The organism is Mesorhizobium sp. M0045 (genome assembly GCF_040323385.1).
Lineage (GTDB): Bacteria > Pseudomonadota > Alphaproteobacteria > Rhizobiales > Rhizobiaceae > Mesorhizobium.
Window position 1 is genome coordinate 1 of record NZ_JAMYUY010000016.1, and the last position, 57039, is coordinate 57039.

At 61.5% G+C, this 57039-nt stretch carries 51 protein-coding genes and 2 pseudogenes (1 of these 53 only partly in view); 33 read left to right on the plus strand and 20 right to left on the minus strand.

The window, feature by feature from the left end; translation table 11 throughout:
* Positions 1-194 precede the first annotated feature (194 nt).
* The 4 genes and pseudogenes from NKJ72_RS22440 to NKJ72_RS22455 all read left to right on the plus strand — a co-directional run bounded on the left by NKJ72_RS22440 (position 195) and on the right by NKJ72_RS22455 (position 2215).
* Positions 195-1220 carry a zinc-binding alcohol dehydrogenase family protein gene (locus NKJ72_RS22440; RefSeq protein ID WP_352479543.1) on the plus strand — a complete coding sequence of 342 codons (1026 nt, stop codon included), beginning with the start codon at positions 195-197 and terminating at the stop codon, positions 1218-1220.
* A gap of 77 nt (positions 1221-1297) precedes the next feature.
* Positions 1298-1423 (plus strand): annotated as a pseudogene (locus NKJ72_RS22445) (EamA family transporter); the annotation flags it as partial.
* 130 nt (positions 1424-1553) lie between these two features.
* Positions 1554-1781, plus strand: coding sequence for a CopG family transcriptional regulator (locus NKJ72_RS22450; RefSeq protein WP_352479447.1), 228 nt, complete (start codon positions 1554-1556; stop codon positions 1779-1781).
* Positions 1778-2215 carry a TA system VapC family ribonuclease toxin gene (locus tag NKJ72_RS22455; RefSeq protein ID WP_352479448.1) on the plus strand — a complete coding sequence of 146 codons (438 nt, stop codon included), beginning with the start codon at positions 1778-1780 and terminating at the stop codon, positions 2213-2215. Before NKJ72_RS22450 ends, NKJ72_RS22455 begins: the two co-directional genes overlap by 4 nt.
* A gap of 703 nt (positions 2216-2918) precedes the next feature.
* Here the strand turns inward: NKJ72_RS22455 and NKJ72_RS22460 are convergent.
* The 4 genes from NKJ72_RS22460 to NKJ72_RS22475 form a co-directional block, all read right to left on the minus strand.
* Entirely contained in the window at positions 2919-3374 is a 456-nt protein-coding gene (locus tag NKJ72_RS22460) for a type II toxin-antitoxin system VapC family toxin (protein WP_352479449.1), read from the minus strand.
* Entirely contained in the window at positions 3355-3597 is a 243-nt protein-coding gene (locus NKJ72_RS22465; protein WP_292653697.1) for a type II toxin-antitoxin system Phd/YefM family antitoxin, read from the minus strand. The genes NKJ72_RS22460 and NKJ72_RS22465 overlap by 20 nt, the downstream gene beginning before the upstream one ends.
* Before the next feature lie 508 nt (positions 3598-4105).
* Positions 4106-5233, minus strand: a complete 1128-nt coding sequence (locus NKJ72_RS22470) for an NAD(P)/FAD-dependent oxidoreductase (protein ID WP_352479450.1) — start codon at positions 5231-5233, stop codon at positions 4106-4108.
* 64 nt (positions 5234-5297) lie between these two features.
* A complete protein-coding gene (locus NKJ72_RS22475; protein WP_352479451.1) occupies positions 5298-6299 on the minus strand; it encodes an SIS domain-containing protein in 1002 nt (333 codons plus the stop codon).
* 99 nt (positions 6300-6398) lie between these two features.
* Here NKJ72_RS22475 and NKJ72_RS22480 point away from each other — a divergent pair, with 99 nt between their 5' ends.
* The 4 genes from NKJ72_RS22480 to NKJ72_RS22495 all read left to right on the plus strand — a co-directional run bounded on the left by NKJ72_RS22480 (position 6399) and on the right by NKJ72_RS22495 (position 11101).
* Positions 6399-7265 (plus strand): PfkB family carbohydrate kinase, encoded by an 867-nt coding sequence (locus NKJ72_RS22480; RefSeq protein WP_352479452.1) that lies wholly within the window; start codon positions 6399-6401, stop codon positions 7263-7265.
* 187 nt (positions 7266-7452) lie between these two features.
* On the plus strand, positions 7453-8259 hold the full coding sequence (locus tag NKJ72_RS22485) for an ABC transporter substrate-binding protein (protein ID WP_352479453.1): 807 nt from the start codon (positions 7453-7455) through the stop codon (positions 8257-8259).
* Between the two features lie 77 nt (positions 8260-8336).
* The gene (locus NKJ72_RS22490) at positions 8337-9866 is read left to right on the plus strand and encodes an amino acid ABC transporter permease/ATP-binding protein (RefSeq protein WP_352479454.1); all 1530 of its coding nucleotides are present in this window, start codon (positions 8337-8339) and stop codon (positions 9864-9866) included.
* 110 nt (positions 9867-9976) lie between these two features.
* Complete coding sequence (locus NKJ72_RS22495) at positions 9977-11101, plus strand: LacI family DNA-binding transcriptional regulator (RefSeq protein ID WP_352479455.1); 1125 nt, start codon at positions 9977-9979, stop codon at positions 11099-11101.
* Positions 11102-11336: 235 nt separating this feature from the next.
* On the opposite strand, the gene NKJ72_RS22500 is transcribed toward NKJ72_RS22495, so the two are convergent.
* Together NKJ72_RS22500 and NKJ72_RS22505 are read right to left on the minus strand one after the other, a co-directional pair.
* The gene (locus NKJ72_RS22500; protein WP_352479456.1) at positions 11337-12416 is read right to left on the minus strand and encodes an FAD-binding oxidoreductase; all 1080 of its coding nucleotides are present in this window, start codon (positions 12414-12416) and stop codon (positions 11337-11339) included.
* An 88-nt stretch (positions 12417-12504) separates the two neighbouring features.
* Positions 12505-13362, minus strand: coding sequence for a LysR family transcriptional regulator (locus NKJ72_RS22505; RefSeq protein WP_352479457.1), 858 nt, complete (start codon positions 13360-13362; stop codon positions 12505-12507).
* 133 nt (positions 13363-13495) lie between these two features.
* On the opposite strand from NKJ72_RS22505, the gene NKJ72_RS22510 reads away from it, so the two are divergent.
* From NKJ72_RS22510 to NKJ72_RS22540, 7 genes and pseudogenes are all read left to right on the plus strand, one after another.
* Entirely contained in the window at positions 13496-14578 is a 1083-nt protein-coding gene (locus tag NKJ72_RS22510; RefSeq protein ID WP_352479458.1) for an amidohydrolase family protein, read from the plus strand.
* A gap of 11 nt (positions 14579-14589) precedes the next feature.
* Positions 14590-14943 (plus strand): Rieske (2Fe-2S) protein, encoded by a 354-nt coding sequence (locus NKJ72_RS22515; RefSeq protein ID WP_292653661.1) that lies wholly within the window; start codon positions 14590-14592, stop codon positions 14941-14943.
* 113 nt (positions 14944-15056) lie between these two features.
* Entirely contained in the window at positions 15057-16664 is a 1608-nt protein-coding gene (locus NKJ72_RS22520; protein ID WP_352479459.1) for an ABC transporter substrate-binding protein, read from the plus strand.
* Positions 16665-16764: 100 nt separating this feature from the next.
* Positions 16765-17811: an ABC transporter permease gene (locus NKJ72_RS22525; protein WP_352479460.1), complete on the plus strand. Its 1047-nt coding sequence runs from the start codon at positions 16765-16767 to the stop codon at positions 17809-17811.
* Positions 17808-18692 (plus strand): ABC transporter permease, encoded by an 885-nt coding sequence (locus NKJ72_RS22530; protein WP_352479461.1) that lies wholly within the window; start codon positions 17808-17810, stop codon positions 18690-18692. The genes NKJ72_RS22525 and NKJ72_RS22530 overlap by 4 nt, the downstream gene beginning before the upstream one ends.
* A complete protein-coding gene (locus NKJ72_RS22535) occupies positions 18682-20313 on the plus strand; it encodes an ABC transporter ATP-binding protein (RefSeq protein ID WP_352479462.1) in 1632 nt (543 codons plus the stop codon). The genes NKJ72_RS22530 and NKJ72_RS22535 overlap by 11 nt, the downstream gene beginning before the upstream one ends.
* Before the next feature lie 482 nt (positions 20314-20795).
* Positions 20796-21137: pseudogene (locus tag NKJ72_RS22540) on the plus strand (protein-L-isoaspartate O-methyltransferase family protein); the annotation flags it as partial.
* Between the two features lie 313 nt (positions 21138-21450).
* On the opposite strand, the gene ftsH reads toward NKJ72_RS22540, so the two are convergent.
* Complete coding sequence (gene ftsH, locus NKJ72_RS22545; RefSeq protein ID WP_352479463.1) at positions 21451-23385, minus strand: ATP-dependent zinc metalloprotease FtsH; 1935 nt, start codon at positions 23383-23385, stop codon at positions 21451-21453.
* A 116-nt stretch (positions 23386-23501) separates the two neighbouring features.
* Positions 23502-24284 (minus strand): Crp/Fnr family transcriptional regulator, encoded by a 783-nt coding sequence (locus NKJ72_RS22550; protein WP_352479464.1) that lies wholly within the window; start codon positions 24282-24284, stop codon positions 23502-23504.
* Positions 24285-24542: 258 nt separating this feature from the next.
* On the opposite strand from NKJ72_RS22550, the gene NKJ72_RS22555 reads away from it, so the two are divergent.
* Genes NKJ72_RS22555 through NKJ72_RS22565 form a run of 3 tightly spaced genes read left to right on the plus strand, consistent with a single transcriptional unit; the run spans position 24543 to position 27491 of the window.
* The gene (locus tag NKJ72_RS22555; RefSeq protein ID WP_352479465.1) at positions 24543-24863 is read left to right on the plus strand and encodes a circadian clock KaiB family protein; all 321 of its coding nucleotides are present in this window, start codon (positions 24543-24545) and stop codon (positions 24861-24863) included.
* Positions 24850-26337 carry a circadian clock protein KaiC gene (gene kaiC, locus NKJ72_RS22560; protein ID WP_352479466.1) on the plus strand — a complete coding sequence of 496 codons (1488 nt, stop codon included), beginning with the start codon at positions 24850-24852 and terminating at the stop codon, positions 26335-26337. The genes NKJ72_RS22555 and kaiC overlap by 14 nt, the downstream gene beginning before the upstream one ends.
* A gap of 11 nt (positions 26338-26348) precedes the next feature.
* Positions 26349-27491: a two-component system sensor histidine kinase NtrB gene (locus tag NKJ72_RS22565; RefSeq protein ID WP_352479467.1), complete on the plus strand. Its 1143-nt coding sequence runs from the start codon at positions 26349-26351 to the stop codon at positions 27489-27491.
* Between the two features lie 92 nt (positions 27492-27583).
* Here NKJ72_RS22565 and NKJ72_RS22570 read toward each other — a convergent pair whose 3' ends face one another.
* Positions 27584-27949 (minus strand): SPW repeat protein, encoded by a 366-nt coding sequence (locus NKJ72_RS22570; RefSeq protein ID WP_352479468.1) that lies wholly within the window; start codon positions 27947-27949, stop codon positions 27584-27586.
* Positions 27950-28019: 70 nt separating this feature from the next.
* Here NKJ72_RS22570 and NKJ72_RS22575 point away from each other — a divergent pair, with 70 nt between their 5' ends.
* On the plus strand, positions 28020-28328 hold the full coding sequence (locus NKJ72_RS22575; RefSeq protein WP_352479469.1) for a hypothetical protein: 309 nt from the start codon (positions 28020-28022) through the stop codon (positions 28326-28328).
* Here NKJ72_RS22575 and NKJ72_RS22580 read toward each other — a convergent pair.
* From NKJ72_RS22580 to NKJ72_RS22595, 4 genes are all read right to left on the minus strand, one after another.
* On the minus strand, positions 28304-29050 hold the full coding sequence (locus NKJ72_RS22580; protein WP_352479544.1) for an NADH dehydrogenase ubiquinone Fe-S protein 4: 747 nt from the start codon (positions 29048-29050) through the stop codon (positions 28304-28306). The two genes, NKJ72_RS22575 and NKJ72_RS22580, sit on opposite strands and share 25 nt — an antisense overlap.
* 74 nt (positions 29051-29124) lie before the next feature.
* Positions 29125-29619: an Hsp20/alpha crystallin family protein gene (locus tag NKJ72_RS22585; protein WP_254819880.1), complete on the minus strand. Its 495-nt coding sequence runs from the start codon at positions 29617-29619 to the stop codon at positions 29125-29127.
* A gap of 75 nt (positions 29620-29694) precedes the next feature.
* Positions 29695-30165 carry an Hsp20 family protein gene (locus NKJ72_RS22590; protein ID WP_352479470.1) on the minus strand — a complete coding sequence of 157 codons (471 nt, stop codon included), beginning with the start codon at positions 30163-30165 and terminating at the stop codon, positions 29695-29697.
* Positions 30166-30415: 250 nt separating this feature from the next.
* On the minus strand, positions 30416-30778 hold the full coding sequence (locus tag NKJ72_RS22595; RefSeq protein WP_352479471.1) for a hypothetical protein: 363 nt from the start codon (positions 30776-30778) through the stop codon (positions 30416-30418).
* Positions 30779-31024: 246 nt separating this feature from the next.
* Between NKJ72_RS22595 and NKJ72_RS22600 the strand changes: the two genes are divergently transcribed.
* Positions 31025-32419, plus strand: coding sequence for a Do family serine endopeptidase (locus tag NKJ72_RS22600; RefSeq protein ID WP_352479472.1), 1395 nt, complete (start codon positions 31025-31027; stop codon positions 32417-32419).
* Between the two features lie 473 nt (positions 32420-32892).
* Here NKJ72_RS22600 and NKJ72_RS22605 read toward each other — a convergent pair whose 3' ends face one another.
* Entirely contained in the window at positions 32893-33405 is a 513-nt protein-coding gene (locus tag NKJ72_RS22605; RefSeq protein WP_352479473.1) for a phosphatidylglycerophosphatase A family protein, read from the minus strand.
* A gap of 234 nt (positions 33406-33639) precedes the next feature.
* Here NKJ72_RS22605 and NKJ72_RS22610 point away from each other — a divergent pair, with 234 nt between their 5' ends.
* From NKJ72_RS22610 to NKJ72_RS22620, 3 genes are all read left to right on the plus strand, one after another.
* Positions 33640-34266 carry a CDP-alcohol phosphatidyltransferase family protein gene (locus NKJ72_RS22610; RefSeq protein ID WP_352479474.1) on the plus strand — a complete coding sequence of 209 codons (627 nt, stop codon included), beginning with the start codon at positions 33640-33642 and terminating at the stop codon, positions 34264-34266.
* Between the two features lie 68 nt (positions 34267-34334).
* Entirely contained in the window at positions 34335-34769 is a 435-nt protein-coding gene (locus NKJ72_RS22615; RefSeq protein WP_254819913.1) for an Xre family toxin-antitoxin system antitoxin, read from the plus strand.
* Entirely contained in the window at positions 34766-35248 is a 483-nt protein-coding gene (locus NKJ72_RS22620; RefSeq protein WP_352479475.1) for an RES family NAD+ phosphorylase, read from the plus strand. The genes NKJ72_RS22615 and NKJ72_RS22620 overlap by 4 nt, the downstream gene beginning before the upstream one ends.
* A gap of 51 nt (positions 35249-35299) precedes the next feature.
* On the opposite strand, the gene NKJ72_RS22625 is transcribed toward NKJ72_RS22620, so the two are convergent.
* The 6 genes from NKJ72_RS22625 to NKJ72_RS22650 all read right to left on the minus strand — a co-directional run bounded on the left by NKJ72_RS22625 (position 35300) and on the right by NKJ72_RS22650 (position 40754).
* Positions 35300-36319 carry an LLM class flavin-dependent oxidoreductase gene (locus NKJ72_RS22625; RefSeq protein ID WP_352479476.1) on the minus strand — a complete coding sequence of 340 codons (1020 nt, stop codon included), beginning with the start codon at positions 36317-36319 and terminating at the stop codon, positions 35300-35302.
* Positions 36320-36536: 217 nt separating this feature from the next.
* Complete coding sequence (locus tag NKJ72_RS22630) at positions 36537-36743, minus strand: hypothetical protein (protein WP_352479477.1); 207 nt, start codon at positions 36741-36743, stop codon at positions 36537-36539.
* A 17-nt stretch (positions 36744-36760) separates the two neighbouring features.
* A complete protein-coding gene (locus NKJ72_RS22635; RefSeq protein WP_352479478.1) occupies positions 36761-37903 on the minus strand; it encodes a DegT/DnrJ/EryC1/StrS family aminotransferase in 1143 nt (380 codons plus the stop codon).
* 252 nt (positions 37904-38155) lie between these two features.
* Positions 38156-39079, minus strand: coding sequence for a carbohydrate kinase family protein (locus NKJ72_RS22640; protein ID WP_352479479.1), 924 nt, complete (start codon positions 39077-39079; stop codon positions 38156-38158).
* The gene (locus NKJ72_RS22645; protein ID WP_352479480.1) at positions 39076-39522 is read right to left on the minus strand and encodes an RbsD/FucU family protein; all 447 of its coding nucleotides are present in this window, start codon (positions 39520-39522) and stop codon (positions 39076-39078) included. Before NKJ72_RS22645 ends, NKJ72_RS22640 begins: the two co-directional genes overlap by 4 nt.
* 2 nt (positions 39523-39524) lie before the next feature.
* A complete protein-coding gene (locus NKJ72_RS22650; RefSeq protein ID WP_352479481.1) occupies positions 39525-40754 on the minus strand; it encodes an ROK family transcriptional regulator in 1230 nt (409 codons plus the stop codon).
* A 266-nt stretch (positions 40755-41020) separates the two neighbouring features.
* Here NKJ72_RS22650 and NKJ72_RS22655 point away from each other — a divergent pair, with 266 nt between their 5' ends.
* From NKJ72_RS22655 to bglA, 10 genes are all read left to right on the plus strand, one after another.
* Positions 41021-41998, plus strand: a complete 978-nt coding sequence (locus NKJ72_RS22655; protein WP_502894341.1) for a sugar ABC transporter substrate-binding protein — start codon at positions 41021-41023, stop codon at positions 41996-41998.
* Positions 41999-42152: 154 nt separating this feature from the next.
* Positions 42153-43214 (plus strand): ABC transporter permease, encoded by a 1062-nt coding sequence (locus tag NKJ72_RS22660; RefSeq protein WP_352479482.1) that lies wholly within the window; start codon positions 42153-42155, stop codon positions 43212-43214.
* 2 nt (positions 43215-43216) lie between these two features.
* Positions 43217-43999, plus strand: a complete 783-nt coding sequence (locus NKJ72_RS22665) for an ATP-binding cassette domain-containing protein (RefSeq protein WP_352479483.1) — start codon at positions 43217-43219, stop codon at positions 43997-43999.
* A gap of 171 nt (positions 44000-44170) precedes the next feature.
* Positions 44171-46639 (plus strand): glycogen/starch/alpha-glucan phosphorylase, encoded by a 2469-nt coding sequence (locus NKJ72_RS22670; protein WP_352479484.1) that lies wholly within the window; start codon positions 44171-44173, stop codon positions 46637-46639.
* A gap of 147 nt (positions 46640-46786) precedes the next feature.
* Positions 46787-49000 carry a 1,4-alpha-glucan branching protein GlgB gene (glgB, locus tag NKJ72_RS22675; RefSeq protein ID WP_352479485.1) on the plus strand — a complete coding sequence of 738 codons (2214 nt, stop codon included), beginning with the start codon at positions 46787-46789 and terminating at the stop codon, positions 48998-49000.
* Between the two features lie 35 nt (positions 49001-49035).
* On the plus strand, positions 49036-50301 hold the full coding sequence (gene glgC / locus NKJ72_RS22680; RefSeq protein WP_254819896.1) for a glucose-1-phosphate adenylyltransferase: 1266 nt from the start codon (positions 49036-49038) through the stop codon (positions 50299-50301).
* Between the two features lie 3 nt (positions 50302-50304).
* The gene (glgA, locus tag NKJ72_RS22685; RefSeq protein WP_352479486.1) at positions 50305-51750 is read left to right on the plus strand and encodes a glycogen synthase GlgA; all 1446 of its coding nucleotides are present in this window, start codon (positions 50305-50307) and stop codon (positions 51748-51750) included.
* Between the two features lie 3 nt (positions 51751-51753).
* Positions 51754-53382 carry an alpha-D-glucose phosphate-specific phosphoglucomutase gene (locus NKJ72_RS22690; RefSeq protein ID WP_352479487.1) on the plus strand — a complete coding sequence of 543 codons (1629 nt, stop codon included), beginning with the start codon at positions 51754-51756 and terminating at the stop codon, positions 53380-53382.
* Between the two features lie 82 nt (positions 53383-53464).
* Complete coding sequence (gene glgX / locus NKJ72_RS22695) at positions 53465-55471, plus strand: glycogen debranching protein GlgX (protein WP_352479488.1); 2007 nt, start codon at positions 53465-53467, stop codon at positions 55469-55471.
* Positions 55461-57039, plus strand: the 5' portion of a protein-coding gene (bglA, locus tag NKJ72_RS22700; protein WP_352479489.1) for a beta-galactosidase BglA. The gene runs 50 nt beyond the window's last position; the window shows 1579 of its 1629 coding nt (coding positions 1-1579); it begins with the start codon at positions 55461-55463; its stop codon lies beyond the right edge, outside the window. Before glgX ends, bglA begins: the two co-directional genes overlap by 11 nt.

The following is a 57039-nucleotide window of genomic DNA, read 5'->3' on the forward strand; positions in this document are numbered from 1 at the left end:
CCATCTTGGCTCCTCGGCCATGGGTGTTCATCCCGTCGGCGAAATTGTTCCCCCGGGGGCCTCAGTGGGCGCGCTCAAAAACCAAAAGTATTTCTTTTCACCCACCCGGGGGCCGGGTTATCCCCCCGCCGCACCACTTCCTGTTGCGGGACTCCAGCTTAGCAAGGGCGTGAACTGCAGTCATGGACCCCACCATCAAAGTCGTGCGATGCGCTGAGCCGGGCAGGCTGGTGTTTGAGGAGCAGCAGGCACCAGGCACTCCGCCCGAAGGCTGGGCACTGGTCGATGTCGCCTTTGTCGGGATATGCGGAACCGACTACCACATCTTCGAGGGCAGGCATCCTTATCTCGCCTATCCGCGCGTCATGGGCCATGAGGTTTCGGGAACGATCGCCGCAATCAACGCGCATGTGGACCTGTCGGTCGGAGAGCAAATCCTCGTCAATCCCTATCTTGCCTGCAGAAATTGTGCCGCCTGCCGCCAGGGCAAGCCGAACTGCTGCATGTCGATCGAGGTGCTTGGCGTGCACCGTGACGGTGCCATGAGTGAGCAGATTCTCGTGCCGGCGCAGAATTTGATTCCAGCGGCCGGCCTGTCACCGGTCGAGGGTGCCGCGGTCGAGTTTCTGGCCATTGGTGCTCACGCGGTCCGCAGATCCATGGCGGGGCCGGGCAATCGCACCTTGGTTATCGGCGCCGGGCCGATCGGCCTCGGCACCGCGCTCTTTGCGCGTATGGCGCAACTCAACGTGACCGTCATGGACGTCGATGCCCAGCGGCTCGCCTTCGCCGCAAGGCAATTGGGTTTCCTGGTGATCGACGGGTCGAAGGGATCGATCATCGAAACGATAGCCGAGCGAACTGCGGGAGCAGGTTTCGACGTCGTCTTCGACGCAACGGGAAACAGCCGTTCGATGCAGTCTGCCTTTGCCTATGTTGCCCATGGCGGCGTCATGGTGATGGTCAGCGTCGTGCCGGACGACATAACCTTCTCCGATCCAGAGTTCCACAAGCGGGAAATGATGCTGATCGGCAGTCGCAACGCGACGCGCGGGGATTTCCAGCACGTCATTGCCTCGATCCGCGCTGGGAAAATACCAATCGACCAGCTCGTCACCCACCGCACCACCCTGCGCGACAGCCCACGCGATATTGCGATCTGGGCGCAGCAGAAGCCCGGTCTGATCAAGGCCATTGTTGACGTAGCGGGATCTGGCTGACGTCAGCAACACAATCAAGATACTTCATCGCAGCCCTGGTGCTCCATTATGGGAGGGGGAAGTTGCTTGGTGACGCCAAGCTAAGTGTCGCGCTTGACACGGTATTCGGCGTGGTTTTCCTCAGTGAGCAATTCTCCCTGCCGAACTGGCTTGGCGTTTCACTGATTGCAGCGGGCGCAGTTCTCGTCGCATACAAAGGTTGAAGCCGCGGAGCGACGATGCTTCCGGCGCAAAACGTGTTCCCCGCAAAGTCTGCCGGCTTGCACCGCTTGAGTATCCGACGTCGGTAATCTATATGATGCGTGATGTTTGATGCGCGCCAAGGAGGGCGATATGAGAACCACACTGGCGATCGATGACGATGTCCTGGTCGCGGCCAAGGCCATCGCCCAGCAGCAGGATCGCAGCCTCGGCGAGGTCATCACCGATCTCGCACGGCGCTCGCTGCGCCGGCCTCAAGCCGGCGGCGAGCGTAACGGGATTCCTCTTCTGTCGCCTCGGCCGGATGCACCTCCTGTCACGCTTGAGACGGTCAACGCCTTGCGAGACGAACTGCCTTGACGTTCCTGCTCGATGTCAATGTGCTGGTCGCGCTGATCGATCCTGGCCACGTCGCCCATGACGACGCCCATGGCTGGTTCGAAGTGACCGGTAACGGCGCATGGGCTACGTGTCCCATCACCGAAAACGGCGTCCTGCGCATCGTCGGCAACCAAAGATATCCCAATTGTCCCGGCTCGCCCGCCGTCGTTGCGCAAATCGTTAGCAAGTTGCGGACTCTGCACGGGCACAGCTTCTGGCCCGACGATGTGAGCCTGGTTGGCTCTGGCGATATCGATGCAGCGAAAATCCTGACCTCGGCACAGGTCACCGATACCTACCTTCTCGCGCTCGCCAAGGCGCGTGGCGGCCAGCTTGCAAGCTTTGACCGCAAGCTGTCGGCGGCGGCCGTGAAGGGCGGGAAGTCTGCACTCCACCTGATTCCCACAAGGTAGACCACCGGGGTCTTAGTGTCTGTTCCCGCAGTTGAGGTAGGCGTAGCCGCGCAGCACCATCAGGCCGTTGCGCTCAGGCGCAAACGCGCGACCGTGGCCCGAAGACCCGATTGTCTCGATATACCGCCTCTCATCGAAACGGTTATTCTTGGGCTCCAGAAAGCCCGGCTCGGATTCTACACCGCGGCCACGATCCAAGGTCGCCTCAGCGTCGTTGGCCGGCTCGCGCTTCTTTCTGTTCCGGCCGCTTCTCCGGCGCCGGCCGTTTCGATGCTGCGCTCGCCGACAGTTGGATCCGTGTGGATCGTCCCGACGCGGCTTGTGTCTGGCGCGCGGCTGCCTTGTCGGCGATGGTTCAATGGGTCGGCTATACCACTCCGGCCTCGTCGAAGGAATGAGGCGGCATGCCAGGAAAATCTGGCCCCCAGCATTGCAGCCACCCTTCCGCATATCGGCGCGTTATTGAATGCCAAGGCCCCTTGTGCCCTTTTTTGCGCAAACAGGATTTTCCGTGTTGCCGGCCGACCGGCGGGGCAGGCCCCTCTGGGCACAAAATGCCTTCCTGGGCAGATGCGCAGGTTGCCAGGTCGTTGTCGGTCAAAGTTCGGCAAGAAAATCGCGGCGTCCAAGGGGCAGCTCGGAATCGAGAGGGTCGAAGGCTTCGGCACGTCGAACAACATAGGCAGGTGGTCGAGCGAAGAGGTCAGTTTCCATTCGCGAGCGGCCCAAGAATTAGGACTCCCTGGCGGCGCGCGGCAAGTGCGAGCTTGCGATCGAGGGTGGCCAGCGGCAACTCGGTTTCGATTGCCAGCGCAAGATAGGCGGCGTCATAGGCGCTGAGCCCGTGCGAAGCCGCTAGCGTCAGCACCGCGCCGTCCGACCCGCCGCCCGCATCCTCCAGCGGCAATCGGCGCAGCCGTGCCATGGTGGTGGCAGCTTCGCCCGCCGCGATGCGGCCACGCCGCTCGGCAATCAGTACGACGTTCCGCGCCTCGTGCCAGAACAGGGAGGGGACAGGCGCCGTTGTTCCCGGCAATTGTCGCATCAGGGCGGCCGCCGCCTCGCTGTCTTCATCAGGAAGAATCCAGGCAGCCGCCACGGAAAGGTCGACAACGAAAGGCATCAGACGATGATCGCCATCAAGCGCGGCGCCCTTCATCGCGCCAGGCCCGAATTTCGTCCTGCGTCACGGGCTTGGCGCGGGCGCGGGCAGCGCTGATCTCTTCGATCACGGCTTCGACATCGTTGCGCCGTTGAATCCGCGACAGTTTAGCGATGGGATCGTTGCCGCGCGAAATAATCACCTCCTCGCCTGCTTCGACCCTTGAAAGCAGTTCCGAGAGATGCGTCTTGGCCTCGCCAACTTTCACCGTGATGGGCATTTCCTGTCCTTGTACGCGTCGGGGCCCTCGTGGCGAGCCGTGTTCATTACCGTTGAGCTGAGTGTGGATTGCCCGACAATCGCTGTACACGACAATAGGCGCAATGCTGACACTTGGTCAAGGCTTGGTCAAGTCACTGGCCTGGACACTGGCGACCCCTCGCACGCCGCAAGGTGGGCCCTCTCTCAACAAGGTGAAATTTGTTCGTTCTGGTGGAACGGGGCTCATGATCGTGCGGGGTTATCTGGTTTTCGCGGATGCGGAGGCTTGCAACTTGTCGCGGTCAGCGCACTCCAGTGGATCGCGAGTGGCTATCTGACCATAATTTGCGGGGCATTCATCTTTGGGCGTGTCGCGCTTGGACGCGAAGCGCCGACATTCCTCGCCGTCTCTGTTGCCGTAAGACGACGTCCTGATCACGCGATCCTGTCACCCCTCTCTCGGTAAGGGCAAGATTCCCCAGGCCCGCGGCCCATCTGGACGGTTCGGCCTTGCCCCAATTGCCCTTTCAGCTGAAACGGTTAGGGCGGAACGTTGCAAGCATGGGATGCGGATTGCCTGAGGCGATTTCTTTGGCAAGCAATTCGCCGACGATCAGTCCAAGCGTGGCGCCGCTGTGGCTAAAGGCGACGTGAAGCCCGGCAACGGTCTCGACGGAGCCAAGCACTGGCTCGCCGTCGCCAGGGATGGGCTTCGGGCCAACTGCATAGGTAGCGAGTTGGAGCCGCGGATTGCCCTCGAGCACGGCGCTGGCCTCCTCGAGCAGTCCTTTGACGGTCTTGTCGTGCACGGTGTAGGTTCCGTCGGAGTTGACCACGACTTCTTCCTCCGACCACGCCGAATCCAAAACAAGTGCGCCATCCGGCGTCGGGCGCACCGCCACGCGGGGCGTATTCAGCACGGCACGGAGCTCGGTCTTGATCGGCTTGGTCTTCAAGAGAAGTGAAATCGGGGTGGCGTCGGGGACATGAACTCCGATCTTCGCAAGCATGGCGGGCGTCGCTGGCCCAACGGCAAGCACCACTGCATCCGCCTCTAACGGCATACCGTCGGCAGTGACGACGCCACACGCGCGACCATCTGTGGTATCTATCCGCACGCGTCCAGCGTTCTGAACGAGTTTGCCGCCGCGGGAGCGGAACTCATTGAGCAGCAGATCGATCAGGCAGGGCAGGTCAACCCATCCTTCGCCAGGATTGAAAATGGCACCCTGCGGGGTGATGGCGCTGGCGTTGACGCCGGGCACCACTGCACCGACTTCGGCAGGGCCGATCAGAAGCGCGTGATAGCCAATATCCTGCTCCAGCTGGCAGATGGACGCGATCTGGTTCGTCTCATCATCCGCATCCCAGGTGAGGCCGCCGTCAAAGCGAAGCCACGATCCCGTTTCCGGCCTTGTGGCGGCCAGGGTCCGATAACGGTCGATGCCTGCAAGCCTCAAGCGGTGGTAGGCAGTGTCGGTACGTCGCGCTGAGTTCAGCCAGGAAAGTGAACGGCCGGATGCGCCATTGGCGGGCGCGCCGTCGTTGACAATGGTTACATCAACGCCAAGACGAGCAAGGTGCAAGGCGGAAGAGATGCCGAAGATGCCCGCGCCGATAACAACGACATGGCGGGGCTTTGGGAATGCAGTCATAGAGAAATCCTTCTTTGCAGAAGACGGGCTGGGGGTTGTTGGATCGCTGCAGAGTGCGGCGGAACTAGTAATCGGTGAGCTTCTTCATGTAGCGCCGGCCCTCAAGCATTGGCCGGCCGCGCAAACTGGCCAGCTCGTAGGCAAAACGCCATAGACTGTCGAAGAAGACCAAGGGCACGAGATAGGGTTTGATATGTTCGTACATACCGCTGAGGTCGAGTTCCGCTCCATCGAGCACCAGGATGTTTTCCCGGCTGCCGTACTTGAAAAGGAAATCGCGGGCGCGTTCGGAAAGGCTCCGCGTTTCGTCCAAACCCAGCAAGACCACGAAGCAAGCGTCCCGGTCCACCACCTCAAATGGGCCGTGAAAGAATTCGTTGGCGTGTATGGCTTGCGAGTCGTACCACTGCATCTCCATCAACACGCAGATGGCGTACGAATAAGCCGCACCATAGCTGGCACCGCCGGCCAGTGTGTAGATCGCTTTGCGCGGCGCGAAACGGGGTGCGAAGGCCTGAAACCGGGCGGCATAGGTCCGGTGCGCACGTTCGATCGCCGGCTGAAGATGGCTCAGGCTCATCAGCAGATCGGCGGTTAGCCCGGCATTTTCCCGAGCATCGATCAAGCCGGCGAGCAACATATAGAGCACGCCGTAATTGCTGCAGGCTGAATTGATTGCTTTGCCCGTCGTGTAGGAGGCCTGATAGGCGACTGCGTGGTCGACGGCGCGCGCGAGGGGGGACATCTGGTCGAGCGTCATACCGATTGTCGTTGCGCCTCGATTTCTTGCGTGATTTGCCGCTCGCACGGTCTCCTTGGTGGTTCCGGTCTGCGAGCAAAGGACAACGAGCGTGTCAGGCCCCAACCGTCGTGGGTCTCGGCAGACGAACTCATCCGCGTTGTAGATGTCGCAGGCGAATGTGCCGCTGTGACGGTCGACGAAGTATTTGCCTGCCATCATGATCGAGAGCGAGCCGCCGCACGCCACGAGGAATAGATGCGAAAACTGCCTCCCCGCCGTCGCGGTCAGGGCGCGTTCTACGTCGGCAGGCAGGGCGGAAATCATGAGCTTCCTCGTCTCGTTGACAAGCTTGGCCGGGGCACAATTGACAGGTAGTGCTGATTGTGCGAACGTTCTCATATCCTTTAAACTGAAAGTCATGCAATGGTCAAGATTGCCGCGATGGGCGATAACGTGGTCGATTGTTATCTTGCTCGCGGCGAGATGTTCCCCGGAGGAAACTGTCTCAATGTCTCGGTCTATGTGAGCCGCTTCGGCGGGCAGTCGGCCTATGTTGGAGCGATCGGCAAGGACCGGGCAGGGGACTTGATCCACGCCGCACTAGCGTCGGAACGCGTGGACGTCACCCGATTGCGTCGCCTCGAGGGGTCGACTGCCTACTGCCTCATAGGTCACCGAAACGCTGATCGGATCTTCCTGGCCTTCGACCTCGGCGTCTCGATGTTCACGCCAACGCAAGAAGATCTGGATTTTCTCTCGGGCTTTCAGGCCGTCCACATCGGCCAATCCAGCGGGTTAGATCCGTGGGTTGCCGCGGTATCGAGTAAATCCCTGTTATCTTACGATTTTTCTACGCGGCGGGACGCGGGACATCGACTCGAGATTGGGCCTCATTGCTATCTGGCCTCCGTCTCGGGTGACGGTCTCGACGACAATGAATTGGCTGCGATCGCATCCGAACTGCTTGCATGTGGTTCAAAATGGGTTCTGGTGACTCGAGGTCGAGCTGGCGCGGTGCTTTACAGCGACACCGTCTCCTACAGCACCCCGGCGCGGCTGGTCGAACCCGTCGACACCTTGGGCGCGGGCGACACCTTCATCGCCAGAACGCTATTCGGCCTGCTCAGGGAAGAGGCGCCTCAGGACATCCTCGGTCATGCCGCGGAGGCAGCGGCCGCGACCTGCCGATACTACGGGGCGATTGGCCATACGACAGCAATCGACATAGGGAAGATGACGCCGGAGATCCTCCGCGGAACTCTGCACGTGCAAGACGGAAAAACCGTTTAGGCGCGAAATTCTCCGGAACAATTGACGCGAGAAATGGACAATGCTAAAGGAAGTGATAACGTTCTCATTCATACTGAGCGCCGCCTAAGAGCGTTTTGATGAATGAGACGTCGAGTGGGATCGCAGGCCAGTTTGGCCAATCGTAAGAGGAGAAGACATGCAAACGAGTTCGAGCAGGCGCCAACTGATGAAATCCGGTCTGGCGCTGACTATCGCGCTGGTGACAGGACTTGGCACGTTGGCCTCGTCAACACAGGCAAAAGCGGCCGACAACCCCTACAACCTCATCGACCCGGCCGTGATCAGCGTCGGAACCATGGGCGATGCGAAACCCTATGTCTTCACCGACGCCAACGGCAACTTCACCGGCTTTGATGCTGAACTCTTCCGCGACGTGGCGCGCCGGCTCGGGTTCAAGGAGGAGCAGGTCGTTTTCACCGGCCAGGAATTCTCGGCGCTACTTCCGTCTGTCGCCAACGGTCGCTTCGACGTCGCTGTCGCAGCCATTGGCACGACCGCGGAGCGCAAGAAGACCGTGGATTTTGGCGACGGCTATCTCGCCGGCTATCTGTCGATTATTTCGGCCGATCCGGCTCTGACGAGCAATGAGAGCACAGCGGGAAAGCGCATCGGCGTCATCCAGGGGACGCTGCAGGAGATCTATGCAGAGAAGAATCTCAAGGGCGACATCGTCAAATTCCCCGACAACAACACTGCGGTGGCGGCGCTGAACAACGGAACGATTGATGGCCATTTCACTGACTATGAGTCGGCCAAGCAGTATGTGGAGCGCTATAAGAACCTGAAGATAACAATGAACGTGCCGTCCTTCGATGCGCCCGCCGGCTTCGTCGTCAAGAAGGGCAACGACGCCTTCCGCGAGGCGCTGAATAAGGCGCTGCGAGAGGCCATGGACGACGGCACCTGGAAGCGGCTGCACGAAAAATGGTTCCCTGGCACCCCGATGCCGGATCAATATCTGCCCAAGAAGTAAATTCGCGCGACTTCGTTACAATTTTCCGGCCGGGCCCGTGAGCAACGGTGCCCGGCCGAGTTATAGATGGACTTGATATGAGCTGGTTCGATACCTTCTCGCGCAGCTTCCTAGATTTCCAGGCGATGGCAGAAGTTCTGCCAAACATGGTTATGGTGGGCCTCAAGAACACCCTGATCCTGGCCCTTGCCTCGACGTTTTTCGGGACGCTGATCGGTATCGTCCTCGCCGTCATGGGGATTTCCGAAAATCGGCCGCTGAAACTCCTTGCCCGAGTCTACACCGATATCTTCCGCGGGCTTCCCGCCATTGTCACGATCCTGATTATTGGCCAAGGCTTCGCGCGGTTGGGCCGAGATCTGTTCGGTCCATCGCCTTATCCGCTGGGCATTCTGGCACTCAGCCTGATTGCCGGCGCCTACATCGGAGAGATTTTTCGCGCCGGCATTCAGAGCGTCGAGCGTGGTCAGATCGACGCAACGCGCACTCTCGGTATGACGTACGGCCAAGGCATGCGCCTGGTGGTGATCCCGCAAGGCATCCGCCGCGTCCTGCCTGCACTGGTCAACCAGTTCATCGGTAACGTCAAGGACTCCAGCCTGGTCTATTTCCTTGGCCTTCTCGCCTCCGAACGCGAACTGTTCCGCGTCGGCCAAGACCAGGCCGTGCTGACCGGCAACTTGTCACCGCTCTTGCTGGCCGGCGTGTTCTATCTCGTGATCACGGTGCCGCTGACCCACCTCGTCAATTACATCGACGCGCGCATGCGCGTCGGCAAACGTATCACCGCTGTGCAGAGCGGCCTCAAGGAAGTCGCCGAGCTTGCCGAAGCCGTCGTGCCGGGCTCAGCGAAGTTGCCCGCAGCGGCGCCCACGCGCTTCAAGGGCGGCGGCATCGAGGTCAAGAATATCGACATGGCCTATGGCGCCGTCCAGGTGCTCCATGACGTCAGTCTGAAAGTGGAGCCCGGGACTGTGACGTGCCTCATCGGGCCGTCCGGCTCGGGCAAGTCGACCTTGCTGCGTTGCCTCAACCGCCTCGTAGAGTGTCGAGCCGGTGACATTCTACTCGATGGCGAAAGCATCTACAAACAGACCCCTGACCAACTCCGGCGGCGCGTCGGCATGGTTTTCCAGCAGTTCAATCTGTTTCCCGACCGCAGCGCGCTCGCCAACATCACTCTGGCGCTGCGCAAAGTTAAACGCATGTCGCGGGAGGAGGCTGAGGGCGCCGCCCTAGCCAGGCTGCATGAAGTCGGACTGCTGGAGCGCAAAGACCATCGGCCCGCCAATCTCTCGGGCGGGCAACAGCAGCGGGTGGCCATCGCGCGTGCGCTCGCCCTCGAACCCGAAATTATGCTGTTCGACGAAGTCACCAGCGCCCTCGATCCGGAATTGGTCAAAGGCGTCCTGAACTTGATGGCCGATCTCGGTCGGGGCGGGATGACGATGGTGGTCGTAACACACGAGATGAATTTCGCCCGCAAGGCCGCGAACCAGGTCGTATTCATGGACGAGGGGCGGATCGTCGAGGCAGGGCGACCTGAGGACCTTTTCGACAATCCGCAGAGCCCGCGTCTTCGGCGCTTTCTGTCGGAGGTGCTGTGATCTAAATGGTTTGTGCGCAACGGCGGGTGCTGCAGTGTTCGGTCTTGCGGGTGTGCCTAACTGCCGCTAGTTCGTCGCCACGACGTTGCATGGTCGGCGGGACTTGCTGAGTGACTCAAAGATCCAAGAACGCAACTATCATCGAAGTCGCTCGCCGGGCTGGAGTGAGCTCTGCCACGGCTGGGCGTGTTCTTGGTGGCTACGGCTACAGCAGCCCTGAGGTCCAGGAGAAGGTGCGCGCCGCAGCAGCTGCGCTGGGTTATCGCCCCAATCGCCTCGCCAAAGGTCTGATCACCGGTAAGACGCAGACTATCGGGGTGGTCGTGGGCGACATCGAAAGCCCATTCTATGCAAGCGTGCTGCGCGGAATAGGGGACGTCGCGCGCTGCGGCGGTTTCGGGGTTATCGTTACGAATAGTGACGAAAATGCCGAACTCGAGCGAGAGGCGGTGCAGCTGCTGCTGGAAAAGCAGGTAGACGGTTTGGTCGTTTCGTCGACCTTCGTGAACGAGCCGGATCATCTTCGTGAGGCAGTCGTAGCCCGCTGTCCCGTCGTGCAGTTCGACCGCATTGTGGCGGGCCTGGAAACCGATTCGGTCGTGGTCGACAACGTTTCTATTACGCGTAACAGCGTCGCGGCGATGATCGCGGCCGGACACAGCCGCATTGGAATACTGGCGGAACTTGGGCCGGACCAACGCGATGATGTTGGCTCCTTTGTGGCAAACGCTGATCTCTCCAGCTCGGACGTTCGCTACCATCATCCAAGCTGGCAACGGTTGTTGGGTTATCTCGAAGCCCATCGCGCCGCGGGCATTTCGCCGGATCCGCAGTTGATCCGCCGTGTAGCGGTCTATTCCAGCGAGGCAGCCCGCAAGGAGGCACTCGATCTGCTGACAATGCGCAATGCGCCGTCCGCCCTGTTTACCGCCGACGGTGTGATGTCGACAGGCGTTCTGGAGGCGACATCCGCACTGAAGCTTGCGATTCCGGGAGACGTTTCGCTGCTTTGCTTCGACGATCTCGACTGGATGCAGTTCGTGGCCCAAGGTATCACAGCCATCGCACAGCCGGCGCATCTGGTCGGCGCGACGGCGGCCGAGCTTCTCTTGAAGAGGCTCGCAGGAGACACCGCATCTTTTGAACACCATGTCCTCGCGGCCCGCTTGGTGAACCGTAATTCGATTGCGGTTCATCTCAACCGCAAGGCCCCTGATCCGGCCGCGACGGTGTAGCTGGAGCGGAACTGCAGCGCCTCTTTTGTCCAGGTCGATCCCATGCAACGGCTGAATGAGAGCTCGAACCTACTGCTGGGTAGGACTTTTGTTGCTTGCGATGCGCAGCGTGAGCTGCGCCAGAAATCGGGCGAGCGCATCCGGATCGGAAATGCAAATCACTTGCAGTCGCAGCGCTACGGCTTGGTCGTTGAAGGCAAACGCTGCCCCGATTTGGTTCCGCGACGGGGTAGAATCACAGATCAAGCAAAACGTCGCCTTGCGGGCGGCTGCAGCACGCCAGGACGTAGCCTGCCGATTTGTCTTCCGATGTCAGCCCGCCTAAGTCATCCATGACGACTTCGCCGGACAGCTTGGCGATCCGGCACGTACCGCAAATCCCTTGCTGGCAAGCGGTGGGAACGTAGACCCCACATTGGCGCGCCGCTTCCAGCAAGGTCTCTCCGGGCGCGCAGTGATGCGCAATGCCGGAGAGGGCGAAGCGGACCGAAGACGAAATCTTTGGAGCCTGCGCCGAGCGCGAAACGTTGCCGCCTCCGAAGCTCTCTTCATGATACTGTGAAGGAGCGAGGCCGATTGCGCCGAGGCAGCTGCGCGCCGCCTTCATGTAGGATTCCGGCCCACAGGCAAACACCGTGCGGCTGTAGAGATCGGGAACCAAGGTCAGGAGCATCTCACTATTCATTCGCCCGGTTGGACCCGTCCATGCCGGGTCTTCCTGACTGCAAATGCAAGTCACTTGAACATTGGGAAAGCGAGCGGCAAGTGCGTCCAGTTCTAGCCGAAAGATGATGTCGTCCGGCGTTCGCGCACTGTGAATGAAGCGGATATCCTGGTCGGCTGCGCGGTCGGTAAATGCGCGCAGCATCGACATGACGGGCGTTATCCCGCTGCCACCCGAAAGGAAAAGGGACTTTCCGTGCGGCAGATCGTCGAGATTGAACGAGCCGAGCGGCCCTTCGATCTCGATCCCATCGCCGGGCTTCAAATTGTCATGCAGCCAATTCGAAACGAGCCCGCCCGGCGTTCGTTTCACGGTAATCTGCAGGTCGAGCGGTCGCGTCGGCGGTGACGAAACAGAGTAGGAGCGCGTCACTGCGGCATCGTCGATCGTAAGGTGCACCAGAACATACTGGCCAGCGCTGAAGCAGAACATCCGATCTGAAACGGGTGTGAGAACGAATGTTTTCACATCGTGCGTTTCGTCGATCACGCGCCGGCAGAGCACAAGTTGCGGCGTGCTCTGGGCCCACTGCCGATGACGCTTCGTCGGGACGAAGCCGGAAGGCCCAAAGGCGGCGTGTGCGTTCATCATTCAACTCGGGTTTGAAGTCGAGCCAAGATGCCATTTCAAAACCCGCTGAACAGCCGCGCAATCCTACCTTTATGATCGGCAATTTCGATTAAACTTCCAGTGACATGACAGCCACCTGGAGAGCTCGGACGCCTTTGCGAATAATGGGTTCGTGTTTGCGGCGCGCAAGTATCGCGGTATGGACTGGCTGGTGCAGCGTCGGCGCTCCCTCGACGAGGAACGATGGGAGTTCAGCTGTGAACCTGCGCGCATCATCGCTGCGCATGTAGCAGGTGCCGCCCGTTCGCCGCAGCATGATCTCCGCAAGAGTTTCCGATCCCGTCGAAAGCCGGCAGATCGCCAGTTGGGCCAGCAGTTCTGCGTGCGTCTTTTCCAGCACGGCGGTGTAGCCCGGGCGAATGTAGGTTTCAGGGTCGACGTCGGACAGCGTTCTGGCAGCCGTCGAAACCATCACATATTCCTCCACCATCAGATGTTCGTAGGCGATCTCAGGCAGGTAGCGAGGCGCATAAAGGACGGCGATATCCAGATTTCCCATACTTAGGTCGCTGACCATCTGGTTCGAATAATCTGACTCGACATGGATCGAGGATTTTGGAAGCGCCTGGCACAATGTCTCGACCCATCCGGGCAAGACCGAGCGGGTCATGCCCACCTGTGCGGCGATGCGCAAGGTGCCCTCGAAGCGGTTGAACGCTCGTACGTCGTGTCGAGCTTGCGACCAGGTCGACAGCAAGGACCTGGCGTAGGCCTCGAACCGCCGCCCTGCGGCTGTCGGCTCAGCACCGGCACGCCCGCGCTGAAAGAGCTCCGACCCGATCGCACTCTCCAGATTCTTGATGCGGGTGCTGATCGTCGACTGGGTCAATCCCAACCGATCGGCGGTGCGGTTGAAGTTTCGCGACTCGATGATGTCGAGAAAGGTTTCGATGTGATCTAGCTGCACGCGACCTCCGATCGAAAAAGTCGATCATATTGCGCAGGATCATAAGCTTGATCAAACAATACTCAAGGCCGAAGCTGCACTCGGTGAAATCGGCCGGCAGATCGACCAGGCTGAAGCTACGGAGCTGAGCAACGTGTTCATAGTCGACTGCGATTGTCACAATTACTGGTCAAGCGCGACCGTGTTGGAGCCTTACCTTTCCGGCCTATGGAAGGACATGTTCGTTGAAGGCGAGAAGACAGGTCCCGTTGGCGCCTTCCCGCATGGCCATCGTCCCTGGTTTCATCCGCAGGACTTCTCCCGCAAGGACGTCCGTCCGAAGACGGAAGCCGACAACTATCTCATCATGAAGGAGAAGCACCTCGACAAGTACAAGGTCGATGTGGCGATCCTGACTGGCGATGAGCCGATCGAGGCTTCCACTCTCGCCAATCCCTATTATGCCAGCGCCCTCGTCAGCGCCTATAATGACTACCAGATCGACCAATGGCTGCGGAAGGACGACCGCTTCATGGGCTCGATCATCATCGCGCCACAGGATCCGAAGCTCGCGGCCGCCGAGATACGCCGCCTGGGCAATCATCCGCGCATGGTTCAGGTTCTTGCCTCGCAAGGCTCCGTCAAGCCCTATGGCGATCCGTTTTACCATCCGATCTACGAAGCATGCGCCGAGGTGGGGCTGCCCTTTGCCATACATCTGGGCGGCCATGGCGGCGTGAATTCGACTGCGATCGCTCCTGCGCCGACGACATTCTTCTGGGAGACCCACGCTATCCTGCACATGTCGGCAATTTCGCATGTCGCAAGCATGATTGCGCATGGCGTCTTCGAAAAATGGCCTGACCTCTACTTCGTGGTCATCGAATGCGGCGTCGCCTGGGTGCCGTCCGTGCTGTGGCGCCTGGACGCAGATTACAAAGCCCTACGAAAAGAGACGCCATGGCTGAAGATGCTGCCTTCCGAATATTGCCGGCGCAACATCCGCTTTTCCACACAGCCGCTGGAGCAGCCCGCAAATATTCAGCATCTCTGGTCCACTCTCGAGGCGATGGACGGTGAAAACACGCTGATGTTTGCCTCCGACTATCCGCATTGGGACTACGACGATGCCAACACGCTGCAAATCCCTCCTGCCTGGAAGAGCAAGATCATGGGGCTGAACGCGCTGGAGGTCTACAAGCGCATCCCCCGCGCGCAAGCGGCGAATGCCGCCTGAGGAAGCACACGATGCCCGAGAAGACATACATCTGCAGAGTCGACGAGATCGAAACCGGATCTCCCTTCATCGCCAAGATCCGCAGCCTTTCGGTCGGCGTTTTTCGCATCGGAGATTCATTCCACGCGCTGCTGAATGTTTGTCCGCACCGTGGAGCTCCGCTTTGCGAGGGGCCGCAATGCGGAACAACTGCACCGGTCGAAGAGGCGCAATTCATCTATCACCGCGAAAACGAGATCGTGCGGTGCGCCTGGCATGGCTGGGAATTCGACATCAAATCAGGCGCGGCCCTGGTCGATCCGTCCGTTCGCGCGCGCACATTTCCAGTCACTGTCGAGGCGGGCAGTATCTATGTGACGGCCTGATTGAGGTGCTGATTTGAGCAGTCAGAAGAAAGGGTGATCGCAGCTAACAAGCAGATTTCTACACAGGGTGCGTGACGAACAATAACGCGGAAAATCCGCAATGGGAGAGTCAAATGTCAGAATCTGAATACAAGCTTGGTATCGCTCAAAGCCTGATTGGTCGCGGCAAGATTTCCCGTCGCGACTTCATTCATCTTGGGCTGGCCGCTGGGCTGACGCTTACCGCTGCGGACAAGCTCTTCGTCAGCACGGCGCGGGCCGAACCGCTGCAGGGCGGCTTCGCCAAGCTGGGCATGGCACATGGCGCAACGACAGATTCGATCGACCCAGCCGGCTACCTGGATACGTTCACACAGACCGCGTTCTCGGGCTCGATGTCCAACAGCCTCACCGAGGTCGACGCGAAAGGCAACGTCCAACCGGACCTTGCCGAGAGCTTTGAATCGTCGGACGGGGCCAAAACCTGGGTCTTCAAGCTACGCAAGGGCGCAACCTTCCACAATGGCAAGAATGTCACGGCGGACGACGTCGTGGCTTCGCTTCGCTATCATATGGGCGACGAAACCAAGTCGGCGGCGAAGCCACTGCTTGAGCCTGTGGCGAGCATCAAGGCGGATGGCCCGGAGACGGTTGTCTTCACGTTGAAGAGCGGCAACGCCGATTTCCCCTACATCATGAGTGACTACCATCTGGTCATCATGCCGTCCAAGGACGGCAAGGCGGATTGGGGATCGGGCGTTCGCACCGGAGCTTTCGTGCTCGAGAATTTCCAGCCCGGCGTTTCGGCCAAACTCAAGCGCAATCCGAACTATTTCAAGAACGGCAAACCCTACCTCGATGAGGTGGAGTTCATCGCCATCACCGATCTCGCCGCCCGCATGGCTGCGCTATCGACAGGGGAGGTGGACTATATTGGCCGCGCCGACCTCAAGACACTCGGCATGCTGAAACGCAACCCTAAGGTGGAGATCGTCGAGGTCACCGGCTATGGGCACTATACCTTACCGATGAATGTCACGATGGCGCCGTTCGACAATCCGGACGTCCGAATGGCTTTGAAATGGGCGATCAACCGTCAGGAGATCGTCGACAAAATCTTTCTCGGTCACGCCACCGTGGCCAACGACAACCCGATCGCGCCGGCGATCAAATTCGCCACCAATCCGCAGCCGCAGCACAGTTTCGATCCGGAAAAAGCCAAGCATTACCTGAAAAAGGCAGGAATGGAAAAACTGAAGGTGGACCTTTCGGTCGCCGATGCCGCCTTTGCAGGCGCGGTCGATGCGGCTGCGCTCATCCGCGAGACGGCAGCCCAGTGCGGCATCGACGTAAACGTCGTGCGTGAGGCCGAGGACGCCTACTGGGACAACGTCTGGCTCAAGAAACCTTGGTGCGCTTCGTATTGGAGCGGTCGCGCGACAGCCGACTGGATGTTCACGCAAGCCTTTGCCGCAGACTCCAGCTGGAACGAGTCGTTCTGGAAGAATCCCCGCTTCAACGAATTGCTTGTCCAGGCGCGCGCCGAAACGGACGAGGCCAAGCGAGCGGCAATGTATGCCGAGATGCAGCAACTGACCCATGATGATGGCGGCAGCATCGTGCTGGTCTTCAACAATTTCGTCAGCGCCAAATCCAACAAGCTCGCACATGGCGAAGTGGCGCCGAACTGGGAGAATGATGGATTGAAGATGGCCGAACGCTGGTGGATCGCCACTGCGTGAGGGTGCGGGCCGGACCCGCGATGGCTACTGGGCTCCGGCTCGCAGCCGCGGGCCCTGCCGGGTGTGGCAGGGCAGCGACGGCAACGGGAAACGCGTGCACATGAACCCCGTCGCAAGAACGGTCCTGCAACGCCTTGGCCTCGGCCTGGTCACGCTGTTCATCGTGTCCATCATTATCTTCTCTGCGATTGCAATGCTGCCGGGCGATTTCGCCAAGGCGATGCTCGGGCAATCCGCGACACCCGAAACGGTCGCCGCCTTCCAGCGAGAAATCGGCATCGACCGTCCGCCTGTCGAGCGCTACTTCGTCTGGGTCGGGCAGATGCTCCACGGTGATTTCGGCTCTTCATTCGCGAGTCGCACCGGGTACCGGCGTACCGTCGCCGAGATCATCGCGCCACGCCTCTACAATACGATCTTCCTTGCATCGATGACCGCGCTGATTGCAGTTCCGCTGGCCCTGGGACTGGGCATCCTCGCTGCGCTCTACCGCAATAGCTGGTTCGACCGGCTGGTGAACGCCGTGACGCTGACAACGATTTCGTTCCCCGAGTTTTTCGTCGCCTATATGCTTGTCTACCTCGTCATCTCGCGCGACACGTTCATCGGATCCGGGTTCGCACAATCACTGCCACACTGGCTTGCGGTCTCATTGAACTGGATACTCAATGCAGTTCCCAAGTTCCCGACATTGTCGAATGTGAACGACCAGACGCCGTTCTGGGAGCATGTTTGGAGAGTAGCCTTGCCGGCGATCACGCTTACGCTCGTCATCGTCGCCCACATGATGCGCATGACACGAGCGGCGATCATCAACATGCTGGCAAGCCCCTATATCGACATGGCGCGTCTCAAGGGAATGTCGCCCATGACAATCGTACTCAGGCATGCGTTGCCCAACGCATGGGCTCCGATCGTCACTGTGGTGGCGTTCAATCTGGCTTATCTCGTCGTCGGAGTGGTCGTGGTCGAAGTGGTGTTCGTCTATCCCGGCATTGGTCAGCTGATGGTTGATGCGGTCAAATCCAGGGATGTTCCGGTTGTCCAGGCCTGCGCCCTGATTTTCGCGGCGACCTATATCCTCCTCAATCTAACAGCCGACATCATTTCCATCGCCACCAATCCCAGGCTCCTGCATCCACGATGACCAGCTACGAACCCATCGCTCAGGTTCACAGGCTGAGGCGCTCGCGCGTCACCCGGGCCAAAACGGCACTGAAGAAGGCCCCCTTCAGTGCCTGGTTCGGCATCGTCGTGATCATCGGCTATGTCATCGTTGCGATCTTCGCGCACTGGATCGCCCCATACGGCGAAACGCAGGTCTTCAGCGAAGCCTTCGCACCGTGGAGCCAGCAGTTCAAATTGGGAACGGACCAGCTCGGCCGCGATATGCTCACACGCTTGATTTACGGTGCGCGCAACACCATCGGTATCGCCGTCGCGACCACGCTGCTGTCCTTCGCAGTCGGCGTCTCGCTAGGCCTTCTCGCCGCATTGTACAGAGGATGGCTCGACCAGATACTGTCGCGTGCGGTGGACGTGTTGATGTCGATCCCAAGCCTGATCTTCGCCCTGGTGCTGCTTTCGATCTTCGGCTCGTCGATCACCAGCCTGATAATCATCATTGCGCTGCTCGATTCTACCCGTGTCTTTCGGCTCGCACGCGCTGTCGGGCTTAACGTGGCAGTGATGGAATATGTCGAAGTGGCGCGATTGCGCGGCGAAGGCCCGAAATGGATCATCGCCAAGGAAATCCTTCCCAACGTGATGCCCCCGCTGGTCGCGGAATTCGGCTTGCGATTTTGCTTCGTATTCCTCACGATCGCGGCACTGTCCTTCCTGGGCGTCGGTATTCAGCCACCGACCGCCGATTGGGGATCGATGGTGCGCGAGAACGCGACCCTGATCACCTACGGCGATGTCACCCCGCTGCTGCCGGCCGGCGCGATTGCCCTCCTCACGGTCTCCGTGAATTTCGTCGTCGACTGGTTCCTCCACGCAACAAGTGGGTTGCGGGATGAAAAATAGCGCCCCCGGATTGCGCGAAAAAGGCAAGCATCTGCTTCAGATCCGCAATTTGCATGTAGAAGGCTTCTCGGACGAGCGGTGGCATCCCATTGTCCGCGGGGTCGATCTGGCGCTGAAGCGGGGGGAGGTTCTTGGCCTGATCGGCGAGTCAGGCGCCGGAAAATCCACCATCGGCCTCGCCGCGATGGGTTACGCCAAGCCGGGCTGCCGGATCACAAAGGGCTCTATCCTGTTCGACGGTATCGATCTTCTGGCAATCAGCGAAACAGGACGTCGCCGCCTCCGAGGCTCGCGCATCGCCTATGTCGCGCAAAGCGCCGCGGCCTCTTTCAATCCAGCCCACCGACTCCTCGATCAGACTGTCGAAACTGTGGTGGCTCATGGGATTGCCAGCCGAGAAAAAGCGAACCGGAGTGCGGTCGATCTCTATCGCCGTCTTCAGCTTCCAGATCCGGAGACGATCGGCTTTCGCTATCCTCATCAGGTTTCCGGCGGACAGTTGCAACGGGCAATGACCGCGATGGCAATGGCTTGCCATCCGGACCTCATCGTCTTCGACGAACCAACGACGGCGCTCGATGTGACGACACAGGTAGAAGTTCTCGCCTCCATTCGCAATATCGTGGAGGAATTCAACACCGCTGCAATCTATGTGACGCATGACCTGGCGGTGGTGGCGCAAATGGCGGACCGCATCATGGTTTTGCGCCATGGACTTACCGTCGAGGAGGCAGAAACGCGCCAGATGCTCGCCTCGCCCAGCCAGGAGTATACCAGAACGCTCTGGGCCGTGCGCAAGCTCGCAAAGCCCGAAGTTCCGGCCGATGACTATCTGCTTACGATAGACAACGTCACGGCGGCCTACGGCCGAGCGGTCAAGGTGCTCCAGGATGTCTCCATCAAAGTTCCACGTGGAAGAACAGTGGCCGTGGTCGGCGAATCCGGTTCCGGGAAATCGACGCTCGCCCGCGTCGTTACCGGCCTGCTGCCACCGCTTTCCGGGTCGATTTCCTTTGCCGGCCAGACCCTTTCCAAGACCCTGAAGACGCGCCCAAAAGAGATCCTGCGCCGCATACAGATGATTTATCAAATGCCCGACAACGCACTAAATCCGCGCCAGACGGTCGAAGAAATCATAGCTCGGCCGCTTGAGTTCTACCTTGGCCTGCAGGGTGCGCAGAGGGACCGGCGGATCGACGAACTCATGCACATGGTCGAGATGAGCGAAACATACCTTGACCGTCTGCCGGCCGAACTGTCGGGGGGTCAGAAGCAGCGCGTTTGCATCGCTCGGGCCTTGGCCGCCGACCCGGAACTCATTATCTGCGACGAAATCACGTCCGCGCTCGACCAGATTGTGCAAGAGGAAATTCTGAAGCTGTTAATGCGGCTTCAGCGCGACCTCGGCATGAGCTACATTTTCATCACCCATGACATTGCCACCGTGCGGGCCATAGCCGACGAAATTGTGGTCATGCACCAGGGTAAAGTCGTTGAGCAGGGATTAAAGAGCGAAATTCTCACGCCGCCGCATGCCCCCTATACCGAACGGCTTTTGTCCTCCGTGCCGGAAATGGATCCGGACTGGCTCACAAGGCTGCTCGCCACCCGGAGGATGTGATCGTCGGGCAGAATGTTCTTCCATATCGCCACGATTTACAGCTGCGCGGTGGGCCCTTGGCGAAGCAGCGCTCGATCGCAAACGGACAGCACCCATCGTCCATCAATACAAGGATAGCGACCCTTTGCCGTCACTCGGTTTTCTGAGAGCATGATGGACTACGTGCGATCCGGGAGCCGAGATTCCATGCCGACAAGAATCGATGCTAGTGAAGCGCGCCGGTGGTTTGCCGAAGACCTGTGTGTCTCGTCCCCGGTCTTGCACAACCCTGCTGTCATCGAGGCCTTCGCAAAGGTTCCGCGCGAACACTACCTCGGCAACGGGCCATGGCGTATCCATTCGAGATTGCAGATCGGGGCGGTCCATACCAGCCCTTCAGCCGCACTTCATGAGATTTACCACGACGTTCTGGTCTCACTTGACGAAAAGTGCGGACTAAACAGCGGGGTTTGCCGTCGCTTTGGGCCTTGGTTTTTGACCATATGAACATCGCTCCCGGCCAGACCGTCCTTCAGGTAGGCGCCGGTGTCGGCTATTTCACCGCCATCCTCGCTGAACTGACGGGTTCTGAAGGACGCGTGATTGCCTATGAGATCGACGAAGAACTCGCCCGGCGCGTGCAAAGCAATCTTGCTCATTATGCCCATGTCGACGTGATTTTCGGTGATGCAACGCAGGCAGTTGATCTGCCAGACCTCGATGTCGTTGTCGCCTTTGCCGGAGTGACGCACGTGCCGGAACGGTGGCTTTCAAATTTGTCCGACGCTGGCCGGATGGCGCTGCCGTTCACGGGCGAAGACCAACGAGGCTTCATGATGCTTCTGGAAAGGGCTGGCGATACCTTTCCCGTACGGCCACTTGTGCCATGCGGGTTTTACCCCTGCAGCGGAGCCAGGCGCAGTGATGAAGAAAAGGCCTTGAAGGCTTGCCCTCAAGGGGGCCCGAGGCAAAGTCACCGGTCTCGCGCAATATCATCGAGGCCGACCAGCAGACGGCATCGAGAACGCTTGGCTGGTAACCGACACATACTGGATTTCGAAGGCCTAGAGATCGACATCAATGTCGCGTGTCGCCGTCGTAGCGTGCGGCACGGCTTTCCAAGGGCGATCCATCCGTCGGGAGCAGTCCTGGGCATTGTCATTGCGTCCGAAATTTCCCCGATCCGCGCGTGGGGATTGCAGCCGCGGTCCTGGCCGGCTGCAGCACAGGCTTCCTCTTGTCCGACGACTGACCAGACCCATCCCGTGCAGCACGATCCGCCGCCGAGACGTCTCCGACCAGCGACGCAAGTTCAGTCTCGTCGAGCGTCTCGGTCTCGAGCAGCCTGCGTGCCGCCCTTTCCAGCACGTCGCGCCGCTCGGTGAGCAGGCCGACGGTTCGTTCGAACGCGGCCGCCACAATGTCGCGTACTTCCGTGTCGATGGCATCGGCGGCGGCTTCGCCGTAATCGTGCTCGCGCGGTCCGCCGGCGAGCGGGTTGGGGCTCAGGAAGGAGCGTGGGTCTTTTTCCAGCGCCACGTGCCCGAGTTTTGCCGACATGCCGTAACGCGTCACCATGGCGCGCGCTATGTCGGTTACCTTGGCGAGATCATCGGCGGCTCCGGTAGACAGATGGCCGAATACGATCCATTCGGCCGCCCTGCCGCCGAGCAGCACCGCCATCTTGTTGTCCAGCTCCTCGCGTGTCATCAGGAAGCGGTCCTCGGTCGGACGCTGGATGGTGTAGCCGAGCGCGCCGACGCCGCGTGGTATGATCGACACCTTGTGCACCGGGTCGACGCCAGGCAGCGCCATGGCTACCAGCGCATGACCCATTTCATGATAGGCGACGATCTCGCGCTCCTTCGGGTTCAGGAGCCGGTTGCGCTTCTCCAGTCCCGCGACGATGCGCTCCACCGCATTGTTGAAATCGTCCATCGTTACCGCATCCGCCTTGCGGCGCGTGGCCAGCAACGTCGCCTCGTTCACAAGATTAGCCAGGTCAGCACCGGTGAAACCGGGCGTCAGCGCGGCCACTTTTTCCGCATCGACGTCCGTCGCCAGCTTGGCCTTGCTCATGTGGACCTGCAGGATCTTGATGCGACCCTGCTTGTCGGGCCGGTCGACCAATACCTGGCGGTCGAATCGGCCGGCGCGCAGAAGGGCCGGGTCAAGGATTTCAGGACGGTTCGTTGCGGCCAGCAGCACGACGCCGATCTGTGGGTCGAAACCGTCGAGTTCGACGAGAAGCTGGTTGAGCGTCTGCTCCTTTTCGTCATGCCCGCCGACCATGGTCCCGCGGGCGCGGCCAAGAGCATCGAGCTCGTCGATGAATATGATGGCGGGAGCCTTGGACCGCGCCTGCTCGAAAAGATCGCGCACACGCGCGGCCCCGACCCCCACGAACATCTCGACGAACTCCGAACCGGAGATCGAAAAGAACGGAACCTTGGCTTCGCCCGCGACGGCCTTGGCGAGCAGAGTTTTGCCCGTGCCCGGCGGCCCGACCAGTAGCACGCCCTTTGGCATGCGTCCTCCGAGGCGGCCGTATTCGCCCGGGTTCTTGAGAAAATCCACGATCTCCTGCAGTTCGGCCTTGGCCTCGTCGACCCCCGCCACATGGTCGAAGGTCACGCCCGTGTTGGCTTCGACATAGATTCTGGCCTTGCTCCTGCCAATTTGCATCAAACCCCCGACGCCGCCGTCCATGCGCCTTAGAAGCAGCATCCACAGGCCAAAGAAGACGACCACCGGCACAACCCAGGAAAGCAGGTCGCTCAGGAAGGTACTTTCGACCTGGCCAGTCACAGTGACGCCGTGTTCCTGCAGGTCACGGGCGAGGTTCGGCTCGACGCGTGTGGTGATAAACAGCGGCCTGCCGTCTTGCGGCTCCTTGAAGCGGCCTTGGATGAATCGGTCCGAAACCTGCACCTCGGCGATTTTGCCGGCGTTCAGCAGGGCCTCGAACTGGCTGTACGGTATCTGGGCGACGTGTTGCGTCGTGGCATAGATGTACTGGACGACCATCACGCCCACGAATGCCGCGATCCAGTACCAGATATTGAACTGGGTCTTTCTGTTGCTCATGTCCATGGCGGCCTCCACAGGGAAACGGATATAGGTCGCCCAACCCGCGCGGCATCGGTGTAGGCCAGGTCCGGCGCAAAAAAGTGGGAGGCCCAGACCGACCGGCGACGACAATGGGTCGGTCATTGTCCTTTCCTGTGCGGGATGCCCGGCCCACCTGTCACGCCGTTTTCCTCCGCCGGATAGACCCCCTTCAAGACGTCGTTGAAATGATGGCTGACGGCCGCATTGCACTCGCAGGCATGCGAGCGCAGCCCTTCTGGACTGCGTACCGCAAGCCGGGAGCGCCGGGTTTCGATGACGCCGCGCTGCCTCAGGTCTCGAATGACTCGGCTCAGATAGGAGCGGCCGACCCCCAGCATTGTTGCAAGCTGTTCCTGCGTCACCGCCAGGTTTTCGGCGCCTGTCCGTTCTGTCGCGGCCAACAGCCATCTTGCCGTGCGCTGTTCGATCGAATGCGCTGCGCTGCAGGCGACGGATTGGAATACCTGCGCCATCAGGCAATCGGCGTAGCGGGCAAACAGGTGACGCAATGTCAAGGACCGCAATTTGGCTTCTTCGAGATGGTGCAGGTCGATCCTGAAGAATGAACCGCCGAGTTGAACTTCGGCCCGTGCATACGCCGGAAGTCTCCCTTGACTGACGATGCCGCCGACCGCTCCTTCACGTCCGATGAGCGCAGTCTCGATCGCTCGCCCGTCGCTCAGCACGACGCGGTAGGAGACCAGGGCCGATCCGCGAGGGAAGTAGGCGTAACGGACTGCATCGCCTGGCTCGTGCAGCAAGGTCCCGGCGGGCGCCGACCATTGTTCGAGCCTCCGTTCCAGGATCTCCCAGTCGTCGGCTCTGAGGGCCCGAAGCAGGTTGTTTCCGATCGGGTCTGGTTGTTTTCGAGGGTTCTCCATCGCGCTCCTCCTTCCAAATGGCGGCGTTTACAACGGACGGCGCGGAGAAATGTTCACAAGTGCGCAGACGAGGCGGGCGCGGCTATCTACACATTGCACAGGGGCGCTGATCCAGGCCTCACCGAGCGCGAGCCGTGGTGCATCGGCTTCCAGGCAGACCGACGGCTGCTGAGGGAAGAAAAATGCCGGCGACTGGATTCCCCGGCGTGGCGCCTCGTGCACGCCAAAAACTGCAACTCCCTGCAGCAAGGCGTGAACATGAGCGTCAGTGACCGGTCCAATCCAGGGGCCAACGGCCTGCTTCGACTCTATGTCGCCGGCGATGGACCGGGCGCCCGCCGGGCGCTGGAAAGCCGTCTGAGGATCGTGGAGGAGTTGGCCGGCGATATCGAAATCCAGGTCGTCGACGTCCTCGCGCATCCTGAAGAGGCGGAAAGGGCCGGCATTCTGGCGACGCCGACGCTCTCGGATGAGTCAACCACTCCTCCGCGCCGGCTGATTGGCGACATCAGCAACATCGCTCAGGTTCTCGACTATTTCGGTTATCGCAAGAAGGACAGTGGCTATGACCACAGCTGAAGAGATCCTCATCGATCCTGTGCTCGAACGCGTCAGGACCGGTATCGAGGCATTCGACGATCTTGTGATGGGCGGCCTGCCGCGCGGGCGCACCACGATCGTCGGAGGCACGCCGGGCAGTGGCAAGACTGTGTTTGCGACGCAGTTTTTGGCCCACGGCATCACCGTGCTCGACGAGCCCGGCGTCTTCGTCACGTTCGAGGAATCGCCGGTCGAGATCGAGGTCAACATGGCCAGCTTCGGCTGGGACATCCGCCGTTGGCGCGAGATGAACAAGCTGGTCTTCGTCGACGCCAGCCCGCGTGACCACGACCAGATGATTATCGGCAATTTCGATTTGTCTGGTTTGCTGACGCGTGTCCTGCACGCTGCGCGACAGGCCGCGGCGAAGCGCATCGTGCTGGATTCAGTCACGCAGCTGTTCGACCACTTCGTCGCGGAGCAGACATCGGTGCGTCGGGAGCTCCTTCGCATCGCGACGGCGCTAAAGAGGGACGGTTTGACGGTGCTGATGACCGCCGAACGCAACAGCGAGTATGGCGAGATCTCCCGCCACCGGATCGAGGAGTTCGTTGCCGACAACGTGGTAATCCTGCGCAACGCACTCGACCGCGAGCGGCGCAGGCGCACGATCGAAGTTCTCAAGATGCGGGGCAGCCGCCACGTCGAGGGCGAGGTGCCGATCACGCTTGTGGTGAAGCAAGGCATAGTGGCGGTGCCATTGTCTTCATTGCGGCTCGAGCAGCAATCCAGCACCAAGCGGGTGACGAGCGGCAATCCGGAACTCGACAGGATGTGTGGCGGTGGATTCTTCCGCGACAGCGTCACCCTCGTCAGCGGTGCGACGGGCACCGGAAAGACGCTGCTGGTGACAAACTTTCTGGCAGGCGGCGCAGCGGCTGGCGAACGTGCCTTGCTGGTCGGCTACGAAGAGAGCCGCGGCCAGCTGTTCCGCAATGCGCGCGGCTGGGGCGTCGATTTCGAGGCCATGGAGGCGGATGGTCGGCTTAAGGTCGTTTGCATTTACCCGGAAGCGCAGAACTTGCCGGACCACCTGTTGATGATCCGCGAGCTCGTTGAGGAGTTCAACCCTGACCGGATCGCTATCGACAGCCTGTCGGCATTGGAACGGATCGCACCAGAGACCGGTTTCCGTGAATTCCTGATCAGCCTCACTTCCTTCATCAAGAAACACGAGATCGCTGGCCTTTGCACGGCCACCAACAAATCGCTCGTCGGCGGCCAGAGTGCCAGCGAACAGCATATTTCAACCCTCACGGACTCTATCATCCTGTTGCGATACATCCAGGAAGGGGATTTCATGCATCGGGGGATCATGGTGCTGAAAATGCGCGGCAGCGAGCATGACAAGCAGATTCGGCGCTTCACAATCGACGGCGGCGGCATGCATCTCGGTCAGCCCTTCGATGGCGCGCCCGACGTGTTCGGCGACTCCGCCGCATCCTCGGCGTGAGGAGCGTTGAGATGGCGCGCCGCGCAGCCGAAATCTTGGACCAATACGGCGACGCAAGTCTGGCGGGCATCAGCCAGCTCGACTTCCGACGGCTGATCGAAACCACCGCCGACGGGGTTCTCGTCGTCGATCTGTCGGGAACGGTGCTTTATGCGAATCCGGCGGCCGCCGCGATCTTCGGTTATCCGGCTGCCGATCTCGTCCACGTTCCCCTCGGGCGGCCGGTCATATCGGGTGAAACCACGGAAATCACCGTCCACAGGCCCAATCGAGCACCAGCCGAAGTGGAAATGCGGACGGTTGAGCTTAGCTGGGACGGTAGGCCGGCGCTGCTTGCCAGTGTTCGCGATGTCTCCGCGCAACGCGCGCAGCAGGAGCGTCGACGTCAATCACAAAAGCTCGAAGCGATCGGCCGGCTCGCTGCCGGCATCGTTCACGACATCAACAATCTGCTCGCGGTGTTCGAATCGGGGCTGCGACTGCTTCAGAAGCAGCTGCGCGAGGATCCTGCCAATCCGAACACGGCGATTTTGATCGAAGAGTTGCTCAAACGAACGCAAAACGGCGGTGCGCTCACGCAGCAATTGCTCGCGTTCTCTCGCGGACAGTCGCTGTATCCGGAGACAATCGACCTGAATGGACGAATCGAAGCCGTCACGATGCTGCTGGAGCGGACCCTGGGGAACGGGATCCGCATCAGCCTTGAGCTGGATCCGGCACTTGGCCCTGTCCTCGTCGACGCCAATCAGCTGGACGTCGCCATCCTGAACCTGGCTGTGAATGCCAAGGACGCGATGGCCGGCAGGGGCACGCTGGCGATCGAGACCAGCGACACTCCCGACGACATCGAAGACGTGGCCGCTCTGGCTGCTTCTTTCGTTCGGGTCACGGTCAGCGATACGGGGTGCGGGATGAGCAAGGAGGTCCTGGCCCAAGTGTTCGAGCCGTTCTTTACCACCAAGGCGGATGGCCGCGGAACCGGACTTGGGCTTAGCCAGGTTTACGGCTTCATCAAGCAGTCTGGGGGCCATGTTCGGATCGAGAGTGCGGTCGGCGAGGGAACAAGCGTTCATCTCTTTCTTCCCCGCGCGCCCAGCACAGGAAATCACGAGCCGCAAATGCAGGGCGAGATCCGGCTTAATACACGTCGGTGAAAAGGCGGCCCTGTGTTTCGGCGACCGATGTGCCTGGCCCCATGGCGGTTGAAAAAAGCGGGCCCGGAAAACGGGCCCGCCGGAGATGCTGGTCAGGCCGTTGAAAGCGGACGGTCGCCGAAGAACCAGAGGCTTCCGGCAGCCAGGGCCGCCACGATGACGCCCACGATCACATGAGCCCACATGGCCGCTGCCAGGGCCGAAAAACCGAGGGCCCAAGGCGAGATCAGCGTCCACAGCCCAACCACCAGGTTTGCCCATTCCTCATAGGCATGGAACGCAACCAGCGCACCCACGGCGATAAGGGCGATCGCCGCACCGGCGATCCAGGCGTTCCAGGCCGCATGGGGTTCAGCCGCAAAGCCGAGATACCAAGGCGACAGGACCAGTGCTATGCCGGCGATCACATTGACGATATCGATCACCGGACGTTTTTCAGTTTTCAGCCATTTCTCCATTGTTCATCCTCCTTTCCGGACATTGTCAGTGCACCGCCCTCTGAGCGAAGGCGGGTGCGGCAGCCAGGGATTGCCCCTCGCCACCGCGAAGCTTTCTTCGTCGGCCGGGCCGAACCCGGCCATCGCGCGGAACCGAACCGGCCAGAACGAAGGGCTTGACCTCGTCGGGCTGGAAGCGGTTGCCGGCGATCTCGCGCAGGGCGAGTTCGACGGGCAGGGTCACTTTGTCGGACAGGCGACCTCAGAGCCCCGGCTGAGCGCGCGAGCCCGCCCCGCCGCGGCGACGGCCAGTGCGAAACGGTTCGGCACGGTATTTTCACAATCGAGCACGATCAGCGGATCCATGACGGCACCTCACATTGCCTTCTGCTTCTGTTGAGGAATGGAAACGGCCAGGTTCGCAGCCGTAACTGGCTCCAGTGCGAGCAGGGCCAATTCCACTTCGTCGAGCCGTGTCGGACGCGCGTTTTCCGGCATCCCCTCGGCCGTCGCGAGATCGACCAGATACTCGTTCCATGCCCAGTTTCGCAGGATGGCGCGTTTCTCGTCGGCTGTCAGAAGAGGATCGACGACCACGTCCATCGGCGATGCATAAAACGCCTCCGGGTCCGTCAGCGCCGGTCCATAATGAGGCGCCTGCGAAACCCCGCCGTGTCTGCTCTCCAGCAAAGCCAACTGGAGGCGGTTCCAGACAACGTCTGCGCCGGCCTGCAGGCGCTTGTCCGCATCAGAAGATTCGACACTGGACTTTTCGGCCGCCGGGCTTCCTTGAACCGCGTAGGCAAGCCCCTGGCGTTCGGCATAGTCGATGGCCGCCTGAGCCGTCGGAAAATCGAGCTCCACCTGGCTCAGCGTGTCACCGCTTCCGGTGTAGCCCATCAGCGGTTCAATGACCGCCGCAGTACGCCGCTCGAACACCAGCCGCCAGCCCTTCGGCCGCGCACGGCCCGAGGTCATGACTGAGCGGCAAGGCTTGTAGATTCGTGCGACCGCATCACGCGGGAACTCCGATCGGCCGAACGACGGCGCTCGCCCGCGTTTGTCGTATGCCGGTCCGAGATTTTCTACGATAGGTGTGACTTCTCTTTCTTGCCTCTGCATCACTCACCCCTCCCTTTTTTGGCGAAGGATGCCCCGGAGGCAGCGGCCTGCCGCCTCCGACTTGGTTCCATGCGTCAGTGGGTGATCGGGATGCGCTTCACCTTCGACTGCGCGTTCGGGTTCTTCGGTAGCGTCAGGGTCAGGACGCCGTTGGCAAAGGACGCCTTGACCTTGTCGTCCTCGACCTCGTAGCCGAGGGGTATGCGCCGCTCGAAGCGACCGTAGAAGCGCTCGGAGTAGTCCTTCTCGTCGGTCTCCGACCGCTTTTCGCCACGCAGGGTCAGCACGTCCTCCTCAAGCAGGACTTCGATATCCTTCTCCTCCATACCGGGGACTTCGGCGGTGACGCGAAGCTCATTATCCGACTCCGAAATCTCCACCTTCGGCCAGCCGCTATCGAAAGGCGAAAGCTGTCCCGCAGCAGGCAAGCGCGTCTCGAAGCTCCTCAACATATCGTCAAAGAGCCTGTTTACCTCGCGGTGAAGCGAAAGGAACGGGTCGCCACCGCTATAGATGCTCGGGGCCTGGTTGTTGTTGCGGCCCCACGGGATAAGGTCACGCATGTTCATCTTCATTCACCTCCACGTTCAACCGCGCGGCACCGGGCGATTGCCGGTGCCGGTCGCTTCTGATTCACTCTGACTTCAGGCTGCGTTCTTTTCGGCGTCGATCTGCCGAGGCGCCGCCTTTGCCGTACTGCCGGCGATGGCGATGCGGCGCGGCTTCATCTCTTCGGGAAGCTCGCGCTTGAGATCGATGTTCAGCAGCCCATTGTCCAAGCTGGCGCCGACGACTTTCACATGGTCGGCCAGTTCGAACCGACGCTCGAAGTCGCGCCCGGCAATGCCGCGATAGAGATACTGGCCGTCATCGTCGCCAGATTGCGACCCGCTCACAACCAGCAGGTTAGGTTGATGAGTGATGGTCAGCTGATCCTGTGAGAAGCCGGCGACCGCCATGGTGATGCGATAGGCGTCCTCACCAGTCTTGGCGATGTCATAGGGCGGCCAATTGTCTATCGCAGTGACACGGCTCGCATTTTCCAACATGTTGAAAATGCGGTCGAAGCCGATGCTGGACCGGAACAGAGGGGTAAAATCGAGGTTTGTCCTCATAGCCACATCCTCCTTTGAGCAACATGGACACAATGAGACGCCAAGAGAGCCTTGACGCCTCCTGGACTTGCGCCGGCCCCATCTGGCGACCGGCGATTAGGTATTTATAACAGTGCTTTACGGATTCAAGGGCGTTATAGGAAAATTTTCAGCCAGACGAATGGTCGCAGAAGAACACGTCTATCCCGCCCGCCGGCAGGACCTCGCCGGTGGGCGGATGCCTCGGATGAAGAGCGTGGCCGCGCTCCGCTCAAGGTCGATCGACGGATGCTGTAAAACCGGTGACCGCGATGCTGTGAATCTCACGACCCCGACCGGCGCCGGGAAGCTTCTCCAATTGATCCAGTTGGCGCAACGCGTCCATGATGGCATCGAAGCTGACCGGTTCGGTTGCTCCCGGCGGCATGCGCAGCGCCGGCACCGATTCCACTGCACAGGCATCCGATGCCCATGACGAAAGAATTGCACGCTTCTCCTGGACGTCCAGCGTCACGTCAGTCAGCACGTCCTGAGGTCGCTCGAAATGCCGTGCCGGATGGAGCAACCGGTCAAGAAAAACATCAGGTCCCACGGGCCCGATTGAGGGAAAACTCGTCGAAATGGCTCCTTCCATCGATGGTCCTCCGCTTTGAATAGTCTCCTTTGTTGACGTCATGTTTGGTGGCTCTCGCGATTTCCACCAGCCAAAATTTCGGAGAGTTTCGAGCAAATTTCAATGGCCCCGCAAGGCCACATTTTCGCAGTTCAGCCCACCATCAACATTTTTTCGAACCGGTGAAACAATCGCCGTGAATGTCAGTTCTTGCGTCTGGGACAAGTCGCGCAGCAGCGCCAGGGCGGTCGGGCAGGAGAACCAATCATGTCTTACATTTCCAGGAAGCGACTGTGCATTGGCTTCGTCGCAGGAATTTTGATGCTCTCGGCTGGTGGCTTTGCTCCGGTTTCAGCACAGGAAATCCCGAACGACTTCAGCGCAATCGTGCGTCAGAAGCTGCCGGCCGTGGTCGCGATCACGACAAGGCAGATCATCCAGGACCAAACGATGCTCGACGATTTTCTCAATCCCTTCGACAGCCGCGGGCCTGCCCAGCCGCAGGTGCGAGAAGCCCTTGGCTCCGGCTTCGTGGTCAGTCCCGAGGGCTACATCGTCACCAACAATCATGTCGTGGCCGACTCCACCGAAATCCGCGTCGTATTCTCCGATAAGGAGACTTCGCCCGCTCGACTTGTGGGCCGCGATCCAGCAACCGACATCGCGGTGCTGAAGGTCGATCCACGCCCCAACATGACGACCACCGCCTGGGGTGACTCTGACGCAATGCAGCCGGGGGCCTGGACGATCGCGATTGGCAGTCCCTTCGGCCTCGGGGGAACCGTGACCGTCGGCGTTCTTTCCGCCCGCTCGCGCGACATCCAAGCCGGCCCTTACGACGATTTCCTCCAGACAGACGCCTCGATCAATAGAGGCAATTCCGGCGGCCCCCTGTTTAACGCACGCGGCGAAGTGATCGGGGTCAATACAGCCATCGTCTCTCCGTCTGGCGGCAGCATAGGCATCGGTTTCGCCGTGCCGTCCCGAACCGCACGAAGCGTTGCCGATCAGCTGATCCGCACCGGCCGGATCGAGCGCGGGTTCATCGGAGTGCGTCTCCAGGAGGTGACACCGTCGATTGCCCAGGCACTTGGCATATCGAGCACCAAGGGGGCGCTGGTCGCCTCGGTCGAGCCCGGCAGTCCGGCGGAGAAGGCCGGCTTACAATCGGGAGATGTGATCACCCGGTTCAACGGCAAAGACATCCAGGGCGTCCATGACTTGACGCTGGCGGCAGCGAACGAAAAGCCAGGGTCGAAGGCGACGTTGACAAGGAACCGCGGCGGCTCTGAGCAGGAGGTGGAACTGACCGTCGGTCAACGCAAGGACGAGGAGGTGCAGACCGGTGCCGTTCCGAGTCCGGAAGCGGCGGGCCAACGGCTCGGACTGTCGCTCAGCCCCATTCCGGACGAGGCGCGTCAACAACTCGGTCTGCAGCCCGGAACCACCGGGGTGTTTATCCAGGAGGTGGCGCCAAATAGCCCCGCCGCCGAGAACGGCCTTCGGCCTGGCGACGTCATCGTCTCGGCCAACAACCGCAACGTGACGCAGCCGTCGGATGTCCAGCAAGAGTGGACGAAATCCCGCCAGCAGAAAAAGCCCATCCTGTTCCGCATCGAAAGGCAAGGACAATCGCTTTTCGTTGCAGTGGCCCCTTCCTGACGCGGCGCTGCGTCAGGCTAGGCGCGCTCCTGGTAAGTGGCCGCATTGACAGCACGCCAATTCCGGCGAGGCCGCGCGTTCCATCGGTGGCCTTCCGCGCTCGGTTGAAAGCGGCGGTGCTGTCTTGGTCAGGCCGGACGGCTTTGTCGCGCGGCGGTCATCGCACGGTGTGCCTGATCCCGTACAGGTGATGATCGAAACAATTGACGGGTTTGGTTTCCGCACGCAGGCACACGAACACCATCGGTGAGCGGCGGATGCCTCCTGCGTTCTGGCACGCCGATGTCGTCGCCGGGAATGCGGGCGATGCCAAGGGCGCAGACGGCCAGCGCACAAAGCCCGGCCGCTACGACTCCCTTGCCGATGCCATCGCCTGGAATGGCCGCGATCCCATGGCTTCGCATCGGTCGGTCTTCCCTTGTGGCGCTAAACTCCGATGGACCACCGTGGCCTTGGCAGACCGAATGTCGCCGTTACCGCAAATGGTCAATCAAACCGTTCAGCAGGAGCAGCAACGCCCCAGCGACGACAGCCGCGGCTGCGTCGTCCAGCATAATGCCGGCCCCACCCCTTACCTTGTCATGCATGATACGGATGGGCCAAGGCTTGACGACGTCGAAAAACCGGAAAGCAAGGAAGCCTGCTGCCCACCAGAGTGGGTCGATCGGAAGCATGGAAAGTGTCACGGCGGCGCCGAAGGTCTCATCGATGACGACGATCTGCGGGTCCTCCGTCCCGGTTCGGGAGATGACATGCGACGACGCCCATACGCCGACGGCAAACAGGGCCGCATAGGCAAGCGCGGTCAGCCAAGGCGATGCCGGTATCAGAGCTGCGGCAACAGCCACTCCAACCATTGCGCCGGCCGTGCCCGGCCATATTGGAGACAATCCCGCGCCAAGAGAGGTCGCGAGCAGGTAAGCGAACTTGGGTGAAAATTTATGCATCGAGTTTCGGCCGGCTTCCGACGGATGGCAAGCAATCATAGTCACATCGTTCGGGCGCGGCCGCCAGACCGTCGGCCGATCTGCTCCGTCAGCCTGGCCAGCGCCTTAATGCGCCGGCCGCATTCGCCGAAAGAAATCGCTGTTGCGGCGAGTTGGGAATGTTGCTGAGCCCGGTCTCGGCCCGCTTTGACCAATTGGAACGGTAGCGACGGTGGAACAAACCCGCAAATTGCTGGTAAAGCTCGGTGAAACGACATCATCAGAGGAGCCGCCATGATCGCCGGTCTCATGAAAAGTCGCATCGACCCGCTATGGGAGCAGGCCGCTTCTCCGCTGATCGGGATCGGCATGACGCCGAACCAGGTTACGGCCAGCGGGCTCGTGCTCGTCGCTTTGTCCTCGGCGGCTTACGTCTACCACCATTCAAGCCTTGCCTTCGGCCTCTGCCTGGCGTTTGCCTTCACCTTCGATGCGCTGGACGGTGCGGTCGCCCGCCGGACAAATATGAGCACCAAGGCCGGTGGCTATTTCGATGCCGTCGTCGACCGTTATCAGGAATTGGCCGTCTTTGCGGCAATCGGCTGGGTCGCCGATCTGTGGGCGATCGCAATGTTCGCGTTCGCCGGCGGGATACTCACAAGTTACGCCAAGGCGCGGACGGCGCTGGAAATCCCTGTGGAAAACCATGGTTGGCCGGATTTCTTCGAGCGGATGGAACGTCTGGTTTTCATTTGCGTGCTGCTCGCAGCCGACGGAGTCGCGGCCGCCCTGGGCGCGGCATCGCCCTGGATTCTGGCGGGTGGGTTCGCGCTTTACGCAGTGCTGGCCAACGCCACAGCGCTGCAACGGATCAGTCGCGCATTCACGATGCTGAAACGAGCCGACGGAAAGCAGCCGTGAGACTGCAGCCCACTTGCGCGTAGTCTCACATGAAGGTATATCATGCTTCACATGAGGAGGCAGTGATGATGCTGGCGTTCGGAAATGTCGCCGACGTGCTGGGCTTGCCGCCCAAGGAAACGGCTGCACGGTCGCCATTCGGGCTGATGGCTCGAATTGAAGACGGATTGCCCATCGGCGCGCTCGAACGCGTCTCACAATTGCTGGCACCGGCCGATGCCCAGTTCAAATATCGCCTCGTTCCAAAGGCAACCTATGAACGTCGCAAGAGGGGTGCTCTTCGACTGTCTTCGGAAGAGGGCATGCGGGTGGCACGAGTTGCTCGTGTATGGGACTTGGCCCTCGACGTCTGGAAGGTCGAAGATGAGGCTCGTGACTTTCTATTTCGGCCTCATCCCATGCTGGAAGACCGGCGCCCGATCGAAATGGTCATCCAGAACGAGATCGGCGCCGAGCTGGTGATCGATATCCTTGCAGGCCTGAAGTACGGCACCGCCGCTTGACGGCGCAGATACTCGATCGGACGCTGCTGTGCTTCAGGATGGGCGATCCTGCCGGCACTTATCCGATCTTTGACGCGACGGGCTCGACGATTGCGCCCGGCCGCTGGAACACGCCCGGAAGCCCGGTGATCTACGCCAGCGAGCATTATTCGACTGCCTTGCTGGAAAAGCTAGTGCACGGCAGCGGCAGACTGCCGCCCAACCAGCACTACGTCCAGATCATGGTTCCGCGCGGGTTGAGCTACGAGACCTTTTCTCAGCCGTCGCTGCCGGGTTGGGACGTAATGCCGGCAAAGGTGAGCAAGGAATTCGGTGAGACTTGGTGTATCGAGCGCCGCAGCGCGATCGTAATCGTACCAAGCGTCGTGGCTCGCCTCGACAACAATGTGTTGATCAATCCGGCCCATCCGGAGTTTGCCTTGATCACAGCCAGCCTGCATCAGCCCGTGTATTGGGACAGGCGGCTGTTCGGTTCCTGAGCGGGGCCGGGAGGGAGGTTCCTGCCTCCTGCGGTCGATTGCTCAAACTCGTCAGCGCCAGCCCAAGCCCGGAGCGACATGGGTCAGGATCGCCTCGATGACGTGGGCATTGTAGTCGACGCCGAGCTGATTGGGGACGGTAAGCAGCAGCGTATCGGCCTCGGCGATGGCTTCGTCGCCCTTTAGCTGCTCGATCAGGACGTCCGGTTCGGCGGCATAGGAGCGGCCGAAGACGGCAAGCCTGTCTGCCTCGATATAACCGAAATGATCTCCGCTTTGGTTGCCGCCGAAATAGGCCCGGTCGCGATCGTCGACCAAAGCAAAAATGCTCCGGCTGACCGACACCCGGGGCTCGCGCGTGTGTCCGGCCGCCTTCCAGGCCTCACGAAAAGCCCGGATCTGTTCGGCCTGCTGGATGTGAAACGGCTTTCCGCCCTCGTCGAATTTGAGCGTGGAGCTCTGCAGGTTCATCCCCAGTTTCGCCGCCCATTCAGCGGTGGCGTTTGTGGCGGCGCCCCACCAGATGCGCTCGCGCAGGCCCTCCGAGTGCGGCTCGACGCGAAGCAGGCCAGGCGGGTTGGGAAACATCGGCCGCGGGTTGGGCTGCGCAAAGCCTTTGCCCAGCAACACTTCGAGCAGCACTCCGGTGTGTCTGCGGGCCATGTCGGCATCGCTCTCGCCCTCTTGCGGGGCGTAGCCGAAGTAGCGCCATCCCTCGATTACCTGCTCCGGCGAGCCGCGGCTGATGCCCAGTTGCAGACGCCCTCCGGCGATTAGGTCGGCGGCACCGGCGTCCTCCGCCATATAGAGCGGGTTCTCGTAACGCATGTCGATCACCGCCGTGCCGATCTCGATTCGGCTGGTCTTCGCCCCAACCGCTGCCAGCAGAGGGAAGGGCGAGGCGAGCTGGCGCGCGAAGTGATGCACGCGGAAATACGCGCCGTCTGCACCCAGCTCCTCGGCCGCGACAGCCAGCTCGACGGACTGCAAAAGCGCATCAGATGCCGTCCGGGTCTGTGATTGCGGCGAGGGCGTCCAGTGCCCGAACGAGAGGAAACCAATCTTCTTCATGAAATAGCCAGCCTAGAGGGAAGACAGGTGCAGACTATGCTTCGACGCGGAGCAAAGCACTTCAAAAATGTTGCCCTAACGGCACTCTTCAAAGCCGCTCCGGCCGATTTGGCGTGAGGGCAGGCGACGAGTTTTGGCAATGCAGAAGCACAATATGCGACCCGAAAATGGACGCGTGGCGACGTGTGACGCTGGTCGACACCAAAATAGGGGTCCGCTAGGAAGGCGCCGCGAATGCGAGCACTATCGCGATGATGATCAACAGCGGCCCCATCCATTTAAAATGGGTTCCAAAGTTGGTCCACCATGCCTGCCGTTGGCCGGGGCGAGCTTGAGAGGGATCCGAGAAAAATCCGAAGCCGACGCCAGCCATCCACAACCCGGCGCAGAACATGATGAACTCGTCGATGTAATCCGCGACCACGCTTCGAAGCTTTCGAATTATGCCGCCGCTACATGCGCCGAATTCGAGCCGATATAGTTACGGATCGTTTCGATGATCCGGTCCTGGTCAGCCTCGCTCAGATAGGGATGCATCGGCAGGCACAGGATGCGCTTCGGCAACTCTTCCGAAACGGCAAGGCCGGTCGGCGTGCGCGGATAGTCGCGATAGGCAATCTGGCTGTGCAGCGGTTTCACATAGTAGATGACCGACGGAATGCCCTTTTCACCGAGATGTACCTTGAGCCCGTCGCGTTTCGGCGTTTCGATGGCGTATTGCGCCCAGGCCGAGCGGCCGCCGCCCAGATTGCGCGCCGCCTTGACGATATCGCCCAGACCTTCGGCATAGCGATTGGCGACCGCTTGCCGCGCCACCATCTCGTCCTCGAGGATGGCCAGCTTCTCTATCAGGATCGCCGCCTGAAGCGTGTCGAGCCGTGAATTGATGCCGACGCGGACATTGTCGTATTGCGTTTCGCCTTTGCCGTGAAAGGCGAACGAGCGCAGCTGTTCGGCCAGCGCATCGTCATTGGTGAACATCGCACCGCCGTCGCCATAGCAGCCGAGCGGCTTTGCCGGATAGAAGCTGGTCGAGCCGACGGTGCCGAACGAGCCGCACATCTTGCCGTCGGCCGAGCCCCCGGTCGCCTGCGCCGCATCCTCGATGACCATCAGGCCTTCGCGATCGGCGATGGCCATGATCGCCTCGTAATCGGCGGCGAGGCCGAACAGGTCGACGGGAATGATTGCCTTCGGCCTCAGCCGGCCTTCCGCCTTGATCATGGCGATTGCCGCCTCGAGGCTGGCGGTGTCGATATTGTAGCTGTCGGCATCGACATCGACGAACACCGGTTCGGCCTTGGTCAGCGCCACCACTTCGGCCGTGGCGGCAAAAGTGAAGCTCGGCACGAACACCGCGTCGCCCGGGCCGATGCCGGCGGCAAACAGCGGCAACAGCAGCGCGTCGGTGCCGTTGGCGCAAGCGACCACGTGCTTGGTGCCGATATAGGCGGAGAGCTTGTTTTCGAATTCGGTGACCTGAGGTCCGAGGATATAGCGGCCTTCGTCGACGACCCGGTCGATTGCCGCTTTCAGCCTGTCGCGGATGCGTTCGCGCTGCGCGCCAAGATCGATGAACTGCATGTCGGCCTCAAACGGTTTAGTCAGATAACCGGCCGCTGGTAGCAGACTTGGCACGGCCGAGAAAGCCGCAGGGCAAAACCCTGAATTGCTCAAATGTCGCAGCCTGTTACCGCTGACTTCCGACCTGCTCTCTTAAACGCGGGGAAATCCGGGCTTCGGCCGGCTCGATATGGACCTTCACAGCCGGTCCCGCCGGGTCGACGAAACATAAAGTGATCGCGGCAGACAGTCCTTGAGCGTGTTGCCAGCCGGTCAGGCGATTTCATGCCGCCATGGCGGGTTGGCGCCGGCCCGCGAGACCGTCACAGCCGCGGCTTTCGCGCCGAGCGTCAGCGCCTTATGGATGGCTTCTTCCGGCAGGCTGGCGATTGCCGTCCGCGACAACAGGCCCTGTTCGTGCAAGGAGGCAAGGATGCCGGCATTGAATGTGTCGCCGGCGCCGACCGTATCGACCACCTCGACCTTGTCCGGCACGACCGTGACCCGGTGCCGGCTGCTGTAACCGACCGCGCCCTCGCTGCCGTGGGTGACGACGATCAGCTTCGGGCCGCGCTCCAGCCAGTTGCGCACGACGTCCTCATGCGAGCCGGCTTCGCCGAACCAGTTCAGATCCTCGTCCGACAATTTGACGATGTCGGCCATCGCCATCATGTTGCGGATGCGCCTGAGGTGCTTGGCCTTGTCGGGAATGAAGTTTGGCCGGATGTTGGGGTCGAGCATCATCACTCGGCGCTCATGCTCGCGTCGCATGAACTCTTCATAGGCCGACCCGGCCGGCTCCGAGATCAGGCTGATGGCGCCGAACAGCATGGCCTCGATCTCGCTGCCGAGTTCCGGCAGGTCCTCGATGGTCAGCATGCGCCCGGCGGTGTTCTCGTCATAGAAGGTGTAGGTCGCCTGGCCGTTGTTGAGCCGCACAAAGGCGAGCGTAGTCGGGCGCGGCGAGGTGTGTGCATAGGTGGAACTGACCTTGCTGGCTCCCAGCGCCTCCCTGAGCTGGCCCCCGAACAGATCCGACGACAGGCCGGAGAAGAAGGCAGCGGGCGCGCCGAGCCGGCCAAGCGCAATTGCCGAGTTGAAGACGGCACCGCCGACATAGGGCGCAAAGGCCGACTCGCCCTCCGTCGTGGTCCGGGGAAGCATATCGATCAGGGCTTCGCCACAGCAGAGGATCATGAAGTCTTGCTTTCCGGCGGATAGATCACGCCCTTGCGAATGATGATGTTGGCATAAAGCCGCGGCTCGCTCGTCGCGACGATCGCGTGTGCGGCCTTGACCCGTGCATAAAAGTCGGCGCCGGCAAGCGCAACCACCTTGCGGCCCGGCGCACGGCTGGCGCAGATCGCTTCCATCTCATGGTGAACCGGATCGGCGAGCTGGGGATCGCCTTTGGCCGAGGCGCGAAACAGCGCCTGCGGCACGGCGTCGTCGACCGGCAATACGCTCAATACCGCATCGAGCACCGGGACGAGATGATGACCGTCGGCGCGGATCAGCCGCTGTGCCTGCTGCTCGGCCGGGTAGTTGCCGTCGACCAAGGCTATCTCGTCGCCATGGCCCATGGCGCGCAATATCGCCAGAAACTCCGGGCCGAGCAGCGCCGGGATGCCGATCAGCATGCTCAGAAGCTCCGGGAAATCGTGGTCGAACCGATGAGGAAGCGCTCCGACAGCGGCAGGCTGGCGCCACCCAGCGCCCGCGCATGAATGCCGACGGTTCCCTCACGAATGGCCGGCAGTCTCAGGCCCTCGCCGTCGATCCGGCCGATGGCCTGGATGACGGCATCGACAAGCCGCCTGCGCACGGCAATCGGCATCCACCCGTCGATCACTGCGGCTTCGAAATCAATGACGGAGGACGCCGAAACGATGGCATAGGCCAGCGCCTGCGAGGCGCTGGCGATCCAGTCATCGAGCTCGGCGCCGATCTCGCCCCAGTCCCCCGGTGATGTCCACAGATGCGAGGCCTCGATGCCGCGCGCGTTGAGCGCCTTTTCCAGCATGGCGATCGACGCCACGTCGATCAACTGCGTCGGCTTGCCGTCCGGCCCGGGCACCGGCATCGAGCCCAGCGCGCCGGCATTGCCGGTTGGGCCGCCAAACAACCGGCCGTTCAGCACGATGCCGCCGCCGGCAAAGGCGCCGATGTAGAAATAGACGAAATCGCGTGCCGCACCTGCCGCGTGACCGAACACGAGCTCGGCACCGCAGGCCGAGGTGGCATCGTTCTGCAGATAGACTGGAAATTCGCATTGCGCCTGGATGTCGGCGCGGATGTCGCGATGGCGCCATTCGTCCATGATTTCGCGCGGTGCGCCGGCGGTATCGGCCCAGTTCCACAATTCGAACGGCATGGCGATGCCAAGCCCGGCAATGCGCTTGTCTTGCGCCGGGGTGAGCTCGCCGCGCATCTTGTTCATGCCGCCTGTGACGAATTCCACCGTCTCGCGCGGGGCAGGGTAGCGGTAGGAATGCTGCAGCATCGAGCGTACGTTGCCGAGGAAATCGATCAGCACCAGCTCGGCGCTGCGGCGGCCGATCTTCAGGCCGATGAAATAGGCACCGTCGGGATTGAGCGCCATGGGTATCGAGGGCTGGCCGATCTTGCCGCGCAACGGCGCCTGGCGGACGAGCAGGTCGTCCTCCTCCAGCTCGCGCATGATCACCGAGACCGTCTGCGCCGAAAGGCCGGTCATGCGTGCAATGTCGGATTTGGCCAGGCTGCCATGCTGGCGCACCAGCGACAGCACCAGCCGCTCATTGTGGTCCCGCATGCCGCTCTGATTGGTGCCGCGGTGCAGACGGCTTTCGGCCGCATTGGGCGAACCGTGCCTCGTAACGCCGGTCTCCACCCTGTTCCTCCGTCGTTTCCCCTCAATGCTTTTGGTCTAGAGTGGGTGAACAATCCTGCGTTGTCAATAATAAATAAGAGTGATTTAATTATTGACAGTGCTGGCGGACTGGTGTCTCTTGGGATCGGCGCCGATGCTGGGAGATTTCGTCGGACGCGCTGCAGATGTCGGTTGGCCGGCATCCTAAATGGTTCCATGGGAGGAAAATCGTGACTACGTCAAAACTGTTGAAATCCACCGTGTTCGCTGCGGCCGGACTGAGCCTGATGGCCTTTGCGTCGACGGCGTCGGCCGCCGGGGTCGGCGCCTGCTTGATCACCAAGACCGACACCAATCCCTTCTTCGTCAAGATGAAGGAAGGTGCGACGGCCAAGGCCAAGGAGCTTGGCGTCGATCTCAAGACGTACGCCGGCAAGATCGACGGCGACAGCGAGAGCCAGGTAGCTGCAATCGAGAGCTGTATCGCCGACGGCGCCAAGGGTATCCTCATCACCGCGTCCGATACCAAGGGCATCGTGCCGACGGTGAAGAAAGCGCGGGACGCCGGGCTGTTGGTGATCGCGCTCGACACGCCGCTTGATCCGATCGATGCGGCTGACGCGACCTTCGCGACGGACAATCTGGAAGCCGGCAAGCTGATCGGCGCATGGGCCGCTGCGACGCTCGGCGATAAGGCCAAGGATGCCAAGATCGGCTTCCTCGACCTGACGCCGTCGCAGCCGACGGTCGACGTGCTGCGCGACCAGGGCTTCATGATGGGCTTCGGCATCGACGTGAAGGACCCCAACAAGATTGGCGACGAGGACGACCCGCGCATCGTTGGCCATGACGTGACGAACGGCAATGAAGAGGGCGGCCGCAAGGCGATGGAGAACCTTCTGCAGAAGGACAACACCATCAACGTCATCCACACCATCAACGAGCCGGCAGCTGTCGGCGCCTACCAGGCGCTCAAGGCCGTCGGTCTCGAAAGCCAGGTGCTGATCGTCTCGGTCGACGGTGGTTGCCCCGGGGTGAAGTCGGTCACCGAAGGCGTGATCGGCGCTACCTCGCAGCAATATCCGCTGCAAATGGCGGCGCTCGGCATCGAGGCGATCGCCACTTTCGCCAAGGACGGGACGAAGCCGAAGCCGACCGAAGGCAAGAACTTCTTCGACACCGGCGTCAACCTTGTCACCGACAAGCCCGCCAACGGTGTGAAGTCCATCGACACCAAGGAAGGCCTCGCCAAGTGCTGGGGCTGAGGCTGGCCTGACCGGCAACAGATCGCGATCGGCCGGGGCTTGATCCCCGGCCGCTCAGGGTGGACGATGTGCCGGTCTAAGCGCAAATAGTCCCGGCGGCAGACCGGAAGGCGTGGACGGCGTTGGCTGTTGGCTGAAGCCCAGGGGAGGAAACATGTCTCAAGCACAAGAATTCGAAAAAGTTTTATCGAGCAGCGACACAAGCGTCGCCGCGTTCGACGAGCATAAATCGGCCGTCAAGCGCGCCCAGCATTTCCTGCATTCCACGCCGGCAGCGGTTCCGCTGATCGTGCTGGTTCTCGCGATAATTATCTTTGGCATCACCATCGGCGGGCGTTTTTTTTCATCCTATACGCTGACGCTGATCCTTCAGCAGATCGCCATTGTCGGCATTCTGGGCGCCGCGCAGACGCTGGTCATCCTGACCGCCGGCATCGACCTGTCGATTGGCGTGATCATGGTGATTTCGGCTGTGATCATGGGCAATTGCGCGGTCAGCTACGGTATGCCGGCCGTGCTCGCGGTGGCAATCGGGCTTGTCGCTGGTGGCGCATGCGGTCTGCTCAACGGGGTGCTGGTCGCCTACATGAAGCTGCCGCCCTTCATCGTGACGCTGGGCACCTGGAACATCGTCATGGCCACCAACTTCATCTATTCGGCCAATGAGACGATCCGCGACACCGACGTCGACGTTCAGGCGCCTCTGCTGCACCTGTTTGCCTTGAGCTTTAAGGTCGGCACGGCCGTGCTGACGCTTGGCGTCATTGCCATGGTCGTTCTCGTGTTGGTCCTCTGGTACGTGCTCAACCACACCGCGTGGGGCCGCCATGTCTACGCGGTTGGCGACGATCAGGAGGCCGCGAAACTGTCGGGCATCCAGACGAAGAAGGTGCTGGTGACGGTATATGCCCTTGCCGGGCTGATCGCCGCCTTCGCAGCCTGGGTCTCCATCGGCCGCAATGGCTCGATCTCGCCTTCCGCCGCCGTGACCGACTACAATCTTCAGGCCATCACCGCGACGGTGATCGGCGGTATTTCGCTGTTCGGCGGGCGCGGCTCGATCCTCGGCACGCTGTTCGGCGCCATGATCGTCGGCGTCGTCTCGATGGGCCTCAACATGCTGGGCGCCGATCCGCAGTGGAAGGTGCTGCTCACCGGCGTGCTGATCATCGGCGCCGTGGCGATCGATCAATGGATCAGAAAGGTTTCGGCATAGCCATGACCCAGGAACCCATCCTCACCGCGCGCAGCCTGGTCAAGCGCTACGGTCGCGTCACCGCACTCGACAATGCCGATTTCGATCTCTATCCGGGCGAAATCCTTGCCGTCATCGGCGACAATGGCGCCGGCAAATCGTCGCTCATCAAGGCGATTTCCGGCGCGGTCGTGCCCGATGAAGGTGAGATCCGGCTTGAAGGCAAGCCCGTTGCCTTCAAGTCGCCGATGGAGGCCCGCGAGGCCGGCATCGAGACCGTCTACCAGAACCTGGCTCTGTCGCCGGCGCTGTCCATCGCCGACAACATGTTCCTCGGCCGGGAGATCCGCAAGCCGGGGTTCCTCGGCGAATGGCTGCGCATGCTCGATCGCCCGGCGATGGAAAAGCGCGCCCGCGACAAGCTCACGGAGCTTGGCCTGATGACCATCCAGAACATCAGCCAGGCCGTGGAAACGCTTTCTGGCGGCCAGCGTCAGGGTGTGGCGGTGGCGCGCGCCGCCGCCTTTGGCAGCCGGGTGGTGATCATGGATGAGCCGACGGCGGCACTTGGCGTCAAGGAGAGCCGCCGCGTCCTCGAACTGATCCTCGACGTGAAGAAGCGAGGCCTGCCGATCGTGCTGATTTCACACAACATGCCGCATGTCTTCGAGGTGGCCGACCGCATCCACATTCACCGGCTTGGCCGTCGCCTGTGTGTCATCGATCCGAAGCAGTATACGATGTCCGACGCCGTCGCCTTCATGACCGGCGCCAAAGTGCCGCCGGAAGCGGCGCTGGCAGCTTGAGCAACAGCTTGAGGCCCATCGCCGAGGAACCCGAACGCGCTGTTTCCAAATGCCAAATTGCCGCAGGGCAACCCGGCTTTCGGTCGCCTGAATCGATTGAACATCCGGTGGGATGCACTAGCATTGGCAGAGATGGTGAAACCGTATGATGGCAACGTCACGAGAGGCAGCATGACGCGCGCGATGACAACCGAAGCTCCTCCGCCCACACTCGAAAACCCGGATCCCAAGACGCTCGCCGACGAAGTCTTGCAGGCGCTCAAATACAGGGTCGGCAAGGGCACCAACGTTGCAACCCAGTACGATTGGCTTACCGCCTCAATCAAGGTTGTGCGCGACCGCATCGTCGATCACTGGATGCAGGCAACCCAAGAGGCCTACGCCCAGCAGGAAAAGCGGGTCTATTACCTGTCGCTGGAATTCCTCATCGGCCGCCTGATGCGCGATGCCTTCTCCAATCTCGGCCTGATGGACAATATGCGCGAGGCGCTGTCGTCGCTTGGCGTCGACCTCGACATCATTGCAGCGCTCGAACCGGACGCTGCCCTTGGCAATGGCGGTCTTGGCCGGCTCGCCGCCTGTTTCATGGAAAGCATGGCTACCGTCGATATCCCCGCGCATGGCTACGGCATTCGCTATGCCAACGGCATGTTTCGGCAGGAGATTCATGACGGCTGGCAGGTGGAACTGCCCGAGACATGGCTCGATCACGGCAATCCCTGGGAGTTCGAACGCCGCGAGCGCTCCTTCGAGGTCGGCTTCGGCGGCTCGGTGGAATCGATCACCTCGAAGGACGGCAGGCTCGAGCGCCACGTCTGGAAGCCGACCGAACATGTTCTGGCCGTTGCTTACGATACGCCAGTGGTCGGCTGGCGGGCCAATCGCGTCAATACGCTGCGTCTGTGGTCCGGCATGCCGGTCGACCCGATCCTGCTCGACAAGTTCAACGCCGGCGATCACATCGGCGCGCTCGCCGAAAGCAACAAGGCCGATGCATTGTCGCGCGTCCTTTACCCGGCCGATTCCCACAGGGCCGGCCAGGAGCTGCGACTGAGGCAGGAGTATTTCTTCTCCACCGCCTCGCTGCAGGACATCGTTCAGCGTCATCTCAGCCAGTATGGCGACTTGCAATCGCTGCCCGACAAGGCGGCGATCCATCTCAACGACACCCATCCGGCGATCGCCGTAGCCGAGCTGATGCGCCTGTTGATGGATGTCCACGGCATGGATTTCGACCAGGCCTGGAGCATCACCAAGCGCACCTTCGGCTACACCAACCACACGCTGCTTCCCGAAGCGCTCGAAAGCTGGCCGGTGCCGCTGTTCGAGCGGCTGTTGCCGCGCCACATGCAGATCGTCTATGCGATCAACGCCGAAGTGCTGCTCGAGGCGCGCGCCTCCGACCAGTTCTCGGACGAGCAGATCAGCCGCATTTCGCTGATCCAGGAAAATGGCGATCGCCGCGTGCGCATGGGCAATCTGGCCTTTGTCGGCTCGCACTCGATCAACGGCGTCTCGGCCTTGCACACGGAATTGATGAAGGAGACGGTGTTTGCCGATCTCCACAGGCTCTACCCGGACCGCATCAACAACAAGACCAACGGGATCACGCCGCGGCGCTGGCTGATCCAGTGCAATCCCGGCCTCACGACACTCACCCGAGAGGCGATTGGCGACGGCTTCCTCGACGACATCGACGAGATAAAGCGGCTTGATCCTTTCGCCGGGGACGCCGCGTTCCGAGACAAGTTCGCCGCCGTCAAACGGGCGAACAAGACGAGGCTTGCCAATCTTGTTGCCGACCGGCTCGGCATCAAGGTGGACCCCTCGGCGCTGTTCGACATCCAGGTCAAGCGCATCCACGAATACAAGCGCCAGCTCTTGAACATTCTCGAAGCGGTCGCGCTTTACGACCAGATCCGCTCACATCCAGAGCGCGACTGGATGCCCCGCGTCAAATTCTTCGGCGGCAAGGCGGCGCCCAGCTATCACAATGCCAAGCTGATCATCAAACTTGCCAACGACGTCGCCCGTGTCATCAACCGCGACCCCGCGGTGCGCGGCTTGCTGAAAGTGGTGTTCGTGCCGAACTACAATGTCAGCCTGGCCGAGATCATGATGCCGGCCGCCGATCTTTCGGAGCAGATATCGACCGCCGGCATGGAAGCCTCCGGCACCGGCAACATGAAGTTCGCGCTGAACGGCGCGCTGACCATCGGCACGCTCGACGGCGCCAATGTCGAGATCAAGGAATGCGTCGGCGACGACAACATCTTCATCTTCGGCCTGACCACAGAGGAAGTCGCCGAGCGGCGCAACAATGGTTACGATCCGCGCGCCGTGATCGAGGGCTCGCCCGAATTGGCGCAGGCCCTGTCGGCGATTTCATCGGGCGTCTTCTCACCTGACGACCCGGACCGTTATCGCGACCTGATCAACGGTCTTTACCAGAGCGACTGGTTCATGGTCGCCGCGGATTTCGATGCCTACGCCGCCACCCAGCGCGACGTCGATGCCGTCTGGCGCAACAGCCCGGACTGGTACGCCAGAGCCATCCGCAATGTGGCCCGCGTCGGCTGGTTCTCGTCCGACCGCACGATCCGCCAATATGCGAAAGACATATGGCACGTGCCCGCCTGATATGATTGCATGAGACCACGGACAATGTGGTCCTAGTGGAGTGGATTTGACCCTCGCATCCTTTGGAGGGGCAGGCGGCATGCGAATGTCGAATTCAAAACTCCACTAGAAACATACACTTGGTGCCCCGGGGAGGATCACTGCCTGATGAGCAAGCCGCGCGCGACCGTTGCGACAAGCGGGCCGGACGGACTGGCGCCAGCCGGCGATGTCGCGGCGATTGTCGCGGGCACGCATGGCGACCCGTTCGCGGTGCTCGGCGTGCATGAGGCGGGGAAGGGCTTTGTCGCCCGCTGCTTCGTCCCTCATGCCGAGTCCGTCACTGCCTATACGCTGACCGGCAAGAAGGCTGGCGAGCTGTCGAGGCGTGACGATCGCGGTTTCTTCGAAGGCAAACTGTCGCTGCGCAAACGCCAGCCGCTGCGCTACCACGCCAGGAACGCCGGCGGCGACTGGTGGCTGACCGATCCATATTCCTTCGGCCCCGTGCTCGGTCCGCTGGACGATTATTACATCGCCGAAGGATCGCATCTCAGGCTGTTCGACAAGCTCGGCGCCCATCTCATCGACCATGAAGGTGCATCGGGCGTACATTTTGCGGTGTGGGCGCCCAATGCAAGGCGTGTCTCGGTGGTCGGCGACTTCAACGAGTGGGACGGCCGCAGGCATACCATGCGCGTCCGCCGCGACACCGGCATCTGGGAGCTATTCATTCCCGACATCGGCGCTGGCCGCCCGTATAAGTACGAAATCATCGGGCCAGATGGCGTGAGATTGCCGCTCAAAGCCGATCCGTTCGCCTTCAAGTCCGAACTGCGCCCGGCCACCGCCTCGGTGACGGCTTTGCCGCCGGCGCATGAATGGGGTGACGAGGCGCACCGGAACTACTGGCGCAATGCCGACCACAGGCGCGAAGCCGTATCGATCTACGAGGTCCATGCCGGGTCATGGCGGCTTCACGACGACGGCAGCTTTCTGTCTTGGGATGAGCTCGCCGACAGGCTGATCCCGTACGTGGTCGAGACCGGTTTTACCCACATCGAATTCATGCCGATCTCCGAACACCCTTATGACCCGTCCTGGGGCTACCAGACGACGGGTCTTTATGCGCCGACTGCCCGCTTTGGTGATCCGGACGGTTTTGCCCGCTTCGTCGACGGCGCCCACCGTGCAGGCATCGGCGTCATCCTCGACTGGGTGCCGGCGCATTTCCCTGTTGACGAACACGGTCTGGCAAAGTTCGACGGCACCGCGCTCTACGAACATGCCGATCCGCGCAAGGGCTTCCATCCCGACTGGAACACAGCGATCTATAATTTTGGGCGCCGCGAAGTGATTTCGTTCCTGGTCAACAATGCGCTGTTCTGGGCCGAGAAATATCACGTCGACGGACTGCGCGTCGATGCGGTCGCCTCGATGCTTTATCTCGATTATTCGCGCAAGGCCGGCGAATGGATCCCCAACGAGAAGGGCGGGCGCGAAAACCTCGAGGCGGTCAGCTTCCTGCAGCGCATGAACAAGGAAGTCTACGGCCACCATCCGGGCGTGATGACCATCGCGGAGGAATCGACCTCGTGGCCGAAAGTCTCGCAGCCGGTGCATGAAGGCGGGCTGGGCTTCGGCTTCAAGTGGAATATGGGCTTCATGCACGACACTCTGGAGTATTTTTCCAAGGAGCCGATCTTCCGCAAGCATCACCACAACGACATCACCTTCGGCCTGGTCTACGCCTTCAGCGAGAATTTCGTGCTGCCGCTGTCCCATGACGAGGTGGTGCACGGCAAAGGCACGCTGCTCAACAAGATGGCCGGCGACGACTGGCAGAAATTCGCGACGCTGCGCGCCTATTACGCCTTCATGTGGGGTTATCCCGGCAAGAAGCTGTTGTTCATGGGCCAGGAGTTCGCGCAGCGCCGCGAGTGGAGCGAGGCGCGCGCGCTCGACTGGAACCTGCTCGATTTCCGGCTCCACCGCGGCGTCTGGCAGACGGTGCGCGACCTCAACTATCTCTACCGCTCGCGCCCGGCGCTGCATGCCCGCGACTGCGAGCCGGAGGGCTTTTCCTGGCTGATCGTCGACGACAGCGCGAACTCGGTCTTTGCCTGGCTGCGCAGCGCGCCGGGCGGCAACCCGGTCGCCGTCATATCCAACTTCACGCCGGTGCCGCGCGACAACTATCGCGTGCCGTTGCCGCAGGCCGGAAAATGGCGCGAGATCATCAACACCGATGCCACGGATTATGGCGGTTCCGGCATGGGCAATAGCGGCGGCGTCGAGGCTCAGGCGGAAGGAGGAGGCATTTCGGCGACGATGCTTTTGCCGCCATTGTCGACGATCATGCTCGAATTCGTCCCGGACTGAGCTATGTCTGGAGCATCTAACCTGGGAGGATAGGAATGGCTGAAATAAAACGAACACAGCCGCTGGCACGCGACGCCATGGCTTATGTGCTGGCCGGCGGCCGTGGCAGCCGGCTCAAGGAACTGACCGACCGCCGTGCCAAGCCGGCGGTCTATTTTGGCGGCAAGACCCGCATCATCGATTTCGCGCTCTCCAATGCGCTCAATTCCGGTATCCGCCGCCTCGGCGTCGCCACCCAATACAAGGCGCATTCGCTGATCCGCCACCTGCAGCGCGGGTGGAACTTCCTGCGGCCCGAGCGCAACGAGAGCTTCGACATCCTGCCGGCCAGCCAGCGTGTGTCGGAAACGCAATGGTACGAGGGCACCGCCGACGCCGTTTACCAGAACATCGACATCATCGAGGCCTATGGGCCGGAATACATGGTCATCCTGGCCGGCGACCACGTCTACAAGATGGACTACGAAATGATGCTGCGCCAGCATGTCGAGGCCGGCGCCGACGTCACCGTCGGCTGCCTCGAAGTGCCACGCATGGAAGCTACCGGCTTCGGCGTCATGCATGTAGATCCCAAGGACACCATCATCTCCTTCATCGAAAAGCCAGCCGATCCGCCGGGCATTCCCGACAAACCGGATTTTGCGCTGGCCTCGATGGGAATCTATGTGTTCAAGACCAAGTTCCTGATGGAGCAATTGCGTCGCGATGCGGCAGAGCCCGGCTCGAGCCGCGACTTCGGCAAGGACATCATCCCCTACATCGTCGAGCACGGAAAGGCGATCGCCCATCGCTTCGCCAAATCCTGCGTGCGCTCGACCGCCGAGAACGAGGCCTATTGGCGCGACGTCGGCACGGTCGACGCCTATTGGGAAGCCAATATCGACCTGACCGACATCACGCCGGAACTCGACCTTTACGACCGCGACTGGCCGATCTGGACTTACGCCGAGTTGAAGCCGCCGGCAAAGTTCGTGCATGACGAGGATGGCCGCCGCGGGTCGGCCGTGTCGTCTCTCGTGTCGGGCGATTGCATCGTTTCGGGCGCTTCGCTGAAGCGGAGCCTGATCTTCACCGGCGCGCGTATCAATTCCTATTCGACGCTGGAGGAGGTCGTCATGCTGCCTGACGTCCATGTCGGCCGCAACGCCAGGCTGAAGCGCGTAGTCATCGATCACGGCGTCAGGATTCCGGAGGGGCTGGTGGTCGGCGAGGATCCCGTCCTCGACGCCAAGCGTTTCCGCGTTTCGGAAAAAGGCATCTGCCTGGTCACGCAGGACATGATCAACAGGCTGGGATCGTAGTGCATGCAGGTTCTGTCGGTGGCGCCCGAGATCTTTCCGCTGGTCAAGACCGGAGGGCTCGCCGACGTAACCGGCGCCTTGCCCATGGCATTGGCCGGCAAGGGCGTCACTATGCGCACGCTCGTCCCCGGCTACCCGCAGGTGATGGGCGCCTTCAAGAAAAAGAAGGCGGTTCAGCAATATCCGCTGCTGCAGGGCGGCAAGGCGTCGGTGCACGCCGTCCAGATCGCCGGCCTCGACCTGTTCGTGCTCGACGCGCCGCATCTTTTCGACCGCCCCGGCGGTCCATACGGCAACGCGACCGGCGCCGACTGGCCGGACAATTGGCGGCGGTTCGCTGCCTTGAGCCAGGTAGGCGGCGACATCGCCGGGGGCTCCATCTCGGGCTACCTGCCCGATATCGTCCATGCCCATGACTGGCAGTCGGCAATGACGCTCGCCTACATGCGCTACGGCAAGGCGGTCGGCACGCCGTCGATGATCACCGTGCACAACCTCGCCTTCCAAGGCCAGTTCGGCGCCAGCATCTTTGGCGAGCTTGGCCTGCCGGCGGCGGCGATGGCGCTCGACGGCGTCGAATATTACGGCGGCGTCGGCTTCCTCAAGGCCGGCCTGCAGGCCGCCTGGGCGATCACCACGGTCAGCCCGACCTATGCGCAGGAAATCCGTTTGCCCGAATTCGGCATGGGCCTCGACGGCCTGATCAACATGCGCTCCGTCGATCTCCATGGCATCGTCAACGGCATCGATACCGAGATATGGAACCCGGAAACCGACAAGCATCTGGTCTCCAACTACACGGCAAAGACGCTTAAGGCGCGAATGCCCAACAAGGCCGCGGTCGAGGACCGTTTCAGCCTCGATCGCGATGACAGCCCGATCGTCTGCGTCGTCAGCCGGCTGACCTGGCAAAAGGGCATGGACATATTGGCTGCGGCCGTCGACGGCATCGTCGCGGCAGGTGCACGGCTGGCAATCCTTGGGTCCGGCGACGCTGGGCTGGAAGGCGCGTTGCTTGCCGCCGCAGCCCGCCATCGTGGCCGCATCGGCGTCGTCGTCGGCTATGACGAGGGGCTCTCCCACACCATGCAGGGCGGCTGCGACGCCATCATCATCCCGTCGCGCTTCGAACCTTGCGGGCTGACGCAACTCTACGGCCTGCGCTATGGCTGCGTGCCGGTCGTCGCGCGCACCGGCGGCCTTGCCGACACGGTCATCGATGCCAACGAAGCCGCCATCTCTGCCGGCGTGGCGACCGGCTTCCAATTCGCGCCCGCCAATGCCGGCGCCTTGCTGCACGCCGTCCGCCGCCTTGTCGAGGCGCATGCCAATCCCGCGGTGTGGACGTCGATGCAGCGGCAAGGCATGAAGGCCGACGTTTCGTGGGACAAAAGCGCCGAAAAATATGTTCAACTCTTTCGCTTGCTGCTTTCGAAAAGGGCTGCCTGACTGATGATCCGCACCGTCGCCACCAAACCCTATCCCGACCAGAAACCCGGCACCTCCGGGCTGCGCAAGAAAGTCCCGGTGTTCCAGCAGGAGCACTATGCCGAGAACTTCATCCAGTCGATCTTCGACGCGCTGCATGGATTCGATGGCAAAACCCTGGTGATCGGCGGCGACGGCCGCTTTTATAACCGCGAGGTCATCCAGAAGGCCATCGCCATGGCCGCGGCAAACGGCTTCGGTAAGGTGATGGTCGGGCAGGGCGGCATCTTGTCGACGCCGGCCGCTTCGCATGTAATCCGCAAATACAAGACCTTCGGCGGCATCATCCTGTCGGCCAGCCACAATCCGGGTGGCCCACATGAGGATTTCGGGATCAAGTACAATGCCGGCAACGGCGGCCCGGCGCCGGAAAAGCTGACCGACGCGATCTTCGAAAAAACCAAGGCGATTTCAAGCTTCAAGATCGCCGATATCGGGCCGGTCGACATCGACACGATCGGCACGGTCAAGGCGGCTGACATGACCGTCGAAATCATCGATCCGGTTGCCGACTATGCCGATCTGATGGAAAGCCTGTTCGATTTCGAGGCCTTGCGGGCGCTGTTCAAATCGGGTTTCCGCATGCGCTTCGATGCCATGCATGCGGTGACCGGCCCCTACGCCAAGGAGATCCTCGAAAACCGGCTCGGCGCGCCGAATGGCACCGCCCGCAATTTCATTCCGCTGCCGGATTTCGGCGGCCACCATCCCGATCCCAATCTGGTGCATGCAAAACACCTCTACGACGAGATGATGAGCCCGAATGCGCCCGACTTTGGCGCTGCCTCTGATGGCGATGGCGACCGCAACCTGATCATCGGCAAGGGCATTTTCATCACCCCGTCGGATTCGCTGGCGATGCTCGCCGCCAACGCCCATCTGGCGCCGGGCTACAAGGCCGGGCTGAAAGGCATAGCCCGTTCGATGCCGACCAGCGGTGCTGCCGACCGCGTCGCCGAAAAGCTCGGCATCGGCATCTATGAAACGCCGACCGGCTGGAAGTTTTTCGGCAATCTGCTCGATGCCGGCATGGCGACGATCTGCGGCGAGGAGAGTGCGGGGACCGGCTCCAACCATGTACGCGAAAAGGACGGCCTGTGGGCCGTGCTTTTGTGGCTCAACATCCTTGCCGTGCGCGGCGAAAGCGCCAAGCAGATCGTTACCCAGCATTGGGCAGCCTACGGCCGTAACTACTATTCGCGGCACGATTACGAGGAGGTCGAGACCGACCGTGCCAATGCGCTCGTCGACGAACTGCGCGCCAAGCTCGGCTCGCTGCCTGGCACCAGCGTGCGCGGCATGACGATCGCCAGCGCCGATGATTTCGCCTATCACGATCCGGTCGACGGCTCGGTCAGCAAGAACCAGGGCATCAGGGTGTTGTTCGAAGGTGGCTCACGCGTCGTCTTCCGCCTGTCCGGCACCGGCACCTCGGGCGCGACACTGCGGCTTTATGTCGAGCGCTACGAGCCGGACAACAGCCGCCACAACCTGGAGACCCAGGAGGCACTTGCCGACCTGATTGCGGCGGCCGACGACATCGCCGGGATTCGCAGCCATACCGGTCGCGCCAAGCCGAGCGTGATTACGTGACTTTGGTTGACAGCCGGCCGTCTGAGTTCGGCCTGCGTTGCGAGGCTCCCCCTTCTCCCACAAGGGGAGAAGGAGACGCCGTATGAGCCAACTCGGCGCAACCATCACCAAAGAAGGCATCCGCTTCGCCGCATGGTCCTCGTCGGCTCGGCGCATCTGGGTCTCGATCTTCGACCAGCGCGGCAACCGCGAAATCGACCGGCTGCAACTCCAGTCGGAAGGCGAGGGCGTGCACGCGCTTTTTGTTGCCGGTCTCGGCGCCGGCACCCGATACGGGTTCCGCGCCGATGGCGACTACGCGCCGGAGCAGGGCCTTTGGTTCGATCCCGACAAGCTGCTGGCCGATCCCTACGCCGTCGAGATCGACAGGCCTTATGCCTATGACGGCCGGCTGGCCGCGCGCCGGGGCGAGGGGGTCGATACCGCGCCGCTGATGCCGAAGGCGATTGCCGGCGCCTTGCCGAAGCCGCTGCCTGCCTTGCCGCCGCTGTTTCGGCCCGGCGGCCTAATCTACGAAGTGCCGGTACGTGCCTTCACAAAGCTGCATAAGGACATCCCCGAGAAGCAGCGCGGCACCATTGCAGCTCTCGCTCACCCCCTTGTTGTAGAGCATCTGCAAAAACTTGGTGTTGCAGCCGTTGAGTTGATGCCGGTGACGGCATCGATCGACGAACGGCATTTGCCGCCGCTCGGGCTGCGCAACGCCTGGGGTTACAATCCCGTGACCTTCATGGCGCTCGATCCGCGACTGGCGCCCGGCGGTCTGGCCGAGTTGCGCGGAACGGTCGCTGCGCTGCGCGAGGCCGGCATCGGCACCATTCTCGACCTGGTGTTCAATCACACCGGCGAAAGCGACCGGCTCGGCCCGACATTGTCGCTGCGCGGCCTCGACAGCCGCGCCTACTACCGGCACGAGGCCGACGGCGCTCTGGTCAATGACACCGGAACCGGCAATACGGTGGCCTGCGACCATCCGGTCGTCCGGGACATGGTCCTCGACACGCTTCGCCACTTTGTCCAGCGCGCTGGTGTCGACGGATTCCGCTTCGACCTGGCGCCGATCCTCGGCCGCGGCGACGGCGTTTTCGACGCCGATGCGCCGCTGCTGAACGCCATTCGCAACGACCCTGTTCTTGGCGACCGGGTGCTGATCGCCGAGCCTTGGGATGTCGGACCGGATGGCTATCAGCTCGGCAATTTTCCGCCGCCCTTCCTAGAATGGAACGACAGATACCGTGACGATATCCGCCGCTTCTGGCGCGGCGACGGCGGCATGATCGGTGCGCTGGCGACGCGGCTTGCCGGTTCGTCCGACGTCTTTTCCAAAGCAGGCCAGACAACGAGCCGAAGCCTCAATTTCATCGCTGCGCATGACGGCATGACGCTGGCCGATATCGTTGCCTACGAGCACAAGCACAACGAGGCCAACGGCGAACAGAACCGGGATGGTCACGATGACAACCTGTCCTGGAACAATGGCGTCGAGGGTCAGACCGACGACCAGTCAATCGTTACGGCCCGTTTCGATGACCAGTGCGCGCTGCTGGCGACGCTCTTTGCCTCGCGCGGCACGATCATGCTGACGGCCGGAGACGAGTTCGGCCGCACGCAGCGCGGCAACAACAACGCCTACGCGCAGGACAATGACATTACCTGGCTCGACTGGTCCGGGCGCGACCGGGCGCTGGAGCGGTACACGGCTCTGCTCGCCAAGATGCGTCGTGCCGCGCCGGCGCTTTCGGACACCAACTTCCTCACCGGAGAGCTGCCGGCCGGCTCGCAAATACCTGACGTCGCCTGGCTGACGGAAACCGGCATGCCGCTCGATGAAGCAGCCTGGCACGACCCTAGGCGACATCGGCTGGTCATGGTGCTCGGAGGCAATGAGGACGGTCGCCTTGCGGTGGTCATCAATGGCGACCGCCGAGCCTGCGTGTTCACGCTGCCGGAACGGGCGGGTTTTCATTGGCGCCCAGCCATCGAAACGGATACTGGCGACATCTCACGGCCGGTGCCTGGGCGAACGGTCATGTTGATCATCGAAAGCAGGACAGCGCGGGCGGGCGCAGGGGGAAGCCATGATGGCTGACAATGCCGAATGGTGGCGCGGCTGCGTCATCTACCAGATCTACCCGCGCTCCTTCCAGGACACGACAGGCGACGGCAGCGGCGATCTCAGCGGCATCACCTCGAGGCTGGCCCATGTCGCATCGCTCGGGGTCGACGCAGTCTGGCTGTCGCCTTTCTTCAAGTCACCAATGGCCGATATGGGTTACGACGTTTCGGATTACTGCGCTGTCGATCCGATGTTCGGCACATCAGAGGATTTCGACGCGCTGGTTGCCGAGGCACACCGGCTCGGCCTGAAGGTGATCATCGACCAGGTCCTGTCGCACTCATCGGATCGGCACGAATGGTTCGTCGAAAGCCGCACGAGCCGCGACAACCCCAAGGCCGACTGGTACGTCTGGGCCGATGCGAAGCCCGACGGCACCGCCCCCAATAATTGGCTGTCGCTGTTCGGCGGCCCGGCCTGGGAGTGGGATGCGACGCGCAGGCAATATTACCTGCACAATTTCCTCGCCTCGCAGCCGGATCTGAATTTCCACAACCCGCAGGTGCAGGACGCCTTGCTGGAAACGGTGCGGTTCTGGCTCGAGCGCGGCGTCGACGGTTTCCGGCTGGATACGGTCAACTATTACGTCCACGACCGCTGGCTGCGCAGCAACCCGCCTTTGGCGGAAAGCGTCGCCGGCACCAATACGGCAACCAGCCCCTATCTCTACCAGGAGCATCTGTTCGACAAGAGCCAGCCGGAAAACCTTGCTTTTCTCAAGCGCTTCCGGGCCTTGCTTGACGAATATGAAGGCCGCGTCGCTGTCGGCGAGATTGGCGACGAAACTCGTTCCTTGCAGACACTCGCCGCCTATACCGGCGGTGGCGACAAGCTCCAAATGTCCTACACGTTCGATCTGCTCGGCCCGCAATTCTCGGCGTCGCACGTGCGTGGCTGTGTCGAGGCCTTCGAGAGTAAGGTGTTCGACGGCTGGGTTTGCTGGGCGTTCTCCAACCACGATGTCGTGCGCCATGTCAGTCGATGGACAAGGCCGGGCGGCGATCCGCACAGGGTGGCGAAATTCTCGATCGTGCTGCTTTCCTGCTTGCGCGGATCGATCTGCCTTTACCAGGGCGAAGAACTCGGGCTGGAGGAGGCCGAACTGGCGTTCGAGGATTTGCGCGATCCCTTCGGCATCCGCTTCTGGCCGGCAATCAAGGGGCGGGATGGGTGCCGAACGCCGATGGTCTGGGAGGCTGGCGTCGACAATGCCGGCTTTTCAACCGGCAAGCCGTGGCTTCCGGTCCCGGCAAGCCATCGCGCCCGGGCGGTCGACGTCCAGAATGGCGAGCAAACCTCCGTCCTGGCGAGCTACCGGGCGATGCTGGCCTTGCGCAAGCAGCATCCGGCGCTGGTTCGAGGCTCGATCCGGTTCCTCGATGCCGAAGGCGACGTCCTTGCTTTCATTCGCGAAGGCGGTGACGAAAAGCTGCTGTGTGTCTTCAATTTCGCCGACGAGCCGGCCGGCTGGCAATTGCCACCGGATCTGGAAGCGATTGAGCCGAGAGATCTTGGCGGTGCGGCGGGCGTCTTGCAGGAAA

What these genes read in the sequence shown, in the direction of transcription:
- NKJ72_RS22450 (WP_352479447.1), top strand. Translation starts at nt 1,554, where the DNA reads ATGAGAACCACACTGGCGATCGATGACGATGTCCTGGTCGCGGCCAAG.
- NKJ72_RS22460 (WP_352479449.1), bottom strand. Translation starts at nt 3,374, where the DNA reads ATGAAGGGCGCCGCGCTTGATGGCGATCATCGTCTGATGCCTTTCGTT.
- NKJ72_RS22465 (WP_292653697.1), bottom strand. Translation starts at nt 3,597, where the DNA reads ATGCCCATCACGGTGAAAGTTGGCGAGGCCAAGACGCATCTCTCGGAA.
- NKJ72_RS22470 (WP_352479450.1), bottom strand. Translation starts at nt 5,233, where the DNA reads ATGACTGCATTCCCAAAGCCCCGCCATGTCGTTGTTATCGGCGCGGGC.
- NKJ72_RS22475 (WP_352479451.1), bottom strand. Translation starts at nt 6,299, where the DNA reads ATGATTTCCGCCCTGCCTGCCGACGTAGAACGCGCCCTGACCGCGACG.
- NKJ72_RS22480 (WP_352479452.1), top strand. Translation starts at nt 6,399, where the DNA reads ATGGTCAAGATTGCCGCGATGGGCGATAACGTGGTCGATTGTTATCTT.
- NKJ72_RS22485 (WP_352479453.1), top strand. Translation starts at nt 7,453, where the DNA reads ATGAAATCCGGTCTGGCGCTGACTATCGCGCTGGTGACAGGACTTGGC.
- NKJ72_RS22490 (WP_352479454.1), top strand. Translation starts at nt 8,337, where the DNA reads ATGAGCTGGTTCGATACCTTCTCGCGCAGCTTCCTAGATTTCCAGGCG.
- NKJ72_RS22500 (WP_352479456.1), bottom strand. Translation starts at nt 12,416, where the DNA reads ATGATGAACGCACACGCCGCCTTTGGGCCTTCCGGCTTCGTCCCGACG.
- NKJ72_RS22515 (WP_292653661.1), top strand. Translation starts at nt 14,590, where the DNA reads ATGCCCGAGAAGACATACATCTGCAGAGTCGACGAGATCGAAACCGGA.
- NKJ72_RS22520 (WP_352479459.1), top strand. Translation starts at nt 15,057, where the DNA reads ATGTCAGAATCTGAATACAAGCTTGGTATCGCTCAAAGCCTGATTGGT.
- NKJ72_RS22525 (WP_352479460.1), top strand. Translation starts at nt 16,765, where the DNA reads ATGAACCCCGTCGCAAGAACGGTCCTGCAACGCCTTGGCCTCGGCCTG.
- NKJ72_RS22530 (WP_352479461.1), top strand. Translation starts at nt 17,808, where the DNA reads ATGACCAGCTACGAACCCATCGCTCAGGTTCACAGGCTGAGGCGCTCG.
- NKJ72_RS22535 (WP_352479462.1), top strand. Translation starts at nt 18,682, where the DNA reads ATGAAAAATAGCGCCCCCGGATTGCGCGAAAAAGGCAAGCATCTGCTT.
- ftsH (WP_352479463.1), bottom strand. Translation starts at nt 23,385, where the DNA reads ATGGACATGAGCAACAGAAAGACCCAGTTCAATATCTGGTACTGGATC.
- NKJ72_RS22550 (WP_352479464.1), bottom strand. Translation starts at nt 24,284, where the DNA reads ATGGAGAACCCTCGAAAACAACCAGACCCGATCGGAAACAACCTGCTT.
- NKJ72_RS22555 (WP_352479465.1), top strand. Translation starts at nt 24,543, where the DNA reads ATGAGCGTCAGTGACCGGTCCAATCCAGGGGCCAACGGCCTGCTTCGA.
- kaiC (WP_352479466.1), top strand. Translation starts at nt 24,850, where the DNA reads ATGACCACAGCTGAAGAGATCCTCATCGATCCTGTGCTCGAACGCGTC.
- NKJ72_RS22565 (WP_352479467.1), top strand. Translation starts at nt 26,349, where the DNA reads ATGGCGCGCCGCGCAGCCGAAATCTTGGACCAATACGGCGACGCAAGT.
- NKJ72_RS22570 (WP_352479468.1), bottom strand. Translation starts at nt 27,949, where the DNA reads ATGGAGAAATGGCTGAAAACTGAAAAACGTCCGGTGATCGATATCGTC.
- NKJ72_RS22580 (WP_352479544.1), bottom strand. Translation starts at nt 29,050, where the DNA reads ATGCAGAGGCAAGAAAGAGAAGTCACACCTATCGTAGAAAATCTCGGA.
- NKJ72_RS22585 (WP_254819880.1), bottom strand. Translation starts at nt 29,619, where the DNA reads ATGAACATGCGTGACCTTATCCCGTGGGGCCGCAACAACAACCAGGCC.
- NKJ72_RS22590 (WP_352479470.1), bottom strand. Translation starts at nt 30,165, where the DNA reads ATGAGGACAAACCTCGATTTTACCCCTCTGTTCCGGTCCAGCATCGGC.
- NKJ72_RS22595 (WP_352479471.1), bottom strand. Translation starts at nt 30,778, where the DNA reads ATGGAAGGAGCCATTTCGACGAGTTTTCCCTCAATCGGGCCCGTGGGA.
- NKJ72_RS22600 (WP_352479472.1), top strand. Translation starts at nt 31,025, where the DNA reads ATGTCTTACATTTCCAGGAAGCGACTGTGCATTGGCTTCGTCGCAGGA.
- NKJ72_RS22605 (WP_352479473.1), bottom strand. Translation starts at nt 33,405, where the DNA reads ATGATTGCTTGCCATCCGTCGGAAGCCGGCCGAAACTCGATGCATAAA.
- NKJ72_RS22610 (WP_352479474.1), top strand. Translation starts at nt 33,640, where the DNA reads ATGATCGCCGGTCTCATGAAAAGTCGCATCGACCCGCTATGGGAGCAG.
- NKJ72_RS22615 (WP_254819913.1), top strand. Translation starts at nt 34,335, where the DNA reads ATGCTGGCGTTCGGAAATGTCGCCGACGTGCTGGGCTTGCCGCCCAAG.
- NKJ72_RS22625 (WP_352479476.1), bottom strand. Translation starts at nt 36,319, where the DNA reads ATGAAGAAGATTGGTTTCCTCTCGTTCGGGCACTGGACGCCCTCGCCG.
- NKJ72_RS22635 (WP_352479478.1), bottom strand. Translation starts at nt 37,903, where the DNA reads ATGCAGTTCATCGATCTTGGCGCGCAGCGCGAACGCATCCGCGACAGG.
- NKJ72_RS22640 (WP_352479479.1), bottom strand. Translation starts at nt 39,079, where the DNA reads ATGATCCTCTGCTGTGGCGAAGCCCTGATCGATATGCTTCCCCGGACC.
- NKJ72_RS22645 (WP_352479480.1), bottom strand. Translation starts at nt 39,522, where the DNA reads ATGCTGATCGGCATCCCGGCGCTGCTCGGCCCGGAGTTTCTGGCGATA.
- NKJ72_RS22655 (WP_502894341.1), top strand. Translation starts at nt 41,021, where the DNA reads ATGGCCTTTGCGTCGACGGCGTCGGCCGCCGGGGTCGGCGCCTGCTTG.
- NKJ72_RS22660 (WP_352479482.1), top strand. Translation starts at nt 42,153, where the DNA reads ATGTCTCAAGCACAAGAATTCGAAAAAGTTTTATCGAGCAGCGACACA.
- NKJ72_RS22665 (WP_352479483.1), top strand. Translation starts at nt 43,217, where the DNA reads ATGACCCAGGAACCCATCCTCACCGCGCGCAGCCTGGTCAAGCGCTAC.
- NKJ72_RS22670 (WP_352479484.1), top strand. Translation starts at nt 44,171, where the DNA reads ATGACGCGCGCGATGACAACCGAAGCTCCTCCGCCCACACTCGAAAAC.
- glgB (WP_352479485.1), top strand. Translation starts at nt 46,787, where the DNA reads ATGAGCAAGCCGCGCGCGACCGTTGCGACAAGCGGGCCGGACGGACTG.
- glgC (WP_254819896.1), top strand. Translation starts at nt 49,036, where the DNA reads ATGGCTGAAATAAAACGAACACAGCCGCTGGCACGCGACGCCATGGCT.
- glgA (WP_352479486.1), top strand. Translation starts at nt 50,305, where the DNA reads ATGCAGGTTCTGTCGGTGGCGCCCGAGATCTTTCCGCTGGTCAAGACC.
- NKJ72_RS22690 (WP_352479487.1), top strand. Translation starts at nt 51,754, where the DNA reads ATGATCCGCACCGTCGCCACCAAACCCTATCCCGACCAGAAACCCGGC.
- glgX (WP_352479488.1), top strand. Translation starts at nt 53,465, where the DNA reads ATGAGCCAACTCGGCGCAACCATCACCAAAGAAGGCATCCGCTTCGCC.